Raw genomic sequence first — 57,671 nt, forward strand, 5'->3', positions numbered from 1 at the left:
GAGAATGCGCGCCCAGGAGCGGATGCCCTTGTGGAAGCTCTTCAGGTCGTATTTCTCGTTCGGCGAATGGATGTTGTCGTCGTCGAGACCGAAGCCGACCAGGAGCGAGTCGAGGCCGAGCGTCCTCTTGAAATCGGCGACGATCGGGATCGAGGCGCCTGAACCGATCAGTTGCGCCTCCCTGCCCCACTCGTCGGTCAGCGCTTTTTTGGCGGCGGCGAGCGGCTTCATGTTCCAGTCAAGCGCGATCGCCGGCGCGGCGGAATGATCTCCGAACTCGACCTTGCAATCCTTGGGCACGCGCGCGCTCACGTAGTCGCGGAAGGCTTTGCGGATTTTTCCCGGCTCCTGCCCCTCGACCAGACGGAACGAGACCTTGGCGGAGGCCTGCGCGGGGATCACGGTTTTCGAACCCTCGCCGATATAGCCGCCGACGATGCCGTTGACGTCGCAGGTCGGACGCGAGGAAATCTGCTCGATCAACAGGCGATCCTTTTCGCCGGCGGGAATCGACAGCCCGATCGGCTTGAGGAAGGTCTCCGGCGTCAGGTTGAGTTTCTTCCATTGATCGAGGATATCGGGCGGCAGGTCCCTCACGCCGTCATAGAAGCCGGGAATGGTGATGCGGCCGTCATCGTCGAACAAGGAGCCGAGAATGCGGGTCAGCACCCGGATCGGATTCTGCGCGCCGCCGCCGAAGACGCCCGAATGCAGGTCGCGATTGGCGGCCTTGATCTTGACCTCCTCGTAAAGCAGCCCGCGCAGCGAGGTGGTGATGGCCGGCGTGTTCGGGTCCCACATGCCGGTGTCGCAGACCAGCGCGAAATCGGCTTTCAGCTCGTCCTTATTGGCTTCCAGGAACGGCACGAAGTTCTTCGAGCCGACCTCCTCTTCACCTTCGATCAGGACGGTGATGTCGACCGGCAACGAGCCGGTCACCGATTTCCAGGCGCGGCAGGCCTCGACGAAGGTCATGAGCTGACCCTTGTCGTCCTCGGCGCCGCGCGCAACGATGATCTTGCGCCCGTCGGCGTGGTCGGTCACGACCGGCTCGAAAGGCGGCCGGTGCCACAGCTCGAGCGGATCGACCGGCTGCACGTCGTAATGGCCGTAGAACAGCACATGCGGGCGCGAGCTGCCGCCGCCATTGCTGCTCTTGCCCACGATCGCCGGATGGCCGGCGGTCGGCCGCACCTCGGTGGCAAAGCCGATGCTCGCGATGTCCTTGGCGAGATGCTCGGCCGCCCTCTTGCAGTCCTCCGCAAAGGCGGGGTCGGCCGAAATCGATTTGATCCGCAACAGCGCAAACAGCCGTTCAAGGCTGTTGTCGAAATCGGCCTCGATGCGATCGAGGACTGAGTTGAGCTGCGACGCGTTGGACATCCGTTGTTCCTTTGCTAGCTGCCTTCCGGCTTCGCTTTTAGCGCCGCTTGCGCCTTCGAGCCAGCCGCCTCCTTCTTCAGCGGGTGCAGGATATGCCAGACCAGGCCCGCGGCGATCACGGCAGTCGCCGCGAGATTGTTGCCATAGGCCTGCAAATCCTTCGGGAAAATCGGGAACGACAGGAACATCAGCGCGCCCGCCACCGCAAGCGTCAGCCAGCTCCAGAGCCGAACCCTGGGCCTCGGATCATAGGCGCCGCGATGCATCAGGATCGTGATCGGGAGAAACAGCCACATAAAATAGTATTGCCGAGCCAAGGGGGATGCGACTGTCATCAGGCAAAACAGGATGCCCAGTTCTTCCGCATCCGATCGTTCGGTCCTTCGCGAGGCCGGCGGCATCACCGCGATGAAGCCAAGCCCGACCAAGACCGAGACCGCGAGCACCACGAGGTTCGCCGCCTTGAACGAGAGATCGACCACGTTCATGGTGCGGACGGGCTTGCCAGGATCGTCCTGGTTGTAATTGATCGGACGCGTCAAGCGGTGAGTCACCGCAATGATCGATTGATTGACCCACGACCAGTTCTGCTCGTCACGCTGGCCAAAGCCCTTCTCCGAGCTCGACCCGACCATGCCCTGATACCAGGTCTTCAGCTCCGCGATGTTGTGCTGGAAGCCGCGCACCGGCGCCGGCACCACGAACAGGAACACGAGCAGAAAAACCAGCATGCTTGCGAGCGACGTCCACTGCCGACGCCAGACGAGATAGGGAAACACCGCGATCGGGAACACCTTGAGCGCGGTGGCGAGCGCGAACATGCTTCCCGCCATCCAGGGACGCTGATGCTGCAGCGACCAGAAGCCGTACATCATCATCGCCAGCAGCACGAGATTGGGCTGGCCGAGATCGAACATGTCGAACACGAAGCCGATGGTGACGAAGCCGGAGAAGAAATACAGCCACTGCCCGGGCACCCTGCCCGATCCGGCCATGGCGTGAGAGAGCTGGGCCGTCACCCACCACGCCCCCGCATTGAGGAGCGACAGGCAGATGTAAAGCGGGATCTTGCCGAACCAGGCGGGGACCGCCAGCAGCACCGCCGACAACGGCGGATAGATGAAATCGAAAATCGCGTTGGGATCGTTCGGATAGAGAGGCTTGCCCTGCAGCACCTGCTGGCCGGCCCAATACCAGAGCGGATAGTCCTTTGTCTTGCCGAGCGTGCCCCAGATTTCCGGCACCAGGACATCGGCCGTGAGCACGAGACAGCAGAACAGGAACAGGATATCGACCGGGCTCCGCAGCGACGGAAGTCTCGGCAGGCTCGCTTTTTCTGAGGTCACGCGACTTTGACCCGGAACTTGGAGATCATCGCCGCAACAATCCCCCGAGCACGCCGCGCACCACCGCGCGGCCGACCGAGCCGCCAATCGAGCCCGCGACCGATTTACCGATGTTGGCGGCCATGCCGCCGACCACCTGATCCGTCACCGAGCGCGTCACCTTGCGCGCGATCAACTGCCCGGTCGATAGCCGCCCGCGCCTGACGTTGGTGCCGAAAATACTGCTCACGAGCGAACCGATCTCTCCCCATACGCTGCCGCCGGATCCGTCCGCGGTGGCCGCGCTGTCTACGATGCGCTTCTGCAATATCTCGTAAGCGGACTCGGAGTCGATGGCGGTGTCGTATTTTCCCTTCACCGGGCTTGCATCCATGATCGCCTTGCGCTCCTCCGGCGTGACCGGTCCGATGCGCGCCGATGGCGGCCGGATCAAGGCGCGCTCGACCATCGCCGGCACGCCATTGCCTTCGAGGAAGGACACCAGCGCTTCGCCCTTGCCGAGTTCCATGATGACCTTGGCGGTGTCCAGCTTGGGATTGGGCCGGAACGTCTGCGCCGCGGCCGCCACCGCCTTCTGATCGCGCGGGGTGTAGGCCCGCAGCGCATGCTGTACGCGGTTGCCGAGCTGACCGAGCACCCGATCCGGCACGTCGATCGGATTTTGGGTGACGAAATAAACGCCGACGCCCTTGGAGCGGATCAACCGCACCACCTGCTCGATCTTCTCCATCAGCACCTTGGGTGCATCGTTGAAGAGAAGATGTGCCTCGTCGAAGAAGAACACGAGCTTCGGCTTCTCGGGGTCGCCGACCTCCGGCAACTGCTCGAACAGCTCCGACAGCATCCACAAGAGGAACGTGGCATAAAGCCGCGGATTCTGCATCAGCTTGTCGGCGACGAGGATGTTGATCATGCCGCGACCGTCGCGATCGGTACGCATGAAATCCTGCAGCGACAGCGCCGGCTCACCAAAGAATTTCGTGCCGCCCTGGTTCTCCAGCACCAGAAGCTGGCGTTGAATCGTTCCAACCGTGGCTCGCGTCACATTGCCGAATGCCAGCGCGGCTTTGCGGATGCTCGCCAGCGGATCGTCCTCGCCGTCGGCGCCTTTCTTGCTCGGATCGGGGACGATCGCATCCAGGAGTGCTCGCAGATCCTTCATGTCGAGGAGCGGAAGCCCGTTCTCATCGGCCACGCGAAACGCGACATTCAGCACGCCCTCCTGCACGTCGTTGAGATCGAGCATGCGTGACAGGAGAAGCGGCCCCATCTCGGTGACGGTGGCGCGAACAGGATGGCCCTGCTCGCCGAAAACATCCCAGAATATCGTGGAAAACTGATCGGGCTGATACGTCAGCCCGATCTCGGTAGCCCGCTTGGCGATAAAATCCTTCGGCTGCCCGACTTCGGAAATGCCGGAGAGGTCGCCTTTGATATCGGCCGCGAAAACGGGAACGCCGGCACGCGCAAACCCCTCCGCCATGACCTGCAATGTCACGGTCTTTCCGGTTCCCGTGGCGCCGGTCACAAGCCCGTGGCGGTTTGCAAGTGCGAGCGTGAGGAAGGCGGGCTCTTCGCCCTTGCCGACGAATATCTTCGTCTCGCTATCGCCGAGCTTGTCGTCGGAAGTCGCCATCGTTCTTTGGTCTCGCAACTGCATCCCACTCTTTAACTCGCATCATACTGCATCTTGCAAGTCGATTTAAGCCGGTCAACCGACCCTTCGCGGGAGCAAAAGGCTGTCAAACGCAGGCGATATGCCTCGATCCGTGCTTTCAGCCAATTGCAAGAGCAAGGCAAGCGTTCCTCGCCTGACGATTTCCTTTGAATCTCACACCTGCTCTTGCACGCCTGCAACACTCGCGCCGCGATTGAAGACGAATCGCGCATTGCAACGCGGTGATCGCTTGTATTTCGCCGTTCGCAAGCTCAAAATGATTTCCCAAGATAAAAGGAGCCGGTGCACAACCGGTTGAGGCGGGGCAATATGGACGAATTGGTTGGCGAGCTGGTGAGCAAGGCCGGCATCGACCGGTCTATCGCTGAAAGAACCATTGGTATCATCCTCGGGTTCCTGCGCAGCGAAGGTCCTTCCGATAAGGTTCAGGTTCTTATCGACAAGATTCCAGGCGCGGAGGCGGCGATTGCTGCATCAAGCAGCGGCGGTCTCTCGAGATTGATGGGCGGCGGCCTTGTGGCCGTCGGTACCAAGCTCATGGGCCTGGGTCTTGGCATGGTGGAAATTCAAAACGTCGCGCGTGAACTGCTGCGGTTCGGCCGCGACAAACTCGGAGCGGATCAGATGGGCGAGATCATCGCCGAGACGCCGGGACTGAGCCAATTCGCCTAGATCACACTTTTACATTTATTGCCATGACATATCCTCTCTTCGATCTGGAGGGCATGACAGCCTTCTCCGCTCAAAAGCTCAAATCGCATGGTATTCGCACCACCGAAGCATTGCTCGAGGCCGCCGGCACCGTGAAGGGACGCAAGTCGCTGGCCGCAAAGACCGGCATCAGCGAGCAGCAATTGCTGGAATGGGCGAATGTCGCCGATTACATGCGGATTCCCGGAATGGGCAAGGCCAAGGTTGGGCTGGTCCGCGCCGCCGGCGCCACCACGGTGCGCGAGCTTGCCCATCGCAATCCGACGCGGCTTGCGCAGAACATGAAGGAAGTGAACACCAAGCGCAAACTGGTCCGCGTTCTCCCTTCGGAAAAATCGGTCGAGCAGCTCATCGCGCAGGCACGCAAACTGCAACCCAAGATCACCTACTGATAGCTGCCTAATCCCCGCTAAAAAGACCTGCTGCCCGCGGCGACGGTTTCAGGACCTTATCATTTGTTATTGACGCGCAGGCCGCGGTCGCCGGCCGCTTGACTTGGGAGCGGCAACCGCGCAAAGCCACCGCATGAGCGCGATCCCGTCCAGACCTGCCGAAGCGGCTGTCGCCGGGCAGCATCCGCTTGTGCGGAAGCTGCTGTCAAAGCCCTATCCGGCCGTGATGGGCGTCTTGAACGTGACGCCGGATTCCTTCTCCGACGGCGGACAATTCTTCAGGCCCGAGCGGGCGCTCGCGCATGCACAACGCCTGATTGCCGAAGGCGCCGACATTCTCGACATCGGCGCGGAATCCACCAGGCCCTATGGCGGCGCCCAGCCGGTCACGGCGGAGGTGGAGATCGCGCGTCTCGAACCCGTGCTGCGCGAGATCGTTGCCCTCGGCGTTCCCGTCTCGATCGACAGCATGAAATCGGCAGTGGTTGCGTTTGCGCTGGATGCAGGCGTCGCGATCGCCAATGATGTCTGGGGCCTGCAGCGGGACAGCGGCATGGCCGAGCTGGTGGCCGCGCGCAATGTACCTGTCATTGTCATGCACAACCGCGACAAGGCCGATCCGACGATCGATATCATGAAAGATATCTCGGCCTTCTTTGCGCGCTCGCTGGAGATCGCGGCCAAGGCCGGCATTGCCCGCGGGAACATCGTGCTTGATCCCGGCATCGGCTTCGGCAAGACGCAGGAGCAGAGCATGACCGCGCTGGCGCGGCTTGAGGAATTGCAGAGCTTCGGCCTGCCGATCCTGGTCGGTGCCTCGCGCAAGCGCTTTATCGCCACCGTCGGGCCGGCCGAACCGGAAGAGCGGCTTGGCGGCTCGATCGCAGCGCATCTTATCGCCGCCCAGCGCGGTGCCGGCATCATTCGCGCCCATGACGTCGCGGAGACGGTGCAGGCGCTGCGTATCGCGGCGGCGGTCGAGGAGAAGCGATGACAGATACCATTTTCATCAAGGGCGTCGTCGTGCATGCCCGTCACGGCGTCATGAAGCATGAGACCGAGGTCGGGCAACGCTTTGTCATCGACCTCGAGCTTTTCGCCGATCTCTCGGAATCCTCGCGCACCGACCGGCTCGCCGATACCGTGTCCTATTCCAGCGTGGTGGAGACCGCAACCGAGGCCTTCAGAAACACCAACTACAAGCTCCTGGAGCGCGCAGCCGGCGCCGTGATCGACGCGATCCTGGCCGCGTTTCCCAGGGTGCGCGGCGTCAAGATCACCGTGCACAAGCCGCATGCGCCCATTGCCGAGATTTTCGAAGATGTCGGCGTGGTGCTCACGCGCACCCGGCATGCACATGGCTAGCGCGATCATCGCGCTGGGCGGAAATGTCGGCGACGTCCGTGCGACGTTCAGGCAGGCGATCGTGGACATCTGCAGCCTTGCGCAGGGGCGCCTGGTGGCGCGCTCCTCCGATTATGCCACGCCGCCCTGGGGCGACGAGCAGCAAGCGCGCTTCGTCAACGCCTGCATCGAAATCGAGACCAGCCTCGATCCACACGCCCTGCTCGCAATCCTGCAAAGGGTCGAGCGCAAATTCGGCCGCGACCGCAGCAAGCAGCGGCGCTGGGGACCGCGTACGCTCGATCTCGACCTGATCGCGTATGACGACGTTTCGCTGCAAACGGCGGAACTGACGCTTCCGCATCCGAGGGTCCTCGAGCGCGCTTTCGTGCTGGTCCCGCTCGCCGAGATCGCTCCTGACCGCCAAATCGGCGGACGCGCGGTCAAGGCCGCGCTGGCAGAGTTGTCGACCGAGGGCATCGAACGGCTTCCAGCGATGGATTGACCCCCAAAACAACCGTTTGGCTTGGCCGTCCGGCCGTGGCAATTTCCGGCCCAAGCCCTAGAAATTGCGCCGGGAGCAAACCACCGCATGACTACCGACCTGCCATTGGCTTCCGATTTTCCGCAAGCCACCTATGAGGACTGGCGCAAGCTGGTGGATGGCGTGCTCAAGGGCGCCTCGTTCGAGAAGCTGATCAGCAAGACCTATGACGGCTTGACGATCGAGCCAATCTACACGCGGGCGAAGAACGCCACGCTCGTTACCGCGCGGCCCGCGGCCATGCCCTGGCAGATCATGCAGCGGATCGATCATCCCGATCCCGTCAAGGCCAACAAGATTGCCCTGCACGAGCTCGAGAACGGCGCGACCGGCCTCGAGATCGAGTTCGCCGGCGGCGCGGGCGCGCGTGGCTTCGGCGTGATCGACGCCGGGCCGGAGACGCTGCAAAAGCTCTTCGACGGCATTGTCCTCGATGCCGGGATTTCGATTGCGCTCAACCCCGTACTGGCCCGGGAAAATGCCGGCGAAAATCTCGCCGCGCTGATCGAAGCAAAAGGCATTGATCCGGCGAGGCTCGATCTGCGCTTCAACTATCAGGCGCTGTCGACCATGGCGGTGCGGGGAGCCGCGCCGTCTGGCTGGCGCGAGATGCAGCCGCCATTTGCGAAGGTGGTCGCGGGATTGATGAGGCGCGGTTTCAAGGGGCCGTTCGTGCTCGCCGATGGCCGCCCGATCCATGATGCCGGCGGATCGGAAGTGCAGGAACTCGCTTTCGCGCTGTCGCTTGCGGTCGCCTATTTGCGCATGCTCGAGGCCGGCGGCGTCGAGCTCGATACGGCACGCGAGGGGCTGTCGTTCCGCCTGGTGGCGGACGCCGATCAGTTCCTGACCATGGCCAAGTTCCGCGCGCTTCGCCTGCTCTGGGCCCGCGTCGAACAGGCGTGCGGCCTTGCACCCAAGCCTGCCTTTGTCGCCGCGGAGACGGCGTGGCGGATGCTGACCCAGCGCGATCCCTACGTGAACATGCTGCGCGCCACCATGGCAACGTTCGCAGCCGGTCTTGCCGGTGCCAACGCCATCACGGTGCTGCCGCACACGCTGGCGCTCGGCCTGCCCGATGCCTTCGCGCGGCGCGTCGCGCGCAACACGCAGCTCATCCTCCTTGAGGAATCCAACCTGGCGAAGGTATCGGATCCCGCCGCCGGCTCCGGCGGCATCGAGATGCTGACGCAACAGCTTTGCGCGGCGGCCTGGGCCCTGTTCCAGGAGATTGAAGCCGCCGGCGGCATTTTTGCCGCCCTTCAACAAGGCCTGATCCAGGGCAAGGTGGCGGCGACGCGCAGCGCGCGCGAGGCCAGCATCGCCCGCCGGAGGGATGTTCTCACCGGCGCCAGCGAATTTCCCAACCTGCGGGAGGCGCAGGTCGCGGTGGAGGACGTGAAGCCGGTGACGCTTGCGGCCACAAGCGACGCCATCACCTTTGCACCCCAGACCTTTGCACCGTTGGCCCCGATCCGGCTCGCGCGGCCGTTCGAGGCGCTGCGCGACCATTCCGACGATATTCTCAGCAGGACCGGCAAACGGCCGGGTGTGTTTCTCGCCAATCTGGGCCGCCCGTCCGATTTCACCGCGCGCGCAACCTTTGCAAAGAGCTTTTTCGAGAGCGGCGGCATCGAGGCCATCGACAGCGAGGGCTTTTCCGACACCTCCTCCCTTGCCGCCGCCTATAAGGCCTCGGGGGCGGACCTCGCCTGCCTCTGCTCCTCGGACAAGGTCTATGCCGAGCGGGCGGCGGATGCGGCCCGGGCCCTGCAAATCGCGGGCGCCAAACATATCTATCTGGCAGGTCGCGTGCCCGAGCAGGAAGCTTCGTTGAAGACGGCCGGCGTCGACAGCTTCATCTTTGCCGGCGGCGATGCGCTCGCGGTGCTGCAGGACGCTTACCGGCGAATGGAGCAACCATGACGGCCGACACAAAACTTTTGCTTACCGGCGGTTGCCAATGCGGTGCCATCCGCTTCGCAGTGAAGACCGCGCCGCTCAAGATCAGCATCTGTCATTGCCGGATGTGCCAGAAAGCCTCCGGCGCGCCGTTCGCGTCCTTCGCCGATATCCAGAAAGAGGATTTCGCCTGGACCCGCGGCCAGCCGGCGTCCTTCCGCTCCTCCTCGATCGCGGAGCGCGACTTCTGCGCCCAATGCGGCACGCCGTTGAGTTTCCGCCGCATCGACGGGGACCGCATCGAGATCATGACCGGCGCATTCGACCGGCCCGATCGCGTGGTCCCGACCCGACAATACGGCACCGAATCCCGCCTCGGCTGGGTGGTCGGGATCGCCAACCTTCCGAGCCACACCACGCTAGAGAGTTACGGCGCGGAGAAGCTTGGCAGCATCGTCAGCTACCAGCATCCGGACCATGATTGAGATGACGAGCTGTGTTAGGATCGTTCCATGAGCCGCATCCCGAACTTTGCTAGCGTCGCCTTCGAAAAAGCACCCGCCCCTCAAGCCGCCGGCAATGCCGAGCCTTGGCTCACGCCCGAGGGGATTCCGGTCCAGGCTGCCTATCGCGAAGGCGATCTTGCCGGCATCGATTTCCTCGAGACCTGGCCCGGCATCGCGCCATACCTGCGCGGTCCCTACCCCACGATGTATGTCAACCAGCCCTGGACCATCAGGCAATATGCCGGCTTCTCCACGGCGGAGGATTCCAACGCCTTCTATCGCCGCAACCTCGCGGCCGGGCAAAAAGGCCTGTCCGTCGCCTTCGATCTCGCCACCCATCGCGGCTATGACAGCGATCATCCGCGCGTCTCCGGCGACGTCGGCATGGCCGGTGTGGCGATCGATTCCATCTACGACATGCGCACGCTGTTTGCCGGCATCCCGCTCGACCAGATGAGCGTGTCGATGACCATGAACGGCGCAGTGCTGCCGATCCTGGCCCTGTTCGTGGTGGCGGCCGAGGAACAGGGCGTGCCGCCGGAGAAACTGTCGGGCACCATTCAGAACGACATCTTAAAAGAGTTCATGGTGCGCAACACCTACATCTATCCGCCGAGCCCATCGATGCGGATCATCTCCGACATCTTCGCCTTCACCTCGCAGCGGATGCCGAAGTTCAATTCGATCTCGATCTCCGGCTATCACATGCAGGAGGCCGGCGCGACGCAGGATCTCGAGCTTGCTTATACGCTCGCCGACGGCGTGGAGTATCTTCGCGCCGGGCTCGCTGCCGGCCTCGATGTCGACCGCTTCGCGCCGCGGCTGTCGTTCTTCTGGGCGATCGGCATGAACTTCTTCATGGAAGTTGCCAAGATGCGCGCCGCCCGCCTGCTGTGGGCGAAGCTGCTCAAGCCCTTCAATCCGAAGGATCCGCGCTCGCTCTCGCTGCGTACCCATTGCCAGACCTCGGGCTGGTCGCTGACCGCGCAGGACGTGTTCAACAACGTGATGCGCACCACCATCGAGGCGATGGCCGCAACCCAGGGCCACACCCAGTCGCTGCACACCAACGCGCTGGATGAGGCCCTGGCACTGCCAAGCGATTTCTCCGCGCGCATTGCCCGCAACACGCAGCTCTTCCTGCAGCAGGAGAGCGGCATCAACCGGATCATCGATCCCTGGGGCGGCTCCTATTATGTCGAGCGGCTGACGCACGATCTGGCGCTCAAGGCCTGGGATCACATCCAGGAGGTCGAAGCGCTCGGCGGCATGGCAAAAGCAATTGAGGCCGGCCTGCCCAAGCTTCGCATCGAGGAAGCCTCCGCCAAGACGCAGGCGCGGATCGACGCCGGCAAGCAGGCCGTGATCGGCGTCAACAAATATAGGCCCATCGACGAGGCGCCCATCGACATTCTCAAGGTCGACAATTCCAACGTCCGCCGCCTGCAGATCGACAAACTCAAGCGGCTGCGTGCCGAGCGTAACCAGAAGGATGTCGATAGCGCGCTCGCGGCGCTGACGCGCGGGGCTGAGGGCAAGGGCAACCTGCTGGCGCTCGCCATCGACGCGGCGCGCGCCAAGGCCACGGTTGGCGAGATCTCCGACGCCATGGAAAAGGTGTTCGGCCGCCACCGTGCCGAGATCAAATCCATCACCGGCGTCTACAAGCGCGAGGCCTCCAGCATGTCGAACCGGGTCGCAAAGGTGCAGGCGCTGATCGAGGCCTTTGAGGAGGCGGAAGGGCGCAGGCCCCGTATCCTGGTCGCCAAGATCGGCCAGGATGGCCATGACCGCGGCCAGAAGGTGATTGCGTCGGCCTTTGCCGATATCGGCTTCGACGTCGATATCGGGCCGTTGTTTGCCACCGCCGAGGAGGCCGCGCGCCAGGCCGTCGAGAACGACGTCCACATTCTCGGCGTGTCCTCGCTCGCGGCCGCCCACCTCACCGCCGTCCCCGAACTGAAGGCCGCGCTGAAGAAACAGGGCCGCGACGACATCATGATCATCGTCGGGGGCGTGGTGCCGCCGCAGGACTACGATGCGCTGTACAAGGCCGGCGCGGAGGCGATCTATCCGCCGGGCACCGTGATCGCGGATGCCGCCGAGGAGCTGATCCACAAGCTCAATGCGCGGCTCGGCCATAGCGAGGCGGCGGAGTAGCTGCTAAGCTTAGCGGATCGTGAACCGAGGCGATCATGACACGTGACGAGATCATCACGGCGATACGGAAGAACGCTGAAGCGCTCAAGGCGGAGGGCGTGGCCAAGCTCGCCATTTTCGGATCTCGCGCGCGCGGTGATGACCGTCCGGAAAGCGATATCGATGTCCTGATTGAGGTTGAGCCCGACGCGTCATTCTCTCTCCTAAACCTCATTGGTGTTCAGCACATCATTGAAGATGCTACAGGGCTGGACGCACAGGCGACAATGCGACGATCGCTCTCTCCCAGCTTTGCGGAGCGGATCGCGAACGACATCGTCGAAGTCTTCTGACGTGCGGCCGGCACTTACCGATCGCCTTGATCATATTGCTGTCGCGATTGGCCGAATTCGGAAGATCGTGGCCGGCCACACGCGCGAGAGCTTTTCCGAAGACATTGTGATCGGGTTGGCGGTAGAGCGGTTGCTCGAAATCATCAGCGAGGCATCTCGCTTCATTCCGCCGGAATTGAAGGCCAAAGAGCCGAACATCAATTGGAGGCGATTGGCTGACCTCGGAAATTGGCTACGCCATGCCTACCATCGAGTTGATGCAGGCCTGCTATGGAGCATGGTGGAGGCGATCTCGAGCCTCTCGAGAAATTTGTCGACGGAATTGCGAAGGACACTGATCATTGAGCATTGCAACTTGTCTGAGATCGAGCGTTATTCCGCTCCTCGGTCTCCTGTTCGTACAGTCCGCTCTTGCCGCCGCCCCGAAGCCCGAGGCCACCGTCAAAACCAAAGCCATCGAAGCGAGCCTCTATCTCGACGACAGGATCAAGGCCGATGCGGCGCTCGCGGCCGATTGTCTCGCCGAGGGCAAGAAATGGCTCGACAAGAACGCCGCGGAGGCGGCTTCCGAGCTCAAGCAGGATCCGCAATTCTTCCGCGACGGCGGCTGGAGCTTTGAGCGCAAATACAGCGTTCGCTCCGCGGTCGGCGACCGCTATGTCTCGATCGTTCGCGACGATTACATGGACACTCGCGGCGCCCATCCCAACACGGATGTCAACACCATCCTCTGGGACCGAGCCGAGAAGAAGCGCATCAGCATCCGCCCCTTCTTCAACGAGACCGCCGACAACGGCCCGACCATGACCGCGATGCTGAAGGCGGTGATCGCCTCGCTCAGAGTCGAAAAGAAGAAGCGCGACGCCGGCGACACCGCGACGGCCGAATGGTTCAAGGGGCTCGAGCCGAATCTCCTGAAGATCGGCGCGGTGACGCTCGCGCCCTCGACTGAGGCCGGCAAGAGCTCCGGGCTGACCTTCCATTATCCGCCTTACGCGGTCGGCCCATATGTCGAGGGCCAGTACGTCGCTTTCGTGCCATGGGAGACGCTCAAGCCGTACCTCACGGCGGAGGGAACGCGGATCTTCGGCGGCAGCCGGCCCAAGGACGACGAGGAAGAGCAACCGTGAGGCGCTAGTCTAAGCGGTGCAGACCGACGTCTGCCCCCTCGCCTGTCCGAACGTGCCGTTGTAAAGCAGGGCATGGCCACGCCCACCAATCCCCGCTTCGACATCAAGACCTTGGCGATGGAGCTGCGCGCCGGCCGGCGTGCGGCGCTGGCGCGGGCGATCACGCTGATCGAGAGCCGGCGCGGCGATCACCAGGCGGCCGCCCGCGAGCTGGTGCAGAAACTGTTGCCGGAGACAGGCAAGGCGGTCCGTGTCGGCATCACCGGCTCGCCGGGCGTCGGCAAATCGACCACCATCGACGCGCTTGGCATGTTCCTGATCGAACGCGGCCACAAAGTCGCGGTGCTTGCGGTCGATCCCTCGTCGGCGCGCTCCGGCGGCTCGATCCTTGGCGACAAGACGCGGATGGCGCGCCTTGCCGCCTCCGATCACGCCTTTATCCGCCCCTCGCCTTCCTCCGGCACGCTCGGCGGCGTCGCGGCCAAAACCCGCGAGGCCATGCTGCTATGCGAGGCCGCCGGCTTCGACGCGATCCTGGTGGAGACGGTCGGCATCGGCCAGTCGGAGACCGCAGTCTGCGACATGACCGATTTTTTCCTCGCCCTGATGCTGCCGGGTGCCGGCGACGAATTGCAGGGCATCAAGAAGGGCCTGGTCGAGCTCGCCGACATGATCGCCATCAACAAGGCGGATGGCGACAACGTCAAGCGCGCCAACACCGCGGCGGGCGAGTATCGCAGCGCGCTGCACATCCTCGCATCGCGTTCCGAGCATTGGCAGCCGCCGGTCGTGACCTATTCGGCGCTGACCGGCGCGGGCATCGCCGAGCTCTGGCAAAAGATCCTCGATCACCGCAGCGCGATGACCGCATCAGGCGATTTCGCGCTACGGCGGCGCGAGCAGCAGGTGAAATGGATGTGGTCGATCCTGGAGCAGCGGATGATGGCTCGGCTGCGTTCGGATGCCCCGTTGCGCGGAAAGGTGAAAAAGATCGAGGCCGAGGTCGCGGCAGGCCGCATCACGCCGGCGGTGGGTGCGGAGGAGATCGCGGAGATGCTGAAATGAGCGGGAAGCTGCGCATCCTCCTCACCGGTTTCGGCCCGTTTCCTGGCGCGCCCTTCAATCCGACCATGCCGCTGGTCGCGCGCCTGACGCAACTGCGCCGCCCCGCGCTCGACGACGTCGAATTGACCGGTCACATCTTCCACGTCACCTACCAGACGGTCGATCGCGAACTGCCGGAGCTGATCAAGGAGCTCGCGCCGCAGGCCTTGCTGATGTTCGGTCTTGCCGACCGCACGCCTTATCTGCGGGTGGAAACGCGCGCACGCAACGCCGTCACTACGCTGCTGCCGGACGCGGACGGCACGCTCGCGCGGCAAGGGTCGATCGTCAGCGGCGCCGACTCCATGGCATTCGGTCCGCATACCGCAAGCCTGCTGCGTGCGGCGCTCGCAACGGGAATCGATGCGCGCCCCTCGCGCGATGCCGGCAGTTATCTCTGCAACTATTTGAGCTGGCGCGCGATCGAAGCCTGCAGGCGGCCCGACGGTCCATCGCACGCCGCCTTCATTCATGTGCCCCTGGTCGCGCGCGATGGCGCGTCTCACCATGGCTCCTCAGGCATCACGCCTGATCAACTGGTCGATGCCGGCGAAGCCATGCTGATGGAGCTAACCAAGCTCGCGAGGCAGGCCGCGCGCGAAGCTGCGCCCGCATAGTTGCAGGGTGGGTTGAGCGCAAGCAAACCCCATCACCTTCACCGGCGGCAGGCACGATGGGTTTCAGTTCGTTCAAACCATCCATCCCACCGGCCACCGCCGGGTAAAGATTTAACCCTACCTCGAAGAAACATCCTTCCCGCCCCTCGCGGTTGCGGCACGACACCGCATTTCTGGAGTAACTCTCGCGACGCGTGCATTCGCGAGAACTGCGGGCCATGGATCTCAATCGACGTCATTTGCTGGGTGTTTCCGCGGCCGGCGCCGTGGGCGCGCTGGCATCGCCTTATACGGCGCGTGGGGCGGCGCTCGCCTCGCTCGGGCGCGATGCCACGCAATATGGCGTGCGGCCCGGCAGCCCCGACGACCAGACCAGAGCGCTGCAGCGCGCCATCGACGAGGCTGCCCGCGCGCAAACGCCGCTGGTGCTGCCGCCCGGTGTCTACCGCACCGGCCTTCTGAATCTGCAGAACGGCACCCAGCTCGTCGGGGTGCGCGGCGCGACGAAGTTCGTCTTCAGCGGCGGCCCGTCGCTGGTCCTCGGCGAAGGTGCCGGCCATGTCGGCCTGACCGGCATCACGCTTGACGGTGGCGACATCCCGCTGCCGCCCCGGCGTGGCCTGATCCATCTTCTCGGCGGGCGCGACATCCGCATCAACGATTGCGAGATCGTGAGCAGCGGCGGCGCCGGCATCTGGATCGAGCAGGTCTCCGGCGAGATCAGCGGCAACAGCTTTGCGCGCATTGCGTCCACGGCGGTCGTTTCCTTCGACGCGCTGGGCCTGATCGTGTCGCGCAACACCATTTCCGGCACGAGCGACAACGGCATCGAGATCCTGCGCACCGCGATCGGCGACGACGGCACCCTCGTCGCCGACAACCGTATCGAGGACATCAAGGCCGGCCCCGGCGGCTCGGGCCAGTACGGCAATGCCATCAACGCGTTTCGCGCCGGCAATGTGATCGTGCGGGGCAACCGCATCAAGAATTGCGATTACTCCGCGGTGCGCGGCAATTCGGCATCGAACATCCAGATCACCGGCAACAGCGTGAGCAATGTCCGTGAGGTCGCGCTCTATTCCGAATTCTCCTTCGAGGGCGCCGTGATCGCCAACAATACGGTGGATGGCGCGGCGCTCGGCGTCTCCGTGTGCAACTTCAATGAAGGCGGACGCATCGCGGTCGTACAGGGCAACATCATCCGCAACCTGCTGCCGAAACGGCCGATCGGCACCGCGCCGGACGATGACGCCGGCATCGGCATTTATGTGGAGGCAGATAGCACCGTCACCGGCAACGTCATCGAGAACGCACCCGCTTTCGGCATCGTTGCCGGCTGGGGCAAATACCTGCGCGACGTCACCATTTCCGGCAACGTGATCCGCAATGCCTTTGCCGGCATCGGCGTCTCGGTCGTGCCGGGCGCCGGCACCGCGCTGATCAACGACAACGTGATTTCGGAAACAGCGCGGGGCGCGATCGTCGGGCTGGATCACGCCCGTCCTGTCACGGCGGACCTGACAGGCGACGGCGCGCAGCGCTATGCGCAGCTCGTCATCGGCAGCAACGCGGTGCGGAGATAGGTCTTTAGAGCGCGTTGCGCAGCAGCGGATAGCGCTGCTCGATCGCGGCGAGGTCGAGCCGTGGCGGTGATGGGGCGATCAGCGCCCGCTCCAGCGCGACGAGATCGATGATCGGTACGGCGGGCACCTCCTCCGCAGGAACGAAGTCCGCGGCGGTGGCGGATGCGATGGAGGGCGCGCTTGCGAGCGGAAGCGCCTCGTACCCGCGCTCCTGACGGACGAAGCGAGGCGCCTCGTCCTTGCGCGGGCTCGACCGGCCGGACAAAATGCGCCAGGCCTCCACCGCTCTTTTGGCTTCCCGGATGTTCTCGAGAAAAGCGCGTTCGCTGTGATAACGGCGCCACCGGCCGCTCTCGAACAATTCGGTGAGATGCTGCAGCCGCTGCTCGGCAAGCATGCACCAGCGCACGATCAGATCGTGGCGCAAAGCCACGTCCAAGTGATGTGTCATTGGACCCCAGCCCGTAAGGAAGATAACGGACGCAGACGCAACGGACGCGAATCACCCTGACGTGACCGCATTATTTTTGTGGAAAACATTTTTGTTGTCCAGCGGACGCCAACATTTCGCCGCGCCAGGCGGCCTTCCGAAGGTTTCGCGGTGAAGCCACGCGCGCATCATGCAGCCATGTCGCCCGAGGGCTGCGGCAAAACAGCGCGAAAATGAAAGACCCGTCCGGGGGGACAACCGGACGGGTCAAAGTCATATGGCGCTTGGGGTGGATGGGCGCTCGCGCCTGATATGACTGGCGGGGAGGGATTTCCGCTCCCACACCTTTTGGTCGCCAAGCACCCGGGGCACGTTCAATCGGCGCGCGATTTTTTTAGCTTTTGAGGAAAGCGGTTCCGGGTGCGGATTAGCCATTGCTCGGCGGCGCCATTGGCCCCAGTGGCTGCGGGTTTTTCGCTCGCGACGGCCGCAACTGGCGGCTTTTCGCTCCGTTCCGGCACGCTTTCACGGATCTGGCGGGTTCTGATGCGATCGCGGGCGCGGGCGCAGCGGCAAGTCGCAATCCTCACGGCGGCACAGGCGCAGGCCGCAGAGATCATCACGTCCTGGTGAGGTTAGATCGCGCGCGGTGAGGAGGAGCGTGAAGCACGGGATTCGGAGTTCACGAGCAGCCGTTACGGCGCCGGCGCGGCGAAGCTGACGCTCTTCTCGGAGGAGAGCCTGTTGATCACGCTTGAGAGATCTTCCCTGCTCATGGCCTGATCGCGGAACTGCAGGCGGAACGTGCCGCTCCCGGCCGTGCCGATGATGGAGGCCTGATATTTGTCGAGCAGCGCCGTGATGTCAGCGATACGAGCTTCCGCCGCAAAGCGCACCAGCGCGCGTGGCGGCGCGGCGCCGCCCAGATCGCGCACGACGGGCTCGCTCACGCCAAGCGAGGCCGTCCGATAGCTGGCGGATTGGCTCTTGATCAGCACGGCGGCGATCACGCCGGCCTGCAACGCCAGCACAAGCGCACCGAGGCTCGCACACCAGGCGAGTGTCCGCGGCGAAAGCCTGGCGAAAAAGTCGGACACGCGCGCCGCCAAGCCGGCGCTCACCCGCCGGCGGCGTTCGGGTTCGGCGTCGATCGCCGCAAACAGCTTCTGTAGCGGCCGTCCCGACGGCGCACCGAGGCTCTCGTTGACGGCGATGGTTTCGGCATATTCTTCGCGGATCACCGCAAATTGCCGCGCAAGATCGGGGTCGCGCGCCAGCGCCTCCTCGACGCGCCGTGCGTCGCGCGCAGCCAGAGTGCCGGCCGCGTACCATGGCAGCAGCAGTTCAATGTCACTGGGCCCGTCTTCCAGCATTTTCTTGCTCAGTGCCATCATGGCCAACCTCGCTCCACGCCGGCTGCTTTGAGCAGTTCGGCCAATTTTTTGCGCGCACAGAACAGCCGCGTCTTCACGGTGTCTTCGGGAATCCTGACGATGTCAGCGACCTCTTCCACCGATTTCTCGTGGTAGTAGAGGAGATCGACGATCTCCCGATGTTCGCGCGAAAGTCCCGTCAGGCACTTACGCAACGCTTCACTGGTGTCCTTCGCGGTGGCGACCACCTCCGGATCGTCGGACGCATATCCGGAAGCGCGTCGGCAACCTTATCCTCCAGTTCAAGGTCCTTCCTGCGCCGCAACGCAGACAGGGCCTTGAAACGTGTGATTGCCAAGAGCCAGGTGGAAACGGCGGATCGGCCTTCAAACCTGACGGCCTGACGCCATACGTCGAGGAAGACCTCGTTGATGAGGTCTTCCGCGATCTGTTCGTCGCGGACGAGCCGAAGCCCGAAACGAAACACCCTGACATGGTGCCGCCCGTACAGCACCTGCATGGCGAGCCGGTCGCCTTGAGGGATCCGGGCGATCAGAGTTTCGTCCGAAGCCGCCTGTCTTGCACCCAAGTGCCGTCTCGCACGATTTGTCGGATGGGGTTGGCGAGTGGTTCGATCGTGGAGCCAAGATTCTTGAGTATGGCACGGCTGCGCGATTGCATCTGTGGCCTATCCCACAACCCAGCAGATGCTCAGGAGAGTGCCCCGCCCCAGTGAGAGCGTCTTGCGAATAGAGGTATCATAATACAGCAACTCGAACGAGCTTGGCAAAGCTTCCACCAAGGCAGGGCCGACGACCCGTGACCCGTCGTCCGCCGCATCAAAATTCCTTCCTCGAATAGCGGTAACGGGGGCCTTCGCGCGCACTCCCAGTCGGCTCCAAAAGATACCAAAACTAAAGGCTTTCCCGCGTAGATTTTGCCTTCAGTTCCACCGATGGCGAAATCATGGGCCCGAGCTTTCGGGCTCGCCTATGTGGCGAGAATCCTGCCCTTTCGCTCTCGGAGACCTGATGGGCGCCGTTTTCAGAACACGAAGACATTTTCAACGGACGACGAATCGGCGGTCCGCATCTGCTCCAGGACAGAGACATGGGTTCAAAGTCTGCCGCCACTACCGATAGCTTGCTCGACGAATTGCAGGCCGCGCTCGCCCACGGCACGGTGGCGCGGCGGGTCGAGACACTCCGCCGCGTCACCGACCTGTTCATCGAAGGCGCGGTCGACTATTCCGACCAACAGATCGAACTCTTCGACGATGTCTTCCAATGTCTGATCGAGCAGATCGAGGTTTCCGCCAAGGCGCTCCTTGCTGATCGTCTGGCCCCCATCGACGCTGCCCCACCGCAGACTATCCGCACGCTGGCTTTCGACGAGGCCATCGAGGTCGCAGGGCCGGTGCTGTCGCGCTCTGAACGGCTCGACGACGCGACGCTGATCGAGGCGGCGCACAACAAAAGCCAGGCACATCTGCTCGCGATTTCCAATCGCAGCGCGCTGAGCGGCGCGGTGACCGAGGTGCTGGTGCTGCGCGGCAACGACGAAGTGGTGCGGAATACGGTCAACAATCCCGGCGCCGAATTTAACGAGCGCAGCTTCACCCGCCTGGTCAGCCGCGCCGAGGGTGACGACAATCTGACGACTTGCATCGGCCTGCGTCCCGACCTGCCGCGGCATGTCTATCTGAAACTGCTCGCCAAGGCTTCCGCGACCGTGCGGCAGCGCCTAGAGGCGGCCAATCCAAAGCTGGCCGGCGATGTGCCGGGCGCGGTACGCGAGGCAACCCGGCGCGCGCGCTCGGCTCCCTCCGGGCTAACCCAGCAGACCGAGATCGCGCATGCCCTGGTCAAATCGCTCTACGAGGACGGACGGCTCGACGAACAGCAGGTGGCGCAGTTCGCGGAAGACGGAAAATTCGACGAAGCCAACGCCGCGATCGCGGCCCTTGCCAACGTGCCGGTGTCGACAGCCGAAAACATGATGATCGAGAGCCGCGCCGAAGGAGTGATGATCCTGTGCAAAGTGTCGGGCATGTCCTGGTCGACCGTGAGGGCGATCATCAATATGCGCGACGAGCTCTCGGGCGGGACGCCCACCGACATTGCCTCCTGCAAGGCAACCTATGAGCGGCTGCGCCCCTCGACCGCGCAACAGGTGCTGCGCTTCCATCGCATGCAGCAGAGCGCGGACGCACCGGCGGCGTGAGGTCGTCCTCCCGCGACAGGATGGCGTCATTGCGCGCGCAATGACGGGCCTGGTTGAAGGCGCTCCGGCTCTGCAACTTGAGCGCGGATGCTCTAAAGCGCGATGGGATTAGTTAGGTCGAATCGCCTTCGCGCTTGTTTGAGCATGATCTTTTCGGAAAACCGCTTCACACTTTTCCGGATCATGCTTCTAGAATTTCAGCACCCGCGCCCCCGCCAGCGCGCCGACCGCCGTCACCAGCGTCGTTGCCACCGTGTACCAGGTCGCGACGAACAGCGGCGAATCGTCGGTGCAGTGTGAGGCATAGAGCGTCGCGGCGAGGCCCGAGGACATCAATCCAGCCACGGCGCCGGTGAGCGCGGGGCGCGTCGGCGCGCCGTGGCGCAGGCCGACGAGCGCCGCTGCGAGCAGCGGCAGCGACATCAGCGGGATCGCGGTCATGCAGAGCCGAGAATTGTTGCCGACCAGCCGCGTCATCATCGGCAATCTTTGCGGCAGCATGGCTTCCCCGGCGATCCCGGCGGCCAGAATTCCCGCGGGGATCACGAACAGCCAGCCGAAGCCGCCCAGCGAAACTTCGGGGCGCGACAAATGCAGGCCGGCAATGATTCCCGCCAGCGCCAGCGCCAGCGTCACCGCGAACTTGAGGTCGAAAAACGGATTATGCATCGCGGTCATGACGTCCGCCCGCACGCCCAGCGCGGAGAAGAACATCAGAAGCGACACTGGTGCTGCGGCAAGCAGCGCCAGCGCCAGCACAAAGCCGACGGGGCGCGCGCGATAGGCGTTGTCGGCGGCGAGCGTCCGGATTAGCTGATCGGTATCCATGCTCATTGTTCTCGTAGCCTCGCCGTGAGACTGGCCAGGGCGCGATGCAGCGCCACGCGCACCGCGCCCTCGCTCATCGCGAATTTTCGCGCGGTGTCCTTGATCGAGGCGCTCTCGACCGCGATCGATTGCAGCACCTCGCGCTGGCGCACCGGCAATGTCTTGAGCTGGGCCTGGACCTCGGCGGATGAGGCCGTTTCCGCCCTGGGCTGCTCCGGCAGGGTCTCGGCGAAATCATCGATATTGACGAACACCCGCCTACCCCGCCGGCGCAGCGCGTCGATCAGCTTGTTGCGCGCGATGGCAAACAGCCAGGGCGCGAACGGCGCGTTCGCATCCCAGGTATGTCGCTTCAGATGCACCGCCAACAAAATGTCCTGCACGATATCCTCGGCCTGATCGGGAGGCTGCCCGGCACGCGCGAGCCCCCGACGCGCCGCGGCCCTCAAGACCGGCGCAATGGCCCCGAGCAGACGATGATATGCCGCGTCGTCGCCAGCCATGGCCGACCGCATCAGGCCGGTCCATTCGTCTTCACGTTCGCGCACGCACGCTCCAACCGTTCAATTCGGCCGATCTATCAGATTGTTACGCCGAAAAATTAAAATCACGAAGCCGTGATCGAGATTTCCGTGCCGACGATTTAGCGGCTCATTAACACCGATTGTCGCCGCTGGCACGGGCCGTCAGCTCGTCGCTGCAACTTGTGAAGACAGCGCGGAAATGCAGCAGCAATTGCTGCCCCGCTTTCGCCCGGTATAGCGCGAAGATTCCCTTTTTCTGCCGTGCTGCTGTCATGGCTGAAGGTCTTCTCTGTTCACGTTCTGGGGACTGGAAAAGTGGAGATTGCCAATGAGCAGGGCCAATGCGCATTCGGCGTTGATACTCACGCTCGGAATGGTGATGGGTTTTGCGGTCGTCCCGCCCGCTGCAAGCGACGAGCTCAACTCTCCCGTGTTCGTGACGCCGGCCGAAAACGCGGCGCAGCCCGGCACCTCCACACAGCCGGCCAACCCGAACCCAGTGGTTGCTCCCGATCAGCTCAACGATGTCGACCGCACGCTGCAAAACAATGCCGCGGCCCAGACGAGCGCTCCTCCCGTGCCGGCCGCCCAGCCAAGCACGCCGGCCGCGTCCGCCGACGCGCCTGCCGCCCGCTCCGCTCCCGTCGCGGCCGCCGGCGCCGAGCATTCGGTCTGGGACGAGACCTCTCTGATCGGCAAGATCTTCATCGGCTTCGGCGCGCTGCTGACCGTCGCCTCCGCCGCGCGCATGTTCATGGCCTAACCCTGGCAGGTGCGATCCCGCAGCGGGCGCGTCCCGTTCCCGCGCCCCCGGATTGCGCGACGATCGTTGCACTTGAAGCGCACCCGCGCAGCGGGCACATTCGCCCGCAACACATCAACTTTGCGGGTGAACCATGAGCACGTTCGAGCACATCATTGTCGAAAGCAAGGGCGCGGTTGGCATCCTCAAGCTCAACCGGCCGAAAATGCTCAACGCCCTGTCCTTCGGCGTGTTTCGCGAGATTGCCGCGGCGATCGACGATCTCGAGGCCGATGAGAATATCGGCTGCATCGTCGTGACCGGCAGCGACAAGGCCTTTGCCGCCGGCGCCGATATCAAGGAGATGCAGCCGAAAGGCTTCATCGACATGTTCTCCAGCGACTTTGCCGCAATCGGCGGCGACCGGGTCGCGAAGTGCCGCAAGCCGACCATTGCGGCGGTGGCGGGCTATGCGCTGGGCGGCGGCTGCGAGCTTGCGATGATGTGCGACATCATCATCGCCGCCGATACGGCCAAGTTCGGTCAGCCCGAGATCACCCTCGGCACCATTCCCGGGATCGGCGGCACGCAGCGGCTGACGCGCGCTGTCGGCAAGGCCAAGGCCATGGATCTCTGCCTCACCGGGCGGATGATGGACGCCGACGAGGCCGAGCGCAGCGGGCTTGTCAGCCGCGTCGTGCCCGCGGACAAATTGATGGACGAGGCGCTCGCGGCCGCGGAGAAGATCGCCGCGATGTCGCGGCCCGCGGCGATCATGGCCAAGGAGGCCGTCAACCGCGCATTCGAAACGCCGCTCTCAGAAGGCCTCAATGTCGAGCGCAACCTGTTCCACGCGACCTTTGCGCTGGAAGATCGCGCCGAAGGCATGGCCGCCTTCATCGAAAAACGCAAGCCGGTGAACAAGAACAGGTAGTTTTCTGCGACGGCAGCGCCGCTTATTCGGTCGTCATGCCCGGGCTGTCCCGCCTGCGTGTCGAAGCCCCTTTTGGCAAGGCGAAGGCCCGGGCACTCACGTTCTTCCAGGAAGACGTGGATGGCCGGGACAAGCCGGACAAGCCCGGCCATGACGGTTGCGTTCGGGGCTGCAGCCTTTTTCGTTTTCTGAGGGCAAGGAAGCCGTCGATGAGAAGCCGCCGCATTCACGTCACCGGCGCATCGGGGTCGGGCGCCACCACGCTCGGCCGCGCGCTCGCGGACGCGCTGGCGCTGCCGCATCACGACACCGACGACTATTTCTGGAAGCCGACCACGCCGCCCTATCGGGAGCAGCGCGAGGTCGGCGAACGCCTGCGGTTGATGCGGGAGATGTTTCTGCCACGGGCGGACTGGGTGTTGAGTGGCGGCCTCGGCCGCTGGGGCGACGAACTCATCCCGAACTTCGATCTCGTCGCCTTTCTCAGGACACCGCATGAACTGCGCATGCGGCGCCTGCGCGCACGCGAAGCCACGCATTTCGGCGAAGATGCGGTCGGACCCGGCGGCTGGCGCTACGAAGAGACCGCCGCTTTCATGGAATGGGCATCGCACTACGAAGACGGCACACGCGAGGGTCGCAGCTTGGCGCGGCAGGAAGCCTGGCTCGCCAAATTGCCCTGCCCGGTGTTGCGGCTGGACGGATCCCGGCCGATCGCAGAGCTGGTCGCGGAAGTTCGGTGCGCACTGAATGGCTGAACGGCGCGAAGCGCTCTTGCCCAAGGAGAAGGAACGACCGAGGATCAAGTTGCCGTCATTCCGGGGTGATGCGATCTCCTACCACTGTCGTTCCGGGACTCGCGAAGCGAGAACCCGGAACCTCGAGATTCTCAGATGTGCAACTGCACATCAGAGTTCGGTGCTAACGCACGCCCCGGAATGACGCGTTCAACAATAACGCGCGAACAACGATAACATGCGCGCCCAGGGAGGAAACAACCATGCTCACCAGACGAACCATTCTGCTCGCCTCGATCGCCGCCGGAGTCACCATGCAAAATCAATCAGCCCGCGCCAAAGCCTCGCAGCCGTCCACGGCGGTGAATTTCGACGTGCCCGCCGGCGCCTGCGATTGCCACACCCACATCCACGCGGACCCGGCAAAATTCCCGTTTTATCCGGGCCGCGTCTATACGCCCGAGCCCGCAAGCCCAGAGGAAATGAGCGCGCTGCACAAGGCGCTGCATATCGAACGGGTGGTGATCGTCACGCCCAGTGTCTACGGGCCGGACAATTCCGCCACGCTGTTCGGCATCAAGGCGCGCGGACCGACCGCCCGCGGCGTTGCCGTGATCGACGACAAGACCTCCGAGAATGATCTGGACGCGCTCCAGCAGGCCGGCTTTCGCGGCATTCGCCTCAACCTCGCGACCGGCGGTATCAACGATCCCAATGTCGGGCGCAGCCGCTTCCAGGCCGCCGTCGATCGCATGAAGGCGCGCGGCTGGCATGTGCAGCTTTACACGACGCTTCCGATGATCACGGCGATCAAGGACCTCGTCGCCTCTTCTCCGGTGCCCGCGGTGTTCGATCATTTCGGCGGCGCGCAGGCCGAGCTTGGCGTCGGCCAGCCGGGCTTTTCCGACCTGGTGGACCTGGTCAAGAGCGGCAAGGCCTATGTGAAGATCTCCGGCGCCTACCGGGCCTCCAAGCTCGCGCCTGATTATCCCGACGTGGTGCCGCTGGCGAAGGCGCTGATATCAGCCAATCCGGACCGCATCGTCTGGGGCACCGACTGGCCGCACCCGGACTCGGTGACCCCGCCCGGACACAAGGTCACCGACGTGACGCCGCTGCTCCAGATCGACGACGGCAGGCTGCTGAACCAGCTTGCCGTGTGGGCGCCGGATGCGGCGATCCGCAAGAAGATCCTGGTCGACAATCCGGCGCGGCTTTACGGGTTCTAGGAGCTAAAGCATCCGCCGATCAAGTTGCAGGGCCGGACGAGCGCCTTCAAGCAAGCCTGTCATTGCGAGGAGCGAAAGCGACGAAGCAATCTAGACTGCATCCGCGGAGAAAATCTGGATTGCTTCGCTTGCGCTCGCAATGACGCCGGAGGTTGGGCGCGCCTGTCCTCTATTCGCTCATCTCGGCGACTGCTCTAAAGCGCGATGGGATTAGGTTGAATCGCCATCGCGCTTTAGATTCCTCTTTCGAGCATAATCATTTTGGAAAACCGTTTCATACTTTTCCGGATCATGCTCTAGCGTCCCTGGTAGACCGGCTTGCGGCGGTTCAGCCAGGCCTTGAGCGCCTCGCTGAGATCATGGGTCGGCACCATGCGCGCGAACTGCTCGCTCTCGATCGCAAGGCCTTCAGCGATCGAGGCGTTCAGGCCGCGCGACACGGCTGCGATGATGCGCGCCGCCGTCAGAGGGGAATGCCTTAGGATGCGGTCGGCCAGTGCGAGCGCTTCGGAAAGCACGCTCTCGTGCGGAACGATGCGGTTGATCAACCCCATCTCGTAGGCGCGCTGCACCGAGAAGCTGTCCCCCGTGAGCAGATATTCCAGCGCACGCTTCCTCCCGGCGAGCCGCGGCAGGCGTTGCGTACCGCCGAATGTCGGGGGAATGCCGATGTTGATCTCCGGTTTGGCAAAGCTCGCCTGCTCGCTCGCGACCGCGAGGTGTACCGCTTCGATGATCTCGCAGCCGCCGCCGAAGGCAAGGCCGTTCACCGCGGCGATGATCGGCTTGGGGAAGGCCTCCATGCGCGCGGTCATCGCCTGGCCGCGGCGCACGAAGGCTTTCACCGCCGCATCGGGCCCGTCCTTGATGCTGCCGGAGAACTCGGCGATATCAGCGCCTGCCGAAAACGGGCGCCGAGCACAAGAAGCGGTTCGAGCAGTGGCTCGACGGCATCTTCGCCGAGCACGGCATCGAGAAGCGGGACGAACTGGCGCGCGAAGTCATGCTGCTGCTTGATGGGGCGGCCACGGTCATGCTGATCCATCATGATGCCGCTTACGTCAAAGCGGCCGGCGATCTCGCGGGTATGCTGGTCGAAGCAGCATCGCGGCGAGATTTGGGTCGAGCGGCTGAACGGCTTCAGGGATTTGAGGCGCAGACATTGAAGTAATATCTCGCTTGAATGCGACGGCCTTCTCAGGATGAGCGCGCAACCACTTGAGGCAGTTGCGCAATCCGCCGAAGCGCCGCTGCCCCCCGGAGCTGATGGCCTAACTCTTGGACCGCTTCAGATCCGCGTGGGCCACTCCGGCGGATGGCTGCCGAGCGGCATCGCCGGGCGCGCCCAGAACGCCGGGGTGTTTGCGAGCTTTGCCGCGTGGCTCACCGAGCTCAGCCGACCGAAGCCCGAAGGCAGCTCTTCGAGCAGCGGCTTGATGGCCTCGGCCTTCAAATCCTCGGTCTTGAGCCCGTCCGCGATGCGGCCCAAATTCCAGAGCCAGCGCCCGGTCTGCGCCAGCGAGACGCGGACCAGCCAGCTACCGCCTTCGCGCGCCTGGCGTGCTTTGGCCATCATGGCGCCGAACGCCATCAGATAGCCGGTGGCATGGTCGAGCATCTGTGCCGGCAATTCCTTCGGGCCGTCGACGCTGGCCGCCTGCCCTTCGGCGTGATTGAATCCGGTCGCCGTCTGCACCAGCGAGTCGAAGCCGCGACGCTCCGACCACGGGCCGGCATGACCATAGGCCGAGAGCGAAACATAGACGATGCCGGGGCTGACATGCGCCGCCTCCTCCGGCGAAAAGCCGAGCGAGGCGATGGCGCGCGGGCGATAGCCTTGCGAGACAATATCGGCCTGCGCGAGAAGCCGGCGCAAGGTCGCCCGCCCCTCCTCGCGCTTCAGCTCGACAAAGCTGGTCAGCTTGCCGCGGCCGGTATCGATCACGAGCCAGGGAATCGTCGGCAGTGCGGGCCCGGAGATCAGCATCACGTCGGCGCCGTGCGCGGCGAGCGTGCGGCCCGCGACCGGTCCTGCAATGACACGCGACAGGTCGAGCACGCGAATGCCTGCCAGCGGCCGGTCTCCCGCCGGCCAGGGCTTTGGCGGAGCCTCGCCGATTTTCTCGATCGTGAACAGCGGCAATTCCGCCAGCGCCCTTCCTTGCAGATGCGCCGACCATTCGTCGTACGAACGCATCATCGCTACCACGGCGCCGCCGGCATAGGCGGCGGTCTCGAACGCTTCGCCCTCCCATTGCATGAGCGCCGCCTGGATCGCCTCGCGGCTCTCGGCGCAGTTCAGGACCTTGCAGACGGCGGCGCGATGATGCGGAAAATTGGTATGCAGCCGGACGAAGCGGCCGTCGCCCGTCCTGTAGATGCCGGCGGTCGGGTCCCAGGCCGGCGGCGGTGGCTTGTCGTCGAGCCGCAAATAGCGCTCGGAGCGGCATTCGACCGCGGCGTGACGCATGTCCACGGCGACTTCCTGCGCTTCGCCGCTGCGCATCTGCCAGAGCTGAGCCGCGGCAAGGCCGCTCGCCGCAATGCTCGCTTGAGCGGCGGCGGCGACGCGAAACGACGACGGCAGTTGCGGTTCTTCGCCGGTGAGCGTGACGGCCGAGAGCGCAGCAGCGTCGCCGTCGGCGAGGTGCCACAGGTCAGAGAGAATTTCGCGGGGTGTTTGCATGGTGGGAGCCTTAAGACACTCCTGTCATCATCCGCGAAAGCAGATGATCCAGTATTCCGGGACGCCGGAGATCGACTGAGAAGCCACGGCCTACTGGATACCCCGCTTCCGCGGGGTATGACAACAGAGGGTAAGGCGCGCTTCCACTCAATGAAAATCCCGCGAGGCCGGCAGGATGCGGACGTTGCGGGGATGGCGGAGTTTTTGCGCGGGCGCCTCCGGGTGGTCGCGAGGATCGTCGTTGAGGGGCTCGATTAGTGCGGGGCCGGCCGGCACCGGCGGCTTGCGGGTGAGCGCATCATTGGCGAGACCAATCAGATCGGCGGAGCGGTCGATCAGGCGCTCGGCGACGAGATGTACGACCTTTTCCGGGCTGCTTTGGATTCGTCCCTCGACCAGCACCAGGCGCGCGCCCATCACCTCTTTGCGGAAACGCTCCATCACCTTGGGCCAGACCACGATATTGGCGATGCCGGTTTCATCCTCCAGCGTCATGAAGACGACGCCCTTGGCGCTGCCCGGACGCTGCCGCACCAACACGACGCCGGCGCAGCGGACATATTGCCTGTCATTGGCGTGCGACACCGCCGTGCAGGGAATGACGCCTTCGCGCGAAAACATCGCACGCAGGAACTGCATCGGATGGCCCTTCAGCGACAACCGGATGGTCTGGTAGTCGGCGACCACATGCTCCGGCAGCGGCATCAGCGGCAAGGCTTCCGTCCTCTCATCCGGCTGCTCGCGCGCGGCGGCGCTTTCGAACAGCGGCAGCGGCACGTCGTCGGGCAGCCGCCGCACCGCCCACAGCGCCGCGCGGCGATCGAGCCCGAGCGAGCGGAACGCATCGGCATCCGCAAGCAGGATCAGCGCGCGCTTGGGCAGGCCGGTATCGCGGGCGAAATCTTCCAGCGAGGTGAAGGGCCGGCGCGCGCGGGCCTTGACGATGCGGTCGGCCCAGTCCTCTTCCATTTTCGACTCGTCAAGTTGCGGCATTGATGGTGCCGCACCTCTCCCATAGGGAGAGGTCGCGCCGAAGGCGCGGGTGAGGGGCGCGGCCTCTCGAGGGACCTGAGCCCCCTCACCCGATTTGCACTGGACGATGCTTCGCATCGCCAGTGGCAAATCGACCTCTCCCCGTTGGGGAGAGGTGAACCGAGATCGCGGCGAAACCGTTTCAATTAAAGCGCATTCGGCGGGTACATTCCGAAATGAAGCGCGAATCTCCTTCAACCTTCGCTCATCCGGATCGATCCAGTGAAAGCCGTCGATCTGGCGGAAGCCGAGCCGCACGGCGCAATAATCACCGCTCCCCTCCTCCAGCGTGTTCTGCGCGAAACTGTAGGAGACGTCGACCTCGCGCACCTCGACGCCGTTCTTGCGGGCATCGCCGACGATCTGCGCCGGCGCATAGAATCCCATCGGCTGCGAATTCAGAAGCCCGCAGCAGAACGCGTCGGGATGAAAGCGTTTCAGCCAGGAGGAGACATAGACGAGCTGCGCGAAACTTGCGGCGTGACTTTCCGGAAAACCATAGGAGCCAAAGCCCTTGATCTGGTCAAAGCAGCTCTTGGCGAATTCCTCCGAATAGCCACGCGCGACCATGTTGCCGATCAGTTTCGACTCGTATTTGCCGATGGTGCCGAGATTGCGAAACGTCGCCATCGAGCGGCGCAGGCCGTTGGCCTCTTCGGCCGAGAATTTCGCGGCCTCGATCGCGATCCGCATCGCCTGTTCCTGGAACAGCGGCACGCCCAGCGTCTTGTGCAGCACCCGGTACAACTCATCCGCCGGCCCCCGACCCGGCGCAGGCGAAGGATAGCTCACCTTCTCCTGCCTGTTCCGGCGGCGCAAATAGGGATGCACCATGTCGCCCTGGATCGGTCCGGGCCGCACGATCGCGACTTCGATGACGAGATCGTAAAATTCACGCGGTCTCAAGCGCGGCAGCATGTTCATTTGCGCCCGGCTCTCGACCTGGAACACGCCAAGCGACTCGCCCTTGCACAGCATGTCGTAAACCCTACCGTCCTCGCGCGGAATGGTGGCGAGCTCGTAATGCTCGCCCTTGTGCTGCTCGATCAGGTGAAAGCATTTGCGGATGCAGGTCAGCATGCCCAAAGCCAAGACGTCGACCTTCATCATATGCAGCGCGTCGACATCGTCCTTGTCCCATTCGATGAAGGTGCGGCCCTCCATCGCGGCATTGCCGATCGGCACATAAGTGTCGAGCCGATCCTGGGTCAGCACATAGCCGCCGACATGCTGCGAGAGATGACGCGGAAAATCGATCAGCTCGGCCGCGAGCTTCACCGCGCGCTCGATCATCGGATTATCAGGCTGAAGCCCCGCCTGCCGCACCTGCCCTTCAGATAAGCCATCGCTCCAGCTTCCCCAGACCGTATCGGCGAGCAGCGAGGTGACGTCCTCGGTCAGCCCCAGCGCCTTGCCGACGTCGCGAATGGCGCTGCGCGGGCGGTAGTGAATGACGGTCGCGATCACGGCCGCGCGGTGACGGCCGTAGCGGCGGTAGACATATTGCATCACCTCCTCGCGCCGCGAATGCTCGAAATCGACATCGATATCGGGCGGCTCCAGCCGTTCCTTGGAAATGAAGCGTTCGAACAAGAGATCGATTTTCGTCGGATCGACCGAGGTGACGCCGAGCACATAGCAGACGGCGGAATTGGCCGCCGATCCCCTGCCCTGGCACAGAATGCCCTGGCTTCGCGCATAATGCACGATGTCATGCACGGTGAGGAAATAATGCGCGTAATTGAGCTCGGCGATGAGATCGAGCTCCTTGCGCAAGGTTGCGCGCAAGGCGTCACTGATGCCGCCGGGAAAATGTGTGGCCGCACCGGCCCAGGTCAGATCCTCCAGATGCTGTTGCGCGGTCTTGCCCGGCGGCACCGGCTCGTCGGGATATTGGTATTTGAGCTGATCGAGCGAAAATTCGATGCGCCTGACAAAGCGGATGGTTTCCGCAATCGCCTGCGGGTAATCGCGAAACAGCCGCGCCATTTCTTCCGCGGGCTTGAGATGTCGTTCCGCATTGGCCTCTAATCGCCGGCCGATCGCCTCGATCGTGGTCTTCTCGCGCACGCAAGTCAGCACGTCCTGCAGCGGCCGACGCGCGGGGTGATGGTACAGCACCTCATTGATGGCGAGCAGCGGCACCTGTGCCGTTTGCGCAAGGCGCGAAAGCCGCGCCAGGCGGCGGCGATCGTCGCCGCGGTAAAGCAGACTGGCCGCCAGCCACACGCCCTCGGCTCGCGTCTCCTTCAACCGGTTCAGAAGCTTTAGAGCGGCAGTCGCCTCGAACCGATGCGGCAGCGTCAGCACCAGAAGCTGGCCTTCGGCAAAGTCGAGGAGATCATCCATTCTCAGATGGCACTCGCCTTTCTCGACGTCCTCGCCGCGCTTGCCGCGGGTGAGCAATTGGCAGAGCCGACCGTAAGCGGCGCGGTCGCGCGGATAAACGAGAATATCGGGGCTACCGTCCATGAAGACGATGCGCGCGCCGACAAGGAGTTTTGGCTTATGCTTGAGCTCGGGATTTTCCAATTCGCTATAGGCGCGCACGATGCCGGCGAGCGTATTGTGGTCGGCAATGCCGATGGCGAAAAGGCCATATTCGCCGGCCATATGCACATATTCCTGCGGATGCGAGGCGCCGCGCAGGAAGGAGAAATTGGTGGTGGCGCCGATCTCCGCGTAAGGCTGCGTTTTCATGCGAACAATCCGTGCATGTACCAGGCGGGCTGCACGGGCCGCCCGGTTTTCGGATCAAGCTCGCGATCATAGAGGCCGTCGCGGTAGACCCAGAACCGCAAGCCCGCCTCGTCCTCGACGCGGAAATAATCCCGCGTCAGCCCCGCCCCTTCCGAGCGCCACCATTCCATGGCGATACGCTCGGGCCCTTCGGCGCGCACCACCGCGTGCGCGGCGCGGCGCCAGACAAAGCGCGCCGGCGGGCCGTCCGGCACCTGCGCGATCACCTGGATCTCCTCCGGCCGCTCGAACAGCCGCAAAGGCCTCAAGGGAGGTTCTGCCTCGGTGCGCGGCTGCCAGGCCGCTTGCGCAGCGGCAGCCAGATGCTGTTGCGCCGGCACCGGCAGCACCGCGCGTTCGGGAATGTGGGTGTCCTGCGGCAGATGGACGACGACGCGCCGCGAGCCGATCCGCGCCGCGATGCGATCGATCAGCGCTGCCAGCTCGTCATTGTCATGCACATGGGCGTCGAGATCATGCTGCTGCTGCACCACGATCTCGGTCCGGCTTGCCGAAAGGCGGATCAGGTCGAAGCCAAAGCCCGGATCGAGCGGATCGCTCAAGGCATCGAGCCGCTCGCGAAACAGGCGGTCGATCACCTCTGCGCGCGTCACCGCCTGCCCGGTATCGACCACGATGCCGCGCATGATGCCATCGGTGCGGAAGAAACCGGCTTCCAGCCGCCGCGCGCCCTTGCCCTGCTGCGCCATCGAGGCCACGAGCATTTGCGCCAGCCTGGACAGTGTCAGGGAAATCGCCGTATCGGTCGCAATCGGCTCGGCAAAGCGCTTTTCGACGATGTAATCCGGCGGCGGCTTGCGCGGGCTGATCGGGTGATCGCCCTGCCCCAGCGCCTGTTCGAGCCGCGTCGTGAACGCCGCGCCGAACCTTGCCGTGATTTCATAACGCGCACGCGAAGCCACATCGCCGATGGTCTTCAAGCCCGCGCGGCGCAGACCCGTCGTGATCGCCTCCTCTGCGCCGAGCGCGGAGACCGGCAGAGGCGCGACCGCGCGTGCCTCCTCACTGTCAGGCACGATGGTGCCATGGACATGCCGGGTCAGGGTGCGCGCGCAAATGGAGGTCGAGGCGATCGCCGCGCTCACCGCAAAGCCCTGTGCGGTCAGGAGATCGCAGAGCAGCTTGAGCAGCGCGGCCTCGCCGCCGAACAAATGCGCGCAGCCAGTGATATCCAGAAACAGGCCGTGCGGCGGATCCAGCGCCACCAGCGGCGTGAAACGATCGCACCAATCGGCGATGTCGTTGAGTATCCTGGCATCGGCCGCCAGATCGGCATCGAACACGCGCAAATGCGGACAGATGGCGCGGGCATTCGCCAGCGGTTGGCCGATGTCCAGGCCGAAACGCGCCGCCGCATCATCGAGCGAATGAATTTTTATCGCATTATTCTCTTTGGCAACGACGACACTGGGTTCGTCGCCGCCCTGTTGTTTAACCGGACCTTCGCTTGAGAGCGCCTTGAACGCGAGCTCGCGTTTGATGCGGTCGATGGGCAGGCGCGGCAGCCACAGGCTGAGTATCCGCCGAGGGTTCGCTGAAAAGGCACTCATCACATTTCCATTCCATGATCCATCGCCCGAGCGGGCCATGACGGTTGCGGACAAGTTCCACGTCGAACAACGGTGCGCCCCATCCCTGCCAGGGAGATGCGGGCGGCGAGCGGCTCGCGCGCACGATCCATCGTGTTTCCGCCGTGGAGGGGATGGGCGCAGCCGCCATTCGCAGCAGAAGGCCAGTGACGCCGGCGCCTTGCGCCGCCAGCGTCAGCTTGCGGCTGGCCACGAGATCGAGCTGCCGCGTCTCGCCCCAGACCTCCAGCACCACAGCCCCCACCGCATCGCAGGCGAGCGCATCGGCGGCGGTGCGTAAGGCGTTCTCGACATCGGGCGCGCGCACCGTCACCAGACGACGCGGATCGAGGCCGAGTTCGGCCAGCCCGCTCATCGACAGCGCGCCGGTTTCGCGTTCGGAAAAATCCTGCCGCACCCAGACCAGCGGCCGGCGCGGTGCGACGCGCGCAGCGAGGCCGGCGACAAATCCCGTCGCCGCCGCGCTTTGCCGGCCGCCTTCGCAAAACACCTCATGCATCGCGCCCTTGACGAGCCCGCCCTGCAGCACCGCATCCACCTCGGCATGACCGAGCATGGTTCGCTGCAACGCATGGACGCCGCCATGCGTCTCGATGCGTTCGATACAGCCGCGCAAAGTCGCAAGCGCGCTCGTGCGTGCGCTTGTCATGGCGTCGCTTCCTTCAAGAGAGGGTTGGCCGTCACTGGCTCTCTTGAAAAGAGAAACCAGGAGCTGGCCTATTTGTTCATGCTATGTTCTAATATAAAGCTAACAACGCCCGCGGAGTCAATCGGGATTGATCCAAGTTTTTCGCCAGGTATCCCAATAGGATCTGGGGAACATTGCACCCCGGCCCGCATTGGCCTCTGCGGCGACCACAACCAAGCGGAGATCGCCATGACCCCCACCTCGGGCACCTCCAGCGCCAGCCTTTCCGCCCTGCGTGAGGAGGCGGCCGGCTGCCGCGCCTGCGATTTGTGGAAACACGCCACCCAAACCGTGTTCGGCGAGGGACCCGCGCATGCGCAAGTCGTGCTGGTCGGCGAACAGCCCGGCGACAAGGAAGATCTTGCCGGCCAGCCCTTCGTCGGACCGGCCGGTGCAATGCTCGACCGCGCGTTGGAAGAAGCCGGCGTCGATCGCAAGAAGACCTACGTCACCAACGCCGTCAAACATTTCAAATTCGTCCCCCGTGGCAAGATCCGCCTGCATCAGAAGCCGAATACGCCGGAAATCAAGGCGTGCCGGCAATGGTATGAACGCGAACTGGACCTGCTCAAGCCTGATCTCGTGGTGGCGATGGGCGCCACCGCTGCGCAATGCGTGTTCGGCAAGATCACTCCGATCAATAAAAATCGCGGCCGCGTGATCGATCTTCCGGAAGGCCCCAAGGCGCTGGTGACGGTTCATCCGTCCTATCTGCTCAGGCTGCCCGATGAGGACGCCCGGCGGCGCGAATATGCGCGCTTTGTCGACGACCTGAAAATCGCGGCCGCATTGATGCGAAAATCGGCGCGCGCGGCGTAGACTCTCGCTCACCGCCCAAGGTCTGCACGTCATTCCCAGGCGCTCGCAAGCAGCGAGCGAACCCGAAAATCCCGCGCTGCCAGGCTTCTCCTCGTCATTCCGGGGCGATGCGAAGCATCGAACCCGGAATCTCGCCCCGCAAACTCCAGGTCCTCGCGCCACAACCTCTGGATTCCGGGTTCGCTCCTTCGGAGCGCCCCGGAATGACGGAGCACGTGTCGCCCCGGAACGACGAAGTCTTCAGGGCACGCCAGCGGCTCCGGCATGGCCCCTTTCAACCGCGTGTCACATGCATCGCGCAAAATCCTGACCCGTCGGGGACAGGAGGCTTAAACATGAGCGATGTTGCGTTACCCGGTTCGATACAGCCCGCACTGAAAAAGGGCCCGGACCTTGACCGCGGTTTTCATCCGCTGACCGGTGTCATTTATCTCGGCGTCGTCGCCGCTGGCCTGCTGTTCGTGGCCTACAGCATTTATGTCGATATTGATGCGACCGGCACGCGGGTCACGACCTACCTGCCGTATATCCTGTTGTTTGTCGCGCTTCTGATCGCGCTCGGTTTTGAATTCGTCAACGGCTTCCATGACACGGCCAATGCCGTGGCGACCGTCATCTATACGCGCTCTCTGCCTGCCCATATCGCCGTCGTCTGGTCGGGCCTGTTCAACCTGTTCGGCGTCCTGCTCTCGAGCGGCGCGGTGGCGTTCGGTATCGTGTCGCTGCTGCCGGTCGAACTGATCCTGCAGGTCGGCTCGAGCGCCGGATTTGCGATGGTGTTCGCGCTGTTGATCGCCGCCATCATCTGGAACGTCGGCACCTGGTATCTCGGCCTGCCCGCTTCGAGCTCGCACACCCTGATCGGCTCCATCATCGGCGTCGGCATTGCCAACGCGCTGATGCGCGGCCGCGACGGCACCTCCGGCGTGGACTGGTCGCAGGCCACCAATATCGGCAAGGCGCTCCTGCTGTCGCCGCTGTTCGGCTTCGTCCTCGCTGCGATCCTGCTGTTTGCGCTCAAGACGGTGCTGCAGCGCGCTGCCGATGCGCTGTTCGCCGAGCCAGTCGGCAACCAGCCGCCACCCTGGTGGATCCGCGGCATCCTGATCCTGACCTGCACGCTGGTCAGCTTCTTCCACGGCTCAAACGACGGGCAGAAGGGCATGGGCCTGATCATGCTGATCCTGATCGGTACCGTGCCGACGGCCTATGCACTGAACCGCGCGATGCCCGAGAGCCAGGTTCAGAAGTTCATCGCCAATTCGGAGGCTGCGAGCAAGGTGATCGAAGCCAAGGCCTTCGGCTACAACGTGCTCGGCAATCCCCGGCCTGCGGTGACCAACTATGTTGCGCAACGCGAGCTCAATGAAGGCACCTTCCCGTCATTGGCCGTGTTGGTGCGCGACATTGCAAAGCAGGTCACCGAATACGGGTCCCTGGCAAAATTCCCGGCGGAAGCGGTCGGCAACACCCGTAACGACATGTATCTCGTCTCCGAAGCGCTGCGCTTCCTGATGAAAGACAAGGAGGCCGAACTGTCGGCCGCCGACGTCGCGACGCTGACCGCCTACAAGGCTTCGCTAGACGCGGCCACCAAGTTCATTCCGGGCTGGGTGAAGATCGCGGTCGCGATCGCGCTCGGCCTTGGAACCATGGTCGGCTGGAAGCGCATCGTGGTGACCGTCGGCGAAAAGATCGGCAAGACCCACCTCACCTATGCGCAAGGTGCCTGCGCCGAAATCACCGCGGCGGCGACGATCGCAGCCGCCGACGGCTATGGCCTGCCGGTCTCGACCACCCATGTGCTCTCCTCCGGCATCGCCGGCACCATGGCGGCGAACGGCTCGGGGCTGCAATGGTCGACCATCCGCAATATCGCCATGGCCTGGGTGCTGACGCTGCCCATCGCGATGATGTTGTCCGGCTTCCTCTACTTCATCTTCGCCAACGTGTTCTGAGACGCACGATCGCGTCTTTGAAAAAAGCCCGCGCCTCACCGCGCGGGCTTTCCCCGTTTCGCACCGGAACCCGGATGCGTCTACGAAGGGCCATTGTCGTGGCATATGTTACGTTATAACATAACCGCATCCATGCGGTGCTGCCGCCCGTGCACGGAGGCGCGATTTCAATGTTTTCGGCTCCGAACCAACCTGACGAAGACAGGCTTGCCTCTGGTTTCGCGGAGGCGCGCACCCATGTCCAAGGCGCCCTACGGCACGCAGAGCGCGAAGGCATTTCGAGCGAGACATTGGCGTTCGCTCTCATGAGCGAGGCCCTCCCCCGCATCGTGCACACGCATGGACCGGCCTGGACGGCCGAAATGCTCGCCAAGCTCGCCCATCGCATCGGTGCCGGCCTAGTCTAACGACACCCAGCTAGCGCCGGACTCAGGGCCGGCATATCGTGCGGTCGATCGACGTCGCTCGCAACGAGACCATTGTTCGCGAAGAGCGATCAAGAAACTTCGAAAACAAAAGCGCGAGGAAATGCTGATGACAGGCGCAAGGCTGAAACATTACGGCTGGGGGCGCGAAGGCGAAGGCATGAGCGCGGAAGAACGCAATTTTGTGCTCGGCCGCTACCGCCAGAAATTCGCGCGTGACACCTTCGACAGCATCGCCATTCCGCGCCTCGAAGATCTCTCCTTGCGAGCGCCGCGGATCACGCCGCCGGCTTCCCTGGCCGCCTTCTGCAGCAGCGAACGCTACGACCGCGCCGCGCACACTTACGGCAAATCCTATCCCGATTACCTCAGGGCCATGCTCGGCGATTATGGTTGCGCGCCTGATGTCGTCGCCTATCCCCGCAGCGAGGCGGAGATCTCCGCCGTCATGGATTGGGCGGGCTCCGTCGGCGCCTCCCTGACGCCGTTCGGCGGCGGCTCCAGCGTCTGCGGCGGCGTCGAGCCGCGCGTCGATGGCGTCAAATACAAAGCCGCTGTTACCCTCGATCTGCGCAACCTCGATAAGGTCGTCGAAGTGGACGCGACCTCGCGTGCGGCCTTGATCGAGGCCGGCAGCTTCGGTCCTGCGCTGGAAAGCCAGCTCAAGCCGCATGGCTTCACCTTGCGGCATTTTCCGCAGAGTTTTGAGTATTCGACGTTGGGCGGCTGGATCGCGACGCGATCGGGCGGCCACTTTGCGACGCTCTACACCCACATCGACGAATTCGTCGAAAGCTTGCGCGTGGTCACACCGCGGGGCGTCGTCGAGACGCGCCGGCTGCCGGGCTCGGGCGCCGGCCCCAGTCCCGATCGAATGTTCATCGGCTCGGAAGGAATTTTGGGCGTGATTTCGCGCGCCTGGATGCGCCTGCAGCCGCGCCCGAAATTCCGTGCCGGCGCCTCGGTTCGTTTTCGCTCGTTCTTCGCCGCGGCGCGTGCCGTGCGCGCTATTGCCCAGGCAGGCCTCTATCCCTCGAACTGCCGCATCCTCGACCCGCAAGAAGCCTTCAACACCGGCGCGGCCGACGGCAGCGTCGCGATCATGGTGCTGGCATTCGAGTCCGGCGATCATCCGCTGGATGCCTGGATGGCGCGCGCATTGGAATGCTGCGCCGACCATGGGGGAACGCCGGAGCCGGCAAACGCCGGCGATGCGCATCTGGAAGGCGCGGCCGGCATCTGGCGCAACGCTTTCATCCGCATGCCCTATGCGCGCGAGTTCTTAAATCCCGCCGGCATCATCAACGATACGTTCGAGACTGCGATCACGTGGGATCGCTTTGAGAGTTTTCATGATGCGGTGAAAACGGCGACGGAACGCGCCATCCTCGATGCGACCGGCGTCAAGGGCGAGGTCACCTGCCGTTTCACTCACGCCTATCCGGATGGCCCGGCGCCCTATTTCTCGTTCCATGCGCTGGGGCGCCATGGCGCGCTGCTCGAGCAATGGCAGGCGATCAAGAGTGCGGCGAGCGACGCGTTGATCGCGGCGGGCGGCACGATCACCCACCATCACGCCGTCGGCCGTGATCACAGGCCATGGTACGACCGCCAGCGCCCGGAACTGTTCGCGACCGCGCTGCGCGCCGCCAAGCGCGAACTCGATCCGCACGGCCTCCTCAATCCGGGCGTGCTCATCGACCCCTGATGAGGCCGCAAGGATCGGAGCCGTTGGATCGGAATGAGCGGGCCGACCTCAGCATGAAGGAGCGGCCCGCCGCCTAGCGGTTGGCCTTACCAGCCCCAGCCCCAGCGGCGCCAGCCCCAACCCCACCTGGGACCCCAGAACGGGCCAACGGCTGGGGCGACACCCACAGTGTAGGCCGGGTAAACAGCGGCGTAGCTGTCATAGGGATACGCATAGCCGTAGTCGTAGGGACCATAATATCCGCCGTAATAAGGTGCCGTGGCCGCGGCAGCGAGGGTCCCTCCGATGACCGCGCCGGCCAGGGCCGCTCCGCCCCAACCCCAACCGCCGCCACGACGCCAGCCCCAACCACCACCGCGCCAGCCAGCACCGCGCCAGCCGCCCCAGCCTCCACGCCAGCCACCGAAACGGGCTTGAACAATGTTCCCTTGGTCGGCGGTCTTCGCTACTGCGGAAACCGAAGTGAGGGGAGCAGATTGCGCCGGGACGCAGGGCAGAAGGGATAACGAACCGATCACAGCAACCGCTGTGGCAATCTTTGAGGTACTCATGGCAAAACCTTACCTGCTGAGTTGATCGTCGCTTCAACATGCGCAGGCGCGTTTTGTTGCTCACCCTGAAAAAATTTGAAGCCAGCCAGCGTCCGTCCGTCAGCCGACGACGGCCGTGGAACGGCTCCTATTTGCTCTGCAGCGGCGCCAACCTATCTTGTTTCGACCCGTCTCATCGTCAGTGTTTGGGTGATGCGTTCCATGACGCAGTGGTACCTGGTGTGGGTCGAGGGACCGCGCGGACCTGAGCCGCAGAAGTGGTCTTCGAACGGGCTTTGGGGCCAGCTTGGCCGGCAGGACGTCATCGTCCGGTTTCCGCTCACCGAGCGTGAAGCGGAACTGTCGCTGGATGAATTGGCGAAACTGCACCCGCCCCCGATCGGCTGATGCCGCGGACGCCAGCCGCTCACATCCGTTTCGGCCTGTTCCCGACCTCCGCGAAAGCCTGATCGATCCGGTTGCATCGATCGCCCGTGAGGCCGGGACGGCAACACTCATTCCGCTGGGGGCGGCGGTGTCGGCACGCGAGGATATTTGTGCCCCGGCGGCGACGCCAGCCGATAGGCCCTCAATTTTGGTTCTTTCCAGGACGCCAACACCGCACCGCAGACGGCGCATTGCGCGCGTCCGGGATTTCCCTTGGCGGATGTGGACTCCGCGACTTCATAAGACGCCAGGCAGGACGGACAGGTCGTATCGGATATTTTCATGGAAGGACCATGATTGGATTTCCCCGCGACGCCATTGAACTGAATCAATGCGACGCCAAAAGGGCCGATCTGCCTTTCGTCTCTCCCTTTCGCCGCGACAGCACATTTTTAAACTGCAGGATGGGGCGAGCGAAGGCGAAACCCATCACGACATGATGGAAGCATGATGGGTTTCTCTTCGCCCAACGCGTCCTGCAGATTTACCCGTGCGCCCGGCGCGGCAACGCATTTTCGGCGACATCAGCCGGCGCGGGGATCTGCATCAGGATGGTCTGGCTCGCGGGCACGATCTCGATTCCACACTCCTGGAATCGCCGCTTCATGCGGCGGTTGAATTCGCGTTGCACCGGCCAGCGCCCGCTATCCGTGCAGCGAATCTGCCCGACGATCGAGGCCATCGCGCCGTCGACCTTGTCGACGCCCCACAATTCGAGATCGCCGAGCATCACGTGCCGGTACTCGGGTTCGCGGCGCATTTCGGCGACGATCTCCTTCAGAATCTGACCGGCGCGGTCGGTATCTTCGTTGTAGGCGACATTGACGCTGACCGCGGCGTTGCCAACGCCGCGGCTGGCGTTGGTCAGAGTCGTCACCGCGCTGAAGGGGACGATGTGCACCGCGCCGTCGCCGGCGCGCAGACGGATGGTGCGGATCGAAACGTTCTCCACGATCCCGGACAGGCCGGACACGGTGACATTGTCGCCGACCTGCACCGTATTCTCCAGCAGCAGGAACAATCCCGTGATGAGATCCTGCACCAGCTTCTGCGAGCCGAAGCCGATGGCGATGCCGACGATGCCGGCGCCGGCCAGGAGCGGAGCGACGTTGACGCCGATTTCGCTCAGCGCGGTGAGACCGACCACGGTCACGATCAGGCAAAGCAGCGCGGTTCGCAGCATCGGCTGGAACGTGCGCAGCCGCGCCGCGCGCGCATAGTGTCCCTCGCGCGACAGCATGTTGACCTGCCGATCCATCAGGGCGTTGGCTACTTCCCAGATCACCGCCGCCGCGAGCGCGGCGATGCCGATCGTTACGACCGCCTCCAAGAGCCGGCTGCCGATCTGGCCGCCATAGAACCACACGATGGCATCCACGCCCCAGACCTCGAGCACGGCAACGAAGCCGATGAAGCCGATGATGGTCGAGACGATCTTGCGTAGCAGCGGCAGATAGCGATTGGCCCGCGTCTCGAGGCCGGGAAAGCGCTGCAGGATCTCCGGGCGGATCCGGAAACCGCGATCGATCAGGCTGAGCACCACCATCGTGACCACTCGCGTGATCAACGCCACGGCGATGGTGCCGACAAAATACTGCAGCAGCAGCGAATAGCCGTTGCGGATGTTCAGCGCCCACACCGCCCACAGCGCGAGGTCCAAGACGATCGCAAGATAATGCCAGAGGCCGGCGAGGCGATTGCGTGCGCGTGCCGCCAACCCTTGCCTTCCGGCCGGCGCGCGAATGGCGTCGGCGACCTGCCTGCGGCACTGCAGGATGATCACGACGACAAAGAGATGCACGACCAGCATCACCATGCGCAGCAAGGCCCCATAGCCGGCGCGATGCAGCCCAAGCAGAAGCGCGACATTGGCAAAAGCGATGCCTGACACGGCGACGGTGACGATGCGGCGCGCCCAGATCTCGATATAGGCCGCGGTTTCGGCGCGAACACGAAACAGCCCGAAAGGCCCCGCCAGCGCCCGCACCACACAGATCAGCGCGCGCGACAGCGCATAGGCATTCACCACCGCAAGGATCACCAGCCGCGACGTCGTGAGCACGCCGATCTCGGTCCCCAGCATCGCCGAGGCGATGCCGACAAAGACGAGCACCGGGAGCAACTCCAATACGAGTCGTCCCACCACGAAAGGCAACCTGATCAGCGATTGCCAGACGCGTGCGAGGCTAAGGCGGCGGTGCTGCAGGTCGATCTCGGGAGCAAGGTCGATCGCGGAGGACGGCATATCAGTAGCGGTCGATGCCGGCAGCGTGACGCGCACCGTCTGCGGAACATGCGCCTCCAGGAATGCAAGCGGCCGCTTCAGGATACGAAAGATCAGCCATTCTGCGACGAAAGCGCAGCCGAACACCAGTGCCAGTTTCCAGGCGATATCGATCAGGAGATCGTAGGAATAGGGATCATTGGCCGTGCGCACGATCCAGTAATAGAACGCCGGAAAATGCGTCAGCGTCCGCGCCATGTCGGCGACCTCATGCGAGATGTCGCCGATCTGCTCAGAGACCGTCAAAAGGAGTTGCGCGCCGAGGCTGTCCGCGGTGAGCGGGATCGGCGACTTCTGCTCGGCCTCGGGCGCAGCGGCGGTCGGCGCGGCCTGTTGCTGCGGCGAGGCATTGGCGATCGCGCGCAGCGTGTCGATCATCTGCGCGCGCTTCTTGTCGTCCTGAAGCGTGTCGAGCGCCCGCTTCGCCTGGTCCGGCGTCAGCGCATCGGCTTTGTCCGGGGCTGGCGCGGTTGGAGCCGCCGGGGACGCCGGCGTCGCGCGAGGCTGAGCAAAGGCCGGGACGGCAAACAGCACGCAAGCGAGCAGGATCGCGGGAAGATGTTTGAACGACACGAAGACCCCTTTTGAATATGCCCGCGGCGGCAAAATCCGAAAACCGGAATCACCTTGGCGCCTGCGTCATGTCGGATTAGCCCTTTTCGCCGCGATCCTGTGTCGGAAATTTGCCACTGGAACGGCTTTCTCTTGGCATTTGCTGCACGTGCTTTGTCATGTCAGCCATGCGAGCCACCGAACGCGGTCATCACTTCGTTCAACATCTGCTCCTCCTCGCCGGCATAGCGGGGCGAGAAGTGAAACGGCTCGATGCGGCGCACTTTGGCTTGCCGCGCGATCTCCCCGGCCGCCGTGGTGGTCAGGTGCGCGCGCTGGCGCGCCAGCGCGACATCTCCTTGCGCAAACGCCGCCTCGATAAAGAGAATATCCGCATTCTCGACCAGGGCGATGATGGCGGCGCGGTTTGCCGGCGTGTCAGCGACATCGGTGACATAACCGATCTTCTGCCCCGGCGTGACCGTCAGCACGTCGCGCAAGGCGCCCAGCGGCTCGAGGCGCGCATCCGAACCTGCCGGTCCGTCAATGCCGATCAAATGGTCATCCGGACGATCTTCCGCGACCGCCCGCTTGAGCGACTTCAGCCAGGCGCCGACCGGCAGGCCCCGCTCCTGCAACCGGTTCTTCCAGATGTTGATATGCGCGGCCTCCTGCAGCGCAAAGCCAAGACATGCGGTATGATGCTCGAGCACGGCTGCTGACACGCGAAATGTCGGCTCGCTGTGCAGCGCGTCGTGGCAAGCCGCGCATGCGGCGACGGGCTCGGCGGCAAAGCCCGTCTTCAGCCGGAATTGCGTAGCCGAGATCGCGTGCGGCGGTGTGAACTCGCTCACAATGAAGACGAGATCGGTCTCGTAGGTGTCGACGAGGTCCCATCGATAGCCCTGGAGCTTGTGATAGACGCGCTCGGTAAAGCCGGACGGCCCGTAAAGCCGCACGGTCTTCTCGCGGCCGACCGATAGCCGCAGCAGGTGATCGAAGCCGACGAAGTGATCGATATGCGCGTGCGAGACGAAGATCTGGTCGACGCGCTGGATCTTGCGCGGGGCCAGCGTGGCAATGTCGCCGATGTCGAACAACACGCTGCGCTTCTCGAACAGCGTATCGACATAAACGGTCGGATCGCCGTAGCGGCCATTGACCAGGCTGGGATGGAAAAGCGGTCGCATGACGGAACGTCGCCCAAGCCAGTTTCGCGGCCGATGCATATCGGCGATCAACTCGCTTTCGCATTAGGATCGATTTGCCTGGCGTGCAATCGGATGATCGTCCTCCCCCCGCATTCGATCTGCAGGCTCACGGAAATCTTGTTGCCAGGGCAACTATTTTGTGCGAGCCTCCGATCACGGCAGAGAGCGAGCCAATCGCCGCGCCGGATCCGGGAGGAACTCATGTTCGGTAAACGAGCCGCGGCGACCTGCCGCGCTTCGCCGGCCGCAGCCAAGGCCGGCAGAATGACGCGGGAGTTCGCGACCGACGTCGCCGCCTCACGTTCCGTTGCCGGTGACCGCACCAAGATTGTCGTGCAGCCGCCGCAACAGGCCGATCAGCATTTCCTGCTCGTCTTTGTCGAGACAGGACAGCAACCGGCGTTCGCGCTCGAGCGCGGCGACAATCACTTTGTCGTGCGTCGCGCGCCCCCTCGCCGTCAGCGAAATCGAGTGCGTCCGCCCGTCCCTCGGATCGGGCCGGATGGCGATCAGGCCGCGCTTCTGCATCACCGAGAGCGTGCGGCTCACCGGCCCCTTGTCGAAGCCGATGACCTGACAGATGCGCGATGCCGGAATGCCGGGCTCGATCGCGAGCAGCGACATGATCCGCCATTCCGTGACGTTGACGCCGAAATTGCGCTGGTAGAACGTGGTCGCGCTGTTCGAGAGCTTGTTGGCGATGAACGTGATGAACGCCGGAACATAGCGTTGAAGATCGAGCGTCGGACCGTCAGGCGTCTTGCGGGGCTTGGTCGATGGCGGGCTGCTGGTCATTTCCGGGTCGAGGCTCGCGGCGAATGTCCCGGACATAAGGACATGGGGCGGAACTTCACAAGATCAAAATTCGGGAGGACGGAATGAGTGCGTTCAGCTCCCCTGCGTCGACCGGTGCCGCCGCTGGGCGAGCGGCCATGCCGCATCTCGATATCGATCCGTTCGCGATCGATTTCTTCGACGATCCCTATCCCGCGCACGAGAAGCTCCGCGAGAGCGCCGCCGTGGTCTATCTCGACAAGTGGCGGGTCCATGGCGTGGCACGCTATGCCGAGGTTCACGGCGTGCTCAACGATCCCCTCACCTTCTGCTCCAGCCGCGGCGTCGGCCTCAGCGACTTCAAGACGGAGAAGCCATGGCGGCCGCCGAGCCTCATTCTCGAGGCCGACCCGCCCGCGCACACGCGTACGCGCGCGGTGTTGAGCAAAGTCTTGTCGCCGGCCGCGATGAAACGGATTCGCGATCACTTCGCAGCCGTTGCCGACGCCAAGATCGACGAACTCCTGCAGCGCAAGAGTTTTGATGCCATCGCCGATCTGGCGGAGGCCTATCCTCTTTCGGTGTTTCCGGACGCGATGGGCCTTAAGCCGGAGGGACGCGAGAACTTGCTGCCCTATGCCGGCGTCGTCTTCAACGCCTTCGGCCCTCCAAACGAGCTGCGCCAGACCGCGATCGAGCGCTCGGCACCGCATCAGGCCTATGTCGCCGAGCAATGCCAGCGCCACAATCTCGCCCCGGGTGGATTCGGCGCGGCCGTCCATGCGTTCGTCGATGGCGGCGAGATCAATGGGAGCGAAGCGCCGCTCCTGGTGCGCTCGCTGCTCTCGGCCGGCCTGGATACCACCGTGAACGGGATCGGCGCCGCCATCTATTGCCTGGCGCGTTTTCCGGATGAGCTCGCTCGGCTCCGCCGCGATCCATCGCTCGCGCGCAACGCGTTCGAGGAGGCGGTCCGCTTCGAAAGCCCGGTGCAGACGTTCTTCCGAACCACGACCCGCGAGGTCGAGGTCTCAGGCTTTCGGATCGGAGAGGGCGAAAAGATCCTGATGTTTCTGGGCGCGGCCAACCGCGATCCGCGGCGCTGGGCCGATCCTGACCGTTACGACATCACCCGCAAGACGTCCGGCCATGTCGGCTTCGGCGCCGGCATCCACATGTGCGTCGGACAATTGGTCGCGCGGCTGGAGGGCGAGGTCTTGCTTTCAGCGCTCGCCCGCAAGGTCGCGGCGATCGAGATCACCGGGTGCGTGAAACGCCGCTACAACAATACGCTGCGCGGGCTCGAAAGCCTGCCCGTCACGTTAACGCCTGCCTGAACCATGCCGCGCATCACCTTCATTCATCCCGATGGCCGCGACGAGACGGTCGAGGCGGACACCGGCGCGACCGTCATGGTCACCGCCCTCACCCACGGGCTCGACGGCATCCTCGCCGAATGCGGCGGCAACGCCATGTGCGCCACCTGCCACGTCTATGTCGACCCGGCCTGGCTCGATAAGCTGCCACCGCGCAGCAACGAGGAGGATGCATTGCTGGATGGCACCGCGGCCGAGTGTCAGCCCAACAGCCGCCTCTCCTGCCAGATCAAGATCACGCCCGAACTCGAGGGCCTCGTGCTGCGCCTGCCCGACCGGCAGACGTGAATCTTCAGCTTTCCCGCAACAGCTCGCCTGACGACTGATTTACGAAATGCAGCCGGGCACACGCGGGACAAACAATCGCTTTATAAACTGCGGTGCTGTCGTCCGGCCGCTGGCCTTCGCAGTCCACCCACTGAACGTTCAACGCTTTAACGGGACATCGAAATAGGATGAGCGGCATCCGTTCCTCCAAGGTCGAGAGAGCGGTCGCGCGCGCGGCCGCTCCTTTGTCCGTGACCAACGAAACCGGAAAGCCTCAGGCGGCGCGCTTCATACGCTCCAGGTTTTGTGTCATGTGTGTCGCCGCATCATCCGTCAGCTTGAGCGATATGTCGGCGATCCGGCGACTGCTCTCCAGCACGCTCCCGAGCGTATCACGCATGAGATCGCTTTGAACGGCCGCAACGTCCTGGGGACTGCGGCAGCGCCACAGTTCGTTCATGCGTTCCATGCCCGTCTCGAGTTGGCGGCGAACGAACTCAAAGTACTCCTGCGACAATCCGCTCATGCACTTGCTTGCTGCCGTGGCAGAGTACAGGAAAGTTTCGGCATTCCGGGCCGAGCGCTCGGTCGCCTGTTGCGCTTCGTTGCCCGACAAACCAAGGGTGCGGCCGACCTGTTCGGTCGAACGGCCCATGATCGCCGTCGTTGTGTCCAGACCGAAGCGCCAGCTATTCCGTAACAGTTCCGCATTCTGCTGGAGCAGATTGGCGCCGGCCTTCGCCACCTCCTCGGTCGCTTCAGCAGCAGCGTGCACCATCCGCCTCGGCTGCTCGGCAATTTGCTCGCTCGTTGCACGAACTGCACCCTCTGGATCGTGGGTCGACTTCTCCTCCTGGCGTGCCATTCGATTTCCTCCGCTGTGTTCTTGGTGAGTCCCGGATCCTGCGCATCCGTCGTCACGGGTTCAATCCGAAGCAAACGAGCGTGGTCACTTTGCGACGTTCTTACGTTTCTGATTTCGTCGATCACTTGCGCTCACGGCGCCTCGCGACCTCCGCTGCAGGTTATGCGTGAGCCCGTCTCGCAAGCTCAGCGACGATAACGCTGGAACCCATTCGTGGTTGTGCTGCCGATGAATAAAATCGGCAGCATCTCGGGAGCGATCAAAAGTCGCGGACGGACTTATACCGATGTGATCGTCCTTCGGTAGGGTCCTCGCGGTTCGCGGAAGGTCAGACAGGTTGCCTTGGACATCAGGAGCTTTGACCCTGCTGGTTCTTATTCCGGAATGCCGCCTCTCCGGCGTCCGACACCTCGACCCACTTCTTGTCGGGCGGTGCGTCCGCGACGTAAGCGTCGTGCCAGTTCCACCATTTGTAGGTCGGGGTCTGAGGATACCCCTCGGGCGAGTCTTCCCAGACCTCCTGCCGGCCCAGCGGCGTGATGTCGAGGTAGTTCCAGGTACTCCCCATCTGTTCGTCGCCGCGGTTGTTGATGAAGTAGGTGCGGAACACGCGGTCGCCGTCGCGGTAGAACACGTTCGTGCCGTGCCACTCGTCCACGCCGAAGTCGGCGTCGAAGCTGTCCGTGATGGTGAACCACGGCATCTGCCAGCCCATCCGCGCCTTCAGCCGCGCGATGTCGGCCTGCGGCGCACGGGAGACGAAGACGAGGGTCGTATCGCGGGCGTTCAGATGGGCGAGGTGTGCGACCTGATCGGCGACCATGGAGCAGCCCCGGCAGGCGTGGTCGGGCCAGCCATAGACCCCGGGCTCGAAGAAAGCCCGGTAGACGATCAACTGACGCCGGCCGTCGAACAGGTCGAGCAGGCTGACCTTTCCCGCGGGACCCTCGAACGCATATGCTTTCTCCACGGCCATCCACGGCATCCGCCGCCGTTCGGCAGCCAAGGCGTCGCGGGCCCGCGTCAGGGCCTTTTCCTTCACGAGCAACTGCTGGCGGGCCGCCTCCCAGGCCTGCGGCGACACGACGGGTGGTGTTTGCATGGCAGGCTGTGCGCCCTTCCGTCCGTTCTCGGCTGATGTCGTCATGGCTCTTCAAACCTCCTGATTTGGGCGAATGCCCGCGCCGCCAGGGCTGCAGGCGCGACACCATTCGCCGCTCATCGCGCGTTGTTGGTGGCGAGATGGTTTTGGCACCGGAAATCGAACGGCGGGAGTAACAAGTGTGGCGCTATTCCGATCCAATGCTCGACTGCGGCCGCGGCCCGTGCGCTCCATCTGCCAAAAGTCCGCGACCGCCAGCCTCGCGGCCTTAGACGTGCAAGCAAATTGGGGCGGACTTCGTTGACTCCGTCGAGCGCGGACGCGAGATGTCGTATACCATCGCCCCAGGTCACCACCTTAGGAGCAGGATATGAACCCGCCGCCAAGCATCGATGCCGGCGCTGCCCATTCCGAGAACGGCGTTGTGCAGTGGTTGACAAACCACACCCGCGATGAACGCTTCATCGACAATATTTTCGCCGAGCTGTGTATCCGCCTTCAGCGGGCCGGCATTCCCGTCAAGCGGGCGTCGCTTCATTTCCTGATCCACCATCCGCAATGGCTTGGCGCCCGGATCATGTGGGCCGACGGAATGCGCGAGGCCGAGATTGCGAGAGTCGATTACGATGTCAGGGGACGATCCGAATACATCGGCAGTCCCGCAAACGAAATCTATGAAGATGCCAGCGAGGTGCGCGAAAATCTCGAACGCGATCCGTCGACGGGCCGTAAGCATGCCGTCTATGATGAGATGCGGGCCAAAGGCTTGACGGACTATGTGGCCTGGCCGCTGTATCATACCCTTGGCAAGCGCCACATGGTGACCTTTGCAACCGACCAGCCAGGTGGTTTCGAGGAGACGCACATCGCCTGCCTGTCGAGACTGTTGCCGACTCTGGCGCTGGTCAGCGAAATCCGCGTCAAGAACCGGCTGGCGCGAACGCTGCTCGAAACCTATGTCGGGTCCCATGCCGGCGAACTCATTCTGGCCGGCGCCACCAGGCGCGGAAGCGGGACAACGGTGCGCGCCGCCATCATGATCTGCGATCTGCGCGATTTCACCAGTATCTCCGATAACTGGCCGCGCGATGATGTCATCGATCTTCTGAACGACTATTTTGACGCGATGTCGGAGCCGATTGCGCGACATGGCGGGGAAATCCTGAAATTCATCGGCGACGGCCTGCTCGCCATTTTTCCCCTCAGCCAGCCTTCGGCCTGCGCAAATCTGTTGCACGCCGTGACTGAGGCGCGTCAGTCCATGATTGCCCTGAACGAAAAGAACGGCGAAACCGGTCGTGTGCCGCTGAACTACGGTATCGGCATCCACGTCGGAGACGTCATGTACGGCAATATCGGCTCGCGCAGCCGGCTCGACTTCACCGTGATCGGTCCCGCGGTGAATATGGCTTCGCGTCTCGAAGCCCTGACCAAACAACTGGGTCGCAAGGTGCTGCTGTCCCGCGCGTTCGCCGACTTCGTGCAAAGCGAGTTCGATCTCGAGCGCGTCGGCGAATATCCGGTGCGGGGCTTCAGTGACCCAATCGAGCTGTTTGCGTATGACGGCTGAGGCCGTGGCCACGTTGCCGATGGCTCATGGCGCCTGCTCGGCACCTGGGCTTCGAAGACCGGCTGCAGGTCGTGCGGCGAGCTGGCGATTGCGCGGAGCACTTCAGACATCGCCGCCTGCTGCGCAACCAATTCGGCAACCTGCTGTCGCAGCTCCAGCCGAGATGGAAGGCGCGAGCGCGGCGTACGCCTGCCGGCCATGCTTCTCGTCCGAGCTGCTCGTCTCATTGCCCTCGCTGGCTCCCGTTGGTTCGGTCTTGGACCTCTGGTCCGCTGTTGGTGATCTTACATGCCGGATGACAATTCGCGCCAGTGATCGAAAGCGAGCGCTATCTCTCCCCGGCGTGCAATTGGGCGAGGCTCGCTGGGGCTGCTCTCAATTGCCGTGTAGTTGTTTCAAAATTGATCTTCGCCGCAGATTCGCAAAAATTGAGATCGTGGACGAAGATCCAGATTCATTCACGCGATGAAGACCCCTCTGTGATTGGCTGAATTGGCGGATGTCAGCCGCATCAGCGATCACCACGTTACATTCGTAACCATCGCATCCTGTGGATGGCACAGCCGATTTCGCCCGCCCGGCGCACAAATCGGTTGGCCCTTGGTTCTCACGGGCCGCTCGCCGCGCATCAGGGCCACAGGCGCACGTCATGGTCCCGCCTGTGGCTACGTCACTTGTCCAACGCCTGAGCCACCAGCGCTTTGATCATGCGGCGGTAATACGGCCGGATGGCACCTGGTGTTTGCGCCATGTAAACAACGGCGAGTTGCTCTTTCGGATCTATCCAGAAGAACGTTCCACCGGCACCAGCCCACATGTACTCGCCCTCAGACCCGGGTACACCGGCAAGCCCTGGTCCTTGTCGAACCATAAAGCCGAGTCCGAACGTATAGCCATCCACACCCATCAGAAGAGCGCCGGGTGTAAGCGGTGATCCGGGGCGATTGCCCAATTGATCTGAGGTCATCAGCCTCACGCTGGTTGGGCTCAGATACCTGCGGCCATCCAGCGAGCCGCCATTCAGCATCATTTGACAGAAGCGCAAATAGTCGGCGGCGGTCGACACCGCGCCGCCACCGCCGGAGTCATTCAAGGGATCGATCTTCACATCGAGCATGGCGTCATTTGGGCCGCCTGTGAGCGGATTTTTCGGCAATGGCTCAGCGATGCGGCTCCATTGCGCCTCAGGAACCTTGAAGCCCGTGTCGACCATGTCGAGGGGGCGGAACAGCCGCTCGTCGAGAAATGCCGAGAGCCGCTGACCCGAGATCGCCTCGACGACGCGCCCGAGGACATCGACCGCCATGCTGTACTCCCATGTCGTGCCCGGCTCATGCACCAGTGGCGCTCTGGCAATGCCGGCGACGAATTGGTCCGGTGTGATCATGCGGGATTCCGCGGTGATGTCGGGCCGGTAGAGCTTTGCTTCGGCGTAGGCCGCTTTGATTTCCGGGACATTCGAGAATTCCCCGTACGTGAAGCCTGCCGTATGCCTGAAGAGATCCTGAATGGTCATTTGACGCTTGGCGATCTCCCGCGTGGTCTTGCCATCCTTGTCCGTGACAAGCACCTCCATCTTGGCGAACTGCGGCAGGAACTTCGCCACCGGATCCGTGAGCTGCATCCTGCCCTCCTCGACCAGCATCATGGCGGCAACCGAGGTCAGGGGTTTCGTCATGGAATAGATGCGAAAGATCGCATCCTTGGTCATTGGCTTGCTGGCCGCCTTGTCCTGAAACCCGATCGCTTCGGAGTAAATCAACTGGCCTCGGCGAGCGATCATCACGACTGCGCCCGGCATGCGATCAGCGTCGATCTCCTTTTGCAGTACGGTCCGAATGCGGGAGAGCCGGTCCGGCGAAACATCGACGGTTGCCGGCTCCGCGATTGGGAGTACCTCGGCAAAGGCGTGACCGGCGAGGACCAAGGTCGTCGTGACAAGCAGCAGTCTCAGCGCAGCTTTCATGCTTTCCTCCCTTGTTCGTTGTGTTGCTTCATGGCTGCGGGTAGCTCGCGATGATGTTCCATCGATTGTCGGCTGGCAAGGCAGGCGACAAGGGGTCTATCCGCATTGCGCTGGCGCGATTGCGCCGACGCGCTCAATCATTGCCACCATGCCGGAAGGAGGATACCGGCCTTGCGCAAAATGCTTTACGATTATTGATCGCGTTCGCAGTTCGAGAGACGGGCGGATGACAGCTAACCATCACCGGATTCGACTTGCCTGCGCGGTTGCCATGGCGACCGTGATGATGGGCTCTGCGGTCCGCAGCGCCGTGGCCGCACCGTCCGCTGCGTCGACGAGCAGCACGTCGACGGACAGCCCCATGCTCGCCGGACACGAGGCGCGCAGCGGGCGTTTCCTCTACGCAATCAATCAGGCGGCGACCACACGGGGCTCGATATCGGTCTACGACATCAGTGCCGGGCATCGCCTGGTTAAGACCATCGAGACCGTTCGCGACGTGGACGACGTCAGGGGGGTCGCCGCCAGCACGGCGACCGGCCGGCTCTACGTGGCCTACCGCAACCGCTCGGGCATCGGGATGATCTACTGCCTCGATCTCTACAAGGATGGAGTGCTCTGGAATCGCGCCATCGATCCCGACGTCGATCGGCTGGCGGTCCACCCGGGCGGGCAGCTCTTGTACGTTCCGACCTCGGAAGACGGCTCGGCCCCCTTTATCAACGTCCTGGATGCCAGCACGGGTGACGCCGTTCGCAAGGTGTATTTCTCTCATCGATCGCACGACACCCTCTTCCCGGTTTCCGGGCCGCTCTTTCAGGAGACCAAGGCCGAGGACGGAAGCGGGAAATACCTCTATTTGATCGATCCGCAGAGCTACGCCGTCTCACGCACCGGCCCTTACGCGGGCATTCTCGGTCCCTACGCGGTTGATGGCACCAGCCGCTACGTGGCGAACAACGTGACCGGCCTGTGGGGGATGCAGGTTGCCGACCTCAAGAGCGGCCGCATCGTCACCGCCGGTCTTGCGGAGCATCCGCACGGCGAGCCCGGGCTGCTGCACGGGATTGGCTGGACGCCCGATGAGCGCGAGGTGTGGCAGAGCAGCAGCGTGGACGATCCGCACATTTATGTATGGAGCATGCGCGATCCGATGGCCCCGGTCCTGGTGGAGCGGATCAGCATGCAAAGTCATCGCGGGGCGCATTGGCTTACCTTCGACATTGAAGGCAACTACGCTTATGTCGCGCCCAACAAGAGCAGCGATGATCCCACCGAGATATTCGACGCTCACACACACAAGTCCGTGGGCCTGATCGGTTCGTCGGAGGACATGATCGAGATCGATTTTGCCGATGGCAAGGTCAGCCGCGTTGGAGATCAGTATGGCGTCGGACGCATCGTGCGCGGTTCGACGAACTGATCGATGCGGGGATCTCGCTCGGCGATCCCTTCGATTCGCCCGTCGAGCAGCCAAATCAGTTCAATTTTCGATTGCCGCACTCGCTAAACGGCGCGGAAAGCCTGCGAATTTCACCTGCGCGAAAAATCGAATTTGCCGAGGCATTTCAATCCGGTCTGACCTGTCCAGATCCGATGGCAAAAATATTTATATTTCGTTTTTTCCGAATTTGATGATTACTCCTCTCCGTTCCGCGCCTGCATGAGGGGCGTTACGCGTCGTCACGAAACGTGGTGCGGAATGCGGTGGACGCGAGAATGCCGACAGACGAGCGGCATGATCGCGGACGGCGAAGTCGTGTGGTTCTGGCGCGCCCACGCAGGCGCCAAGTTGGCGACGATGCTTATCGCATCGCGCTGACGACGGTGGCAATCAAGCCTGGTTCACCGGGAAGAGCACGAAGTAAGCCGTAAACCACTCGCGCGGGGAAGGCCGGTGTGATCACCGCCTGTACCTGTGGTCAACGCGCGCTCGCGCAATTTCCTTTGCGCGGGGGCCCCGGGTGCAGCGGCCACCCGGCCTTCCCTGCCCCTCTGATCTTCAGTGAGGGCGAAGCTTCCTGGCACAGCTCGGGCGCCACGCGCCGCGAGAATACGAAGGCATGTCAGCCGGGTCCTGCGATGGCCTTGGCAGCCCAACCCGCGCACCGTTCGCGCCACTGGCATCACGGATGCAAGAGGGATTAACGATGCGAGACGGACAAGTCAGAAATGTCGGATCGGCGATCATGCTTCGCAGTGCGTCATCGACGTGCCGCCACAATTGTCGCTTCAACTCAACTTCGGCAAAGAGAATTTGGGGAAACGTCGAGGCGTGCCACGCGAGGATTGTTGTGACGCAACGTCCGCCCGTAGCGCGTTTGGACAGGCTGAGGACAAGGCAATGTCGGCAACGCGGCCGATCGAGAAGCGCAAGGCACTTGCCGCTGCGGCACGCCGGCTGCTCATCGCTGCAGTCGCTTTGATGGCGAGCCGTTCGATCTCACTCGCCGGCGACGAGGCGCTGCGGATCGTTGATGCGTGGGTTCCAGCGACGGATCGGATCGGCGCCGATGTGCCGCTGCTATTGACCATCCGCAACGAAGCCGATGCCGCAGATGCGCTTCTGCGCGTCAGATGCCCCATCGCAAATTTCTCCGAAAGGCATACAGTCGATCGCGGCGAAGGGGCGCCCGCGATGCGAATGATCCCGCAGATCCCGCTTGCCGCTGGCAGCACCACGGTGTTCAAGCCGGACGGCTATCACGTGATGCTTCTGCAGACCCGGCAGCCGCTCGCGAGCGGCGAGCGGTTCACGTGCTCAATCGCATTCCAAAAGGCAGGAACAATCGAAACGGAGGTGAACGTCCGCCAACTTCCCTGAGATCGTTCGCAGGCGCAACAGCATCTCGACAGAGACCGACGCGACACTTCTGCACGAGGTCAATGAGATAAAGGTCGATGAACAAAGAAGGAGGAAACGACATGAAAGACTTTAAAGGGTACAGGCTTTCGTTGCGAGCCGCATTGCTCGCAACCGTTGCTACAGTCGCGACCATCGCCGCAGTGCCAGGCAAGGCAGATGAGGTCACGCCTCAGCGGCTGCTGAATGCGGACAAGGAGCCCGGCAACTGGCTTCTGCATCACAAGGACTTTTCCGCCACCCGCTTCTCCAGCCTTTCCGAGATCAACAAGGGCAATGTGAAGAACCTCAAGGTTGCCTGGACCATGCAGCTTGGCGGCGTCGAGGGCGGCGGCATCTGGACCCATGGCGGTCTCGAAGGCACGCCGATCGTCGAGAATGGCATGATGTATGTCACCGACGGATGGGGCTCGGTCTACAAGATCGACACCCACGGCGGCAAAGGCACGCTGCTCTGGAAGATGGATCCAAAGACCGACCACGACTGGGCGGGCGCCGTGGCCTGTTGCGGCGTCGACAACCGTGGCGTCGCGCTGTGGGGCAATCTCGTGATTTCGCATACGCTCGACGGCCGGCTGATCGCGACCGACAAGGAGACCGGCCAGGTCGCCTGGCAACGGCAGGTCGCCGATCCCGACAAGGGCGAGGTCATCACCGGCGCGCCCTTGATCGTCAAGAACATGGCGATCACGGGGGTCGCCGGTGCCGAATATGGCATCCGCGGCTGGATCGCGGCGACCGATCTGACCACGCAGAAGGAGGTGTGGCGCACCTACACCATCCCTGGCAAGGATCAGCCCGGGCACGAGACCTGGAAGGACGATCAGAACGCAGCCGCGAGCGGCGGCGGCTCGACGTGGGTGACCGGCAGCTATGATCCGGCAACCAACACCATCGTTTGGGGCGTTGGCAATCCGGGCCCGGACTGGGACAATGAGTATCGGCCCGGCGACAATCTCTACACGGACAGTTCGCTCGGGCTCGATGCCGATAGCGGCAAGATCAAATGGCACTATCAGCACACGCCGAACGACCCTTACGATTACGACAGCGTGGCTGAGAACGTGCTGGTCGATGTTCCCGGCCCCAACGGCTCGACCGAAAAGCTCGCGCTGGAGGCCGACCGCAACGGCTTTGCCTATGCGGTCGACCGCACCAACGGCAAGTTCGTCTGGGGCCTGCCCTTCGTGAAGAAGGTGACCTGGACCAAGGGCCTGGATCCCGAGACCGGCAAGCCGGCCGAATACGACCCGAGCAAGCAGGTGCAGCTCTACAATGCCGCGGTCACACCGAGCCGGCAAAACAAGGTCACCGACATCTGCCCCGGCAACATGGGCGGCAAGAACTGGCCGCCGACCGCCTATAATCCGGAGCTGAAACTCTGGTACATCCCTGTGATCGAGAGCTGCAACCGGATCACGGTCGAAGAAGAAACGCCGCAGAAGCTGAAGCCGCGCGAATTCTTCACCGGCGGTGGCCCGAGCCAGCCGGTTCGCATCACCGGCAGCGTCACCGCGATCGACGTGACGAGCGGCAAGATCGCGAGCAAGTTCGAGACGCAGTTTCCGAACCTGGGCGGCATTCTCGCAACCCCGGATCTGGTCTTCTCCGGCCAGCCCTCCGGCGAGGTGATGGCGCTGGACGGCAAGACGCTGGCGAAGCTCTGGGAGTTCAACACGGGTGGCGGCGTGAATGCGCCTCCGATCACGTTCTCGGTCGACGGCAAGCAATATGTCGCGATCCTCGTCGGACTCGGCGGCGCCTGGGATAAGTGGTTCATCGATGCCACGCCCGAGCTGAAAAAGATGCAGCCGGGATCGATGCTCTACGTCTTCTCCCTCTAAAGCCTAAAGCACTAGGAGCGGGCGATTGGATATCCTGTCGCCCGCTCTTCTGCCCAGAACGGATCGACAAGAGAAATGATAGGACTCAACAGGGCTGGTGCGGCGTTCGTGATGCTCGCAACCGCGGCGATCGCGACAGGCGCAAGCGCGCAGTCGGCGGATCCCACCGATGCAGGCAAGGCCATCTTCAAGCGAGCCAATTGCGTCGGCTGCCACAAATGGCACGGCAACGGCGGCGGCGGCTATGGCGGCGATGCACTTTCGTTACGGAAGACGGAGCTGACGCGTGAACAGATCATCGAAACCGTAGGATGCGGCAGGCCGGGAACCGGCATGCCGTTCTTCACCCGCGGCGCCTATGATGCCGTCAAATGCTACGGCATGACGCGCGAGGACGTCGATGGCCGGATGCCGCCGGAGGCCAACACCTTCCTGCGACCCAAGGACATCGAAGCCGTCGCGGATTACGTCATCGCCCACATCAAGGGCAAAGGCGAACCGAACTACGGCGAATGCATCGCGTTTTTCGGCGAGGGATCTCGCGTCTGCGACGTCTACAAGGCGGAGCAGTCGACCAGCACGAATGCAGCCACATCGGGGCAG

48 protein-coding genes and 3 pseudogenes (2 of these 51 only partly in view) are annotated in these 57,671 nt (G+C 63.5%); 31 read left to right on the forward strand and 20 right to left on the reverse strand.

The features are described from left to right. The 3 genes in view from P6U23_RS29010 to P6U23_RS29020 are tightly spaced (at most 25 nt apart) and all read right to left on the reverse strand, a layout consistent with a single transcriptional unit that may run on beyond the window. Positions 1 to 1,383, reverse strand: partial view of a M20/M25/M40 family metallo-hydrolase gene (locus P6U23_RS29010; protein WP_407175817.1) — the 5' portion only. 30 nt of this gene lie to the left of the window's left edge; 1,383 of the gene's 1,413 nt are visible here — the first part of the coding sequence; the start codon lies at positions 1,381 to 1,383; its stop codon lies off the left edge, out of view. Positions 1,384 to 1,397: 14 nt separating this feature from the next. Continuing rightward, positions 1,398 to 2,729: a glycosyltransferase family 87 protein gene (locus tag P6U23_RS29015; RefSeq protein WP_407175818.1), complete on the reverse strand. Its 1,332-nt coding sequence runs from the start codon at positions 2,727 to 2,729 to the stop codon at positions 1,398 to 1,400. A gap of 25 nt (positions 2,730 to 2,754) precedes the next feature. Further along, positions 2,755 to 4,365 (reverse strand): helicase HerA-like domain-containing protein, encoded by a 1,611-nt coding sequence (locus P6U23_RS29020; protein ID WP_407175819.1) that lies wholly within the window; start codon positions 4,363 to 4,365, stop codon positions 2,755 to 2,757. A gap of 351 nt (positions 4,366 to 4,716) precedes the next feature. Between P6U23_RS29020 and P6U23_RS29025 the strand changes: the two genes are divergently transcribed. The 14 genes and pseudogenes from P6U23_RS29025 to P6U23_RS29090 all read left to right on the forward strand — a co-directional run bounded on the left by P6U23_RS29025 (position 4,717) and on the right by P6U23_RS29090 (position 16,732). Then, positions 4,717 to 5,079 carry a DUF2267 domain-containing protein gene (locus tag P6U23_RS29025; protein WP_407175820.1) on the forward strand — a complete coding sequence of 121 codons (363 nt, stop codon included), beginning with the start codon at positions 4,717 to 4,719 and terminating at the stop codon, positions 5,077 to 5,079. Positions 5,080 to 5,102: 23 nt separating this feature from the next. Then, on the forward strand, positions 5,103 to 5,510 hold the full coding sequence (locus tag P6U23_RS29030) for a DUF4332 domain-containing protein (RefSeq protein ID WP_407175821.1): 408 nt from the start codon (positions 5,103 to 5,105) through the stop codon (positions 5,508 to 5,510). 133 nt (positions 5,511 to 5,643) lie between these two features. After that, on the forward strand, positions 5,644 to 6,504 hold the full coding sequence (gene folP / locus P6U23_RS29035; protein WP_407175822.1) for a dihydropteroate synthase: 861 nt from the start codon (positions 5,644 to 5,646) through the stop codon (positions 6,502 to 6,504). Continuing rightward, positions 6,501 to 6,875 (forward strand): dihydroneopterin aldolase, encoded by a 375-nt coding sequence (folB, locus tag P6U23_RS29040; protein WP_407175823.1) that lies wholly within the window; start codon positions 6,501 to 6,503, stop codon positions 6,873 to 6,875. The genes folP and folB overlap by 4 nt, the downstream gene beginning before the upstream one ends. Beyond that, entirely contained in the window at positions 6,868 to 7,359 is a 492-nt protein-coding gene (gene folK / locus P6U23_RS29045; RefSeq protein ID WP_407175824.1) for a 2-amino-4-hydroxy-6-hydroxymethyldihydropteridine diphosphokinase, read from the forward strand. The genes folB and folK overlap by 8 nt, the downstream gene beginning before the upstream one ends. 87 nt (positions 7,360 to 7,446) lie before the next feature. After that, positions 7,447 to 9,324: a methylmalonyl-CoA mutase family protein gene (locus tag P6U23_RS29050; RefSeq protein ID WP_407175825.1), complete on the forward strand. Its 1,878-nt coding sequence runs from the start codon at positions 7,447 to 7,449 to the stop codon at positions 9,322 to 9,324. Beyond that, a complete protein-coding gene (locus tag P6U23_RS29055; RefSeq protein ID WP_407175826.1) occupies positions 9,321 to 9,785 on the forward strand; it encodes a GFA family protein in 465 nt (154 codons plus the stop codon). Before P6U23_RS29050 ends, P6U23_RS29055 begins: the two co-directional genes overlap by 4 nt. 27 nt (positions 9,786 to 9,812) lie before the next feature. Further along, a complete protein-coding gene (gene scpA, locus P6U23_RS29060) occupies positions 9,813 to 11,966 on the forward strand; it encodes a methylmalonyl-CoA mutase (protein ID WP_407175827.1) in 2,154 nt (717 codons plus the stop codon). Positions 11,967 to 12,064: 98 nt separating this feature from the next. Next, on the forward strand, positions 12,065 to 12,298 hold the full coding sequence (locus tag P6U23_RS29065) for a nucleotidyltransferase family protein (RefSeq protein ID WP_407175828.1): 234 nt from the start codon (positions 12,065 to 12,067) through the stop codon (positions 12,296 to 12,298). After that, a pseudogene (locus P6U23_RS29070) lies at positions 12,204 to 12,527 on the forward strand (DUF86 domain-containing protein); the annotation flags it as partial. The gene P6U23_RS29065 and the pseudogene P6U23_RS29070, both read left to right, overlap by 95 nt. Before the next feature lie 118 nt (positions 12,528 to 12,645). Further along, positions 12,646 to 13,428 (forward strand): DUF3298 domain-containing protein, encoded by a 783-nt coding sequence (locus tag P6U23_RS29075; protein WP_407181622.1) that lies wholly within the window; start codon positions 12,646 to 12,648, stop codon positions 13,426 to 13,428. Between the two features lie 72 nt (positions 13,429 to 13,500). Continuing rightward, positions 13,501 to 14,493: a methylmalonyl Co-A mutase-associated GTPase MeaB gene (gene meaB, locus P6U23_RS29080; protein WP_407175829.1), complete on the forward strand. Its 993-nt coding sequence runs from the start codon at positions 13,501 to 13,503 to the stop codon at positions 14,491 to 14,493. Next, positions 14,490 to 15,149 (forward strand): pyroglutamyl-peptidase I, encoded by a 660-nt coding sequence (locus P6U23_RS29085; RefSeq protein WP_407175830.1) that lies wholly within the window; start codon positions 14,490 to 14,492, stop codon positions 15,147 to 15,149. The genes meaB and P6U23_RS29085 overlap by 4 nt, the downstream gene beginning before the upstream one ends. A gap of 218 nt (positions 15,150 to 15,367) precedes the next feature. After that, a complete protein-coding gene (locus tag P6U23_RS29090; RefSeq protein WP_407175831.1) occupies positions 15,368 to 16,732 on the forward strand; it encodes a TIGR03808 family TAT-translocated repetitive protein in 1,365 nt (454 codons plus the stop codon). 4 nt (positions 16,733 to 16,736) lie between these two features. Here the strand turns inward: P6U23_RS29090 and P6U23_RS29095 are convergent, their stop codons facing one another. The 3 genes and pseudogenes from P6U23_RS29095 to P6U23_RS29105 form a co-directional block, all read right to left on the reverse strand. After that, a complete protein-coding gene (locus P6U23_RS29095) occupies positions 16,737 to 17,183 on the reverse strand; it encodes a TIGR03809 family protein (RefSeq protein ID WP_407175832.1) in 447 nt (148 codons plus the stop codon). Positions 17,184 to 17,857: 674 nt separating this feature from the next. Further along, positions 17,858 to 18,556 (reverse strand): hypothetical protein, encoded by a 699-nt coding sequence (locus tag P6U23_RS29100; protein ID WP_407175833.1) that lies wholly within the window; start codon positions 18,554 to 18,556, stop codon positions 17,858 to 17,860. Continuing rightward, positions 18,553 to 19,124 (reverse strand): annotated as a pseudogene (locus tag P6U23_RS29105) (sigma-70 family RNA polymerase sigma factor). The gene P6U23_RS29100 and the pseudogene P6U23_RS29105 overlap by 4 nt, the downstream one beginning before the upstream one ends. Before the next feature lie 521 nt (positions 19,125 to 19,645). Between P6U23_RS29105 and P6U23_RS29110 the strand changes: the two are divergent. Continuing rightward, entirely contained in the window at positions 19,646 to 20,758 is a 1,113-nt protein-coding gene (locus P6U23_RS29110; RefSeq protein WP_407175834.1) for a DUF2336 domain-containing protein, read from the forward strand. A 189-nt stretch (positions 20,759 to 20,947) separates the two neighbouring features. Here P6U23_RS29110 and P6U23_RS29115 read toward each other — a convergent pair whose 3' ends face one another. Continuing rightward, positions 20,948 to 21,586, reverse strand: a complete 639-nt coding sequence (locus tag P6U23_RS29115) for an NrsF family protein (RefSeq protein ID WP_407175835.1) — start codon at positions 21,584 to 21,586, stop codon at positions 20,948 to 20,950. A gap of 2 nt (positions 21,587 to 21,588) precedes the next feature. After that, on the reverse strand, positions 21,589 to 22,134 hold the full coding sequence (locus P6U23_RS29120) for a sigma-70 family RNA polymerase sigma factor (RefSeq protein WP_407175836.1): 546 nt from the start codon (positions 22,132 to 22,134) through the stop codon (positions 21,589 to 21,591). Positions 22,135 to 22,438: 304 nt separating this feature from the next. Between P6U23_RS29120 and P6U23_RS29125 the strand changes: the two genes are divergently transcribed. The 4 genes from P6U23_RS29125 (at position 22,439) to P6U23_RS29140 (ending at position 25,752) form a co-directional block, all read left to right on the forward strand. After that, positions 22,439 to 22,873 carry a hypothetical protein gene (locus P6U23_RS29125; RefSeq protein WP_407175837.1) on the forward strand — a complete coding sequence of 145 codons (435 nt, stop codon included), beginning with the start codon at positions 22,439 to 22,441 and terminating at the stop codon, positions 22,871 to 22,873. A 133-nt stretch (positions 22,874 to 23,006) separates the two neighbouring features. Continuing rightward, positions 23,007 to 23,786 (forward strand): enoyl-CoA hydratase, encoded by a 780-nt coding sequence (locus P6U23_RS29130; RefSeq protein ID WP_407175838.1) that lies wholly within the window; start codon positions 23,007 to 23,009, stop codon positions 23,784 to 23,786. Between the two features lie 209 nt (positions 23,787 to 23,995). Further along, a complete protein-coding gene (locus tag P6U23_RS29135) occupies positions 23,996 to 24,544 on the forward strand; it encodes a hypothetical protein (RefSeq protein WP_407175839.1) in 549 nt (182 codons plus the stop codon). 242 nt (positions 24,545 to 24,786) lie between these two features. Beyond that, positions 24,787 to 25,752, forward strand: coding sequence for an amidohydrolase family protein (locus P6U23_RS29140; RefSeq protein ID WP_407175840.1), 966 nt, complete (start codon positions 24,787 to 24,789; stop codon positions 25,750 to 25,752). 296 nt (positions 25,753 to 26,048) lie between these two features. Here P6U23_RS29140 and P6U23_RS29145 read toward each other — a convergent pair. After that, positions 26,049 to 26,666: pseudogene (locus P6U23_RS29145) on the reverse strand (enoyl-CoA hydratase-related protein); the annotation flags it as partial. Positions 26,667 to 26,755: 89 nt separating this feature from the next. Here P6U23_RS29145 and P6U23_RS29150 point away from each other — a divergent pair. Further along, positions 26,756 to 26,923: a hypothetical protein gene (locus P6U23_RS29150; RefSeq protein ID WP_407175841.1), complete on the forward strand. Its 168-nt coding sequence runs from the start codon at positions 26,756 to 26,758 to the stop codon at positions 26,921 to 26,923. Positions 26,924 to 27,040: 117 nt separating this feature from the next. On the opposite strand, the gene P6U23_RS29155 is transcribed toward P6U23_RS29150, so the two are convergent. The 4 genes from P6U23_RS29155 to P6U23_RS29170 all read right to left on the reverse strand — a co-directional run bounded on the left by P6U23_RS29155 (position 27,041) and on the right by P6U23_RS29170 (position 34,468). Further along, positions 27,041 to 28,438: a CoA transferase gene (locus tag P6U23_RS29155; protein WP_407175842.1), complete on the reverse strand. Its 1,398-nt coding sequence runs from the start codon at positions 28,436 to 28,438 to the stop codon at positions 27,041 to 27,043. Between the two features lie 147 nt (positions 28,439 to 28,585). Continuing rightward, complete coding sequence (locus P6U23_RS29160; protein ID WP_407175843.1) at positions 28,586 to 32,170, reverse strand: error-prone DNA polymerase; 3,585 nt, start codon at positions 32,168 to 32,170, stop codon at positions 28,586 to 28,588. Next, entirely contained in the window at positions 32,167 to 33,780 is a 1,614-nt protein-coding gene (locus P6U23_RS29165) for a Y-family DNA polymerase (RefSeq protein ID WP_407175844.1), read from the reverse strand. Before P6U23_RS29165 ends, P6U23_RS29160 begins: the two co-directional genes overlap by 4 nt. Next, entirely contained in the window at positions 33,662 to 34,468 is an 807-nt protein-coding gene (locus tag P6U23_RS29170) for an ImuA family protein (protein WP_407175845.1), read from the reverse strand. Before P6U23_RS29170 ends, P6U23_RS29165 begins: the two co-directional genes overlap by 119 nt. 228 nt (positions 34,469 to 34,696) lie before the next feature. Between P6U23_RS29170 and P6U23_RS29175 the strand changes: the two genes are divergently transcribed. From P6U23_RS29175 to P6U23_RS29185, 3 genes are all read left to right on the forward strand, one after another. Next, positions 34,697 to 35,326: a UdgX family uracil-DNA binding protein gene (locus P6U23_RS29175; RefSeq protein WP_407175846.1), complete on the forward strand. Its 630-nt coding sequence runs from the start codon at positions 34,697 to 34,699 to the stop codon at positions 35,324 to 35,326. A gap of 335 nt (positions 35,327 to 35,661) precedes the next feature. After that, on the forward strand, positions 35,662 to 37,284 hold the full coding sequence (locus tag P6U23_RS29180) for an inorganic phosphate transporter (protein ID WP_407175847.1): 1,623 nt from the start codon (positions 35,662 to 35,664) through the stop codon (positions 37,282 to 37,284). 534 nt (positions 37,285 to 37,818) lie between these two features. After that, the gene (locus P6U23_RS29185) at positions 37,819 to 39,417 is read left to right on the forward strand and encodes an FAD-binding oxidoreductase (protein WP_407175848.1); all 1,599 of its coding nucleotides are present in this window, start codon (positions 37,819 to 37,821) and stop codon (positions 39,415 to 39,417) included. A gap of 86 nt (positions 39,418 to 39,503) precedes the next feature. Here the strand turns inward: P6U23_RS29185 and P6U23_RS29190 are convergent, their stop codons facing one another. Next, a complete protein-coding gene (locus P6U23_RS29190) occupies positions 39,504 to 39,968 on the reverse strand; it encodes a hypothetical protein (protein ID WP_407175849.1) in 465 nt (154 codons plus the stop codon). Between the two features lie 201 nt (positions 39,969 to 40,169). Between P6U23_RS29190 and P6U23_RS29195 the strand changes: the two genes are divergently transcribed. Continuing rightward, the gene (locus P6U23_RS29195; protein ID WP_407175850.1) at positions 40,170 to 40,355 is read left to right on the forward strand and encodes a hypothetical protein; all 186 of its coding nucleotides are present in this window, start codon (positions 40,170 to 40,172) and stop codon (positions 40,353 to 40,355) included. Between the two features lie 523 nt (positions 40,356 to 40,878). Here the strand turns inward: P6U23_RS29195 and P6U23_RS29200 are convergent. The 3 genes from P6U23_RS29200 to P6U23_RS29210 form a co-directional block, all read right to left on the reverse strand. Further along, on the reverse strand, positions 40,879 to 43,251 hold the full coding sequence (locus P6U23_RS29200; RefSeq protein WP_407175851.1) for a mechanosensitive ion channel domain-containing protein: 2,373 nt from the start codon (positions 43,249 to 43,251) through the stop codon (positions 40,879 to 40,881). A gap of 161 nt (positions 43,252 to 43,412) precedes the next feature. Continuing rightward, complete coding sequence (locus P6U23_RS29205) at positions 43,413 to 44,420, reverse strand: MBL fold metallo-hydrolase (RefSeq protein ID WP_407175852.1); 1,008 nt, start codon at positions 44,418 to 44,420, stop codon at positions 43,413 to 43,415. Between the two features lie 318 nt (positions 44,421 to 44,738). After that, positions 44,739 to 45,236, reverse strand: a complete 498-nt coding sequence (locus P6U23_RS29210) for a MarR family winged helix-turn-helix transcriptional regulator (RefSeq protein WP_407175853.1) — start codon at positions 45,234 to 45,236, stop codon at positions 44,739 to 44,741. Positions 45,237 to 45,319: 83 nt separating this feature from the next. Here P6U23_RS29210 and P6U23_RS29215 point away from each other — a divergent pair, with 83 nt between their 5' ends. Further along, a complete protein-coding gene (locus tag P6U23_RS29215) occupies positions 45,320 to 46,552 on the forward strand; it encodes a cytochrome P450 (protein WP_407175854.1) in 1,233 nt (410 codons plus the stop codon). A gap of 3 nt (positions 46,553 to 46,555) precedes the next feature. After that, complete coding sequence (locus P6U23_RS29220; RefSeq protein ID WP_407175855.1) at positions 46,556 to 46,879, forward strand: 2Fe-2S iron-sulfur cluster-binding protein; 324 nt, start codon at positions 46,556 to 46,558, stop codon at positions 46,877 to 46,879. Positions 46,880 to 47,132: 253 nt separating this feature from the next. Here P6U23_RS29220 and P6U23_RS29225 read toward each other — a convergent pair whose 3' ends face one another. Further along, complete coding sequence (locus tag P6U23_RS29225; RefSeq protein WP_407175856.1) at positions 47,133 to 47,723, reverse strand: phasin family protein; 591 nt, start codon at positions 47,721 to 47,723, stop codon at positions 47,133 to 47,135. Between the two features lie 349 nt (positions 47,724 to 48,072). Continuing rightward, the gene (locus P6U23_RS29230) at positions 48,073 to 48,870 is read right to left on the reverse strand and encodes a DUF899 domain-containing protein (protein WP_407175857.1); all 798 of its coding nucleotides are present in this window, start codon (positions 48,868 to 48,870) and stop codon (positions 48,073 to 48,075) included. A 325-nt stretch (positions 48,871 to 49,195) separates the two neighbouring features. On the opposite strand from P6U23_RS29230, the gene P6U23_RS29235 reads away from it, so the two are divergent. Further along, entirely contained in the window at positions 49,196 to 50,395 is a 1,200-nt protein-coding gene (locus P6U23_RS29235; RefSeq protein ID WP_407175858.1) for an adenylate/guanylate cyclase domain-containing protein, read from the forward strand. 670 nt (positions 50,396 to 51,065) lie between these two features. Here P6U23_RS29235 and P6U23_RS29240 read toward each other — a convergent pair. Beyond that, positions 51,066 to 52,361: a serine hydrolase domain-containing protein gene (locus P6U23_RS29240; RefSeq protein WP_407175859.1), complete on the reverse strand. Its 1,296-nt coding sequence runs from the start codon at positions 52,359 to 52,361 to the stop codon at positions 51,066 to 51,068. A gap of 271 nt (positions 52,362 to 52,632) precedes the next feature. Between P6U23_RS29240 and P6U23_RS29245 the strand changes: the two genes are divergently transcribed. From P6U23_RS29245 to P6U23_RS29260, 4 genes are all read left to right on the forward strand, one after another. Next, on the forward strand, positions 52,633 to 53,784 hold the full coding sequence (locus P6U23_RS29245; RefSeq protein ID WP_407175860.1) for a hypothetical protein: 1,152 nt from the start codon (positions 52,633 to 52,635) through the stop codon (positions 53,782 to 53,784). 921 nt (positions 53,785 to 54,705) lie between these two features. Further along, a complete protein-coding gene (locus P6U23_RS29250) occupies positions 54,706 to 55,185 on the forward strand; it encodes a copper chaperone PCu(A)C (RefSeq protein WP_407175861.1) in 480 nt (159 codons plus the stop codon). A gap of 101 nt (positions 55,186 to 55,286) precedes the next feature. Beyond that, complete coding sequence (locus tag P6U23_RS29255; protein WP_407175862.1) at positions 55,287 to 57,068, forward strand: PQQ-dependent dehydrogenase, methanol/ethanol family; 1,782 nt, start codon at positions 55,287 to 55,289, stop codon at positions 57,066 to 57,068. A 111-nt stretch (positions 57,069 to 57,179) separates the two neighbouring features. Then, positions 57,180 to 57,671: the 5' portion of a c-type cytochrome gene (locus tag P6U23_RS29260; RefSeq protein ID WP_407181623.1), read on the forward strand. The gene runs 9 nt beyond the window's last position; the window shows 492 of its 501 coding nt (coding positions 1-492); it begins with the start codon at positions 57,180 to 57,182; its stop codon lies beyond the right edge, outside the window.

It is taken from the genome of Bradyrhizobium sp. STM 3562 (assembly GCF_045571435.1).
GTDB lineage: Bacteria > Pseudomonadota > Alphaproteobacteria > Rhizobiales > Xanthobacteraceae > Bradyrhizobium.

Bases quoted from the DNA above. Each gene is read 5' to 3' on its own strand.
- P6U23_RS29020 (WP_407175819.1), bottom strand. From the start codon at position 4,365: ATGGCGACTTCCGACGACAAGCTCGGCGATAGCGAGACGAAGATATTC.
- P6U23_RS29025 (WP_407175820.1), top strand. From the start codon at position 4,717: ATGGACGAATTGGTTGGCGAGCTGGTGAGCAAGGCCGGCATCGACCGG.
- P6U23_RS29030 (WP_407175821.1), top strand. From the start codon at position 5,103: ATGACATATCCTCTCTTCGATCTGGAGGGCATGACAGCCTTCTCCGCT.
- folP (WP_407175822.1), top strand. From the start codon at position 5,644: ATGAGCGCGATCCCGTCCAGACCTGCCGAAGCGGCTGTCGCCGGGCAG.
- folB (WP_407175823.1), top strand. From the start codon at position 6,501: ATGACAGATACCATTTTCATCAAGGGCGTCGTCGTGCATGCCCGTCAC.
- folK (WP_407175824.1), top strand. From the start codon at position 6,868: ATGGCTAGCGCGATCATCGCGCTGGGCGGAAATGTCGGCGACGTCCGT.
- P6U23_RS29050 (WP_407175825.1), top strand. From the start codon at position 7,447: ATGACTACCGACCTGCCATTGGCTTCCGATTTTCCGCAAGCCACCTAT.
- P6U23_RS29055 (WP_407175826.1), top strand. From the start codon at position 9,321: ATGACGGCCGACACAAAACTTTTGCTTACCGGCGGTTGCCAATGCGGT.
- scpA (WP_407175827.1), top strand. From the start codon at position 9,813: ATGAGCCGCATCCCGAACTTTGCTAGCGTCGCCTTCGAAAAAGCACCC.
- meaB (WP_407175829.1), top strand. From the start codon at position 13,501: ATGGCCACGCCCACCAATCCCCGCTTCGACATCAAGACCTTGGCGATG.
- P6U23_RS29085 (WP_407175830.1), top strand. From the start codon at position 14,490: ATGAGCGGGAAGCTGCGCATCCTCCTCACCGGTTTCGGCCCGTTTCCT.
- P6U23_RS29090 (WP_407175831.1), top strand. From the start codon at position 15,368: ATGGATCTCAATCGACGTCATTTGCTGGGTGTTTCCGCGGCCGGCGCC.
- P6U23_RS29095 (WP_407175832.1), bottom strand. From the start codon at position 17,183: ATGACACATCACTTGGACGTGGCTTTGCGCCACGATCTGATCGTGCGC.
- P6U23_RS29100 (WP_407175833.1), bottom strand. From the start codon at position 18,556: ATGATGGCACTGAGCAAGAAAATGCTGGAAGACGGGCCCAGTGACATT.
- P6U23_RS29110 (WP_407175834.1), top strand. From the start codon at position 19,646: ATGGGTTCAAAGTCTGCCGCCACTACCGATAGCTTGCTCGACGAATTG.
- P6U23_RS29115 (WP_407175835.1), bottom strand. From the start codon at position 21,586: ATGGATACCGATCAGCTAATCCGGACGCTCGCCGCCGACAACGCCTAT.
- P6U23_RS29125 (WP_407175837.1), top strand. From the start codon at position 22,439: ATGAGCAGGGCCAATGCGCATTCGGCGTTGATACTCACGCTCGGAATG.
- P6U23_RS29130 (WP_407175838.1), top strand. From the start codon at position 23,007: ATGAGCACGTTCGAGCACATCATTGTCGAAAGCAAGGGCGCGGTTGGC.
- P6U23_RS29135 (WP_407175839.1), top strand. From the start codon at position 23,996: ATGAGAAGCCGCCGCATTCACGTCACCGGCGCATCGGGGTCGGGCGCC.
- P6U23_RS29140 (WP_407175840.1), top strand. From the start codon at position 24,787: ATGCTCACCAGACGAACCATTCTGCTCGCCTCGATCGCCGCCGGAGTC.
- P6U23_RS29150 (WP_407175841.1), top strand. From the start codon at position 26,756: ATGCTGCTGCTTGATGGGGCGGCCACGGTCATGCTGATCCATCATGAT.
- P6U23_RS29155 (WP_407175842.1), bottom strand. From the start codon at position 28,438: ATGCAAACACCCCGCGAAATTCTCTCTGACCTGTGGCACCTCGCCGAC.
- P6U23_RS29160 (WP_407175843.1), bottom strand. From the start codon at position 32,170: ATGAAAACGCAGCCTTACGCGGAGATCGGCGCCACCACCAATTTCTCC.
- P6U23_RS29165 (WP_407175844.1), bottom strand. From the start codon at position 33,780: ATGAGTGCCTTTTCAGCGAACCCTCGGCGGATACTCAGCCTGTGGCTG.
- P6U23_RS29170 (WP_407175845.1), bottom strand. From the start codon at position 34,468: ATGACAAGCGCACGCACGAGCGCGCTTGCGACTTTGCGCGGCTGTATC.
- P6U23_RS29175 (WP_407175846.1), top strand. From the start codon at position 34,697: ATGACCCCCACCTCGGGCACCTCCAGCGCCAGCCTTTCCGCCCTGCGT.
- P6U23_RS29180 (WP_407175847.1), top strand. From the start codon at position 35,662: ATGAGCGATGTTGCGTTACCCGGTTCGATACAGCCCGCACTGAAAAAG.
- P6U23_RS29185 (WP_407175848.1), top strand. From the start codon at position 37,819: ATGACAGGCGCAAGGCTGAAACATTACGGCTGGGGGCGCGAAGGCGAA.
- P6U23_RS29190 (WP_407175849.1), bottom strand. From the start codon at position 39,968: ATGAGTACCTCAAAGATTGCCACAGCGGTTGCTGTGATCGGTTCGTTA.
- P6U23_RS29195 (WP_407175850.1), top strand. From the start codon at position 40,170: ATGACGCAGTGGTACCTGGTGTGGGTCGAGGGACCGCGCGGACCTGAG.
- P6U23_RS29205 (WP_407175852.1), bottom strand. From the start codon at position 44,420: ATGCGACCGCTTTTCCATCCCAGCCTGGTCAATGGCCGCTACGGCGAT.
- P6U23_RS29210 (WP_407175853.1), bottom strand. From the start codon at position 45,236: ATGACCAGCAGCCCGCCATCGACCAAGCCCCGCAAGACGCCTGACGGT.
- P6U23_RS29215 (WP_407175854.1), top strand. From the start codon at position 45,320: ATGAGTGCGTTCAGCTCCCCTGCGTCGACCGGTGCCGCCGCTGGGCGA.
- P6U23_RS29220 (WP_407175855.1), top strand. From the start codon at position 46,556: ATGCCGCGCATCACCTTCATTCATCCCGATGGCCGCGACGAGACGGTC.
- P6U23_RS29225 (WP_407175856.1), bottom strand. From the start codon at position 47,723: ATGGCACGCCAGGAGGAGAAGTCGACCCACGATCCAGAGGGTGCAGTT.
- P6U23_RS29230 (WP_407175857.1), bottom strand. From the start codon at position 48,870: ATGACGACATCAGCCGAGAACGGACGGAAGGGCGCACAGCCTGCCATG.
- P6U23_RS29235 (WP_407175858.1), top strand. From the start codon at position 49,196: ATGAACCCGCCGCCAAGCATCGATGCCGGCGCTGCCCATTCCGAGAAC.
- P6U23_RS29240 (WP_407175859.1), bottom strand. From the start codon at position 52,361: ATGAAAGCTGCGCTGAGACTGCTGCTTGTCACGACGACCTTGGTCCTC.
- P6U23_RS29245 (WP_407175860.1), top strand. From the start codon at position 52,633: ATGGCGACCGTGATGATGGGCTCTGCGGTCCGCAGCGCCGTGGCCGCA.
- P6U23_RS29250 (WP_407175861.1), top strand. From the start codon at position 54,706: ATGTCGGCAACGCGGCCGATCGAGAAGCGCAAGGCACTTGCCGCTGCG.
- P6U23_RS29255 (WP_407175862.1), top strand. From the start codon at position 55,287: ATGAAAGACTTTAAAGGGTACAGGCTTTCGTTGCGAGCCGCATTGCTC.